This window comes from Dankookia rubra (assembly GCF_004355005.1).
Classification (GTDB): Bacteria; Pseudomonadota; Alphaproteobacteria; order Acetobacterales; family Acetobacteraceae; genus Paracraurococcus; species Paracraurococcus ruber_A.
The window spans coordinates 1-57,671 of record NZ_SMSJ01000031.1; the positions used below are offsets into that span (position 1 = coordinate 1).

The 57,671-nt window shown below is 66.3% G+C and carries 50 protein-coding genes and 1 tRNA gene; 25 read left to right on the forward strand and 26 right to left on the reverse strand.

Going from position 1 to position 57,671, the window contains the following annotated elements:
• Positions 1-174 precede the first annotated feature (174 nt).
• From E2C06_RS19940 to sppA, 5 genes are all read right to left on the reverse strand, one after another.
• Positions 175-813, reverse strand: a complete 639-nt coding sequence (locus E2C06_RS19940; RefSeq protein ID WP_133290375.1) for a phosphoribosylanthranilate isomerase — start codon at positions 811-813, stop codon at positions 175-177.
• Complete coding sequence (gene pyrF / locus E2C06_RS19945; protein WP_241671377.1) at positions 810-1,523, reverse strand: orotidine-5'-phosphate decarboxylase; 714 nt, start codon at positions 1,521-1,523, stop codon at positions 810-812. The genes E2C06_RS19940 and pyrF overlap by 4 nt, the downstream gene beginning before the upstream one ends.
• A 4-nt stretch (positions 1,524-1,527) precedes the next feature.
• Positions 1,528-1,869: a lipopolysaccharide assembly protein LapA domain-containing protein gene (locus E2C06_RS19950; RefSeq protein WP_133290376.1), complete on the reverse strand. Its 342-nt coding sequence runs from the start codon at positions 1,867-1,869 to the stop codon at positions 1,528-1,530.
• A gap of 103 nt (positions 1,870-1,972) precedes the next feature.
• The gene (gene ihfB, locus E2C06_RS19955; RefSeq protein ID WP_133290377.1) at positions 1,973-2,299 is read right to left on the reverse strand and encodes an integration host factor subunit beta; all 327 of its coding nucleotides are present in this window, start codon (positions 2,297-2,299) and stop codon (positions 1,973-1,975) included.
• Positions 2,300-2,345: 46 nt separating this feature from the next.
• Complete coding sequence (gene sppA / locus E2C06_RS19960) at positions 2,346-3,257, reverse strand: signal peptide peptidase SppA (protein ID WP_133290378.1); 912 nt, start codon at positions 3,255-3,257, stop codon at positions 2,346-2,348.
• 183 nt (positions 3,258-3,440) lie between these two features.
• Here sppA and E2C06_RS19965 point away from each other — a divergent pair, with 183 nt between their 5' ends.
• The gene (locus tag E2C06_RS19965) at positions 3,441-3,806 is read left to right on the forward strand and encodes a hypothetical protein (protein WP_133290379.1); all 366 of its coding nucleotides are present in this window, start codon (positions 3,441-3,443) and stop codon (positions 3,804-3,806) included.
• Positions 3,807-4,030: 224 nt separating this feature from the next.
• Positions 4,031-4,369 (forward strand): hypothetical protein, encoded by a 339-nt coding sequence (locus E2C06_RS19970; protein ID WP_133290380.1) that lies wholly within the window; start codon positions 4,031-4,033, stop codon positions 4,367-4,369.
• Between the two features lie 91 nt (positions 4,370-4,460).
• Here E2C06_RS19970 and rpsA read toward each other — a convergent pair whose 3' ends face one another.
• The 3 genes from rpsA to aroA all read right to left on the reverse strand — a co-directional run bounded on the left by rpsA (position 4,461) and on the right by aroA (position 8,504).
• Positions 4,461-6,179 (reverse strand): 30S ribosomal protein S1, encoded by a 1,719-nt coding sequence (rpsA, locus tag E2C06_RS19975; protein WP_133290381.1) that lies wholly within the window; start codon positions 6,177-6,179, stop codon positions 4,461-4,463.
• Between the two features lie 319 nt (positions 6,180-6,498).
• Entirely contained in the window at positions 6,499-7,158 is a 660-nt protein-coding gene (gene cmk / locus E2C06_RS19980) for a (d)CMP kinase (protein ID WP_133290382.1), read from the reverse strand.
• Positions 7,155-8,504 (reverse strand): 3-phosphoshikimate 1-carboxyvinyltransferase, encoded by a 1,350-nt coding sequence (gene aroA, locus E2C06_RS19985; protein WP_133290383.1) that lies wholly within the window; start codon positions 8,502-8,504, stop codon positions 7,155-7,157. The genes cmk and aroA overlap by 4 nt, the downstream gene beginning before the upstream one ends.
• A gap of 124 nt (positions 8,505-8,628) precedes the next feature.
• On the opposite strand from aroA, the gene E2C06_RS19990 reads away from it, so the two are divergent.
• From E2C06_RS19990 to E2C06_RS20020, 7 genes are all read left to right on the forward strand, one after another.
• Entirely contained in the window at positions 8,629-8,955 is a 327-nt protein-coding gene (locus tag E2C06_RS19990; protein WP_133290384.1) for a TIGR02300 family protein, read from the forward strand.
• A gap of 24 nt (positions 8,956-8,979) precedes the next feature.
• Positions 8,980-10,164, forward strand: a complete 1,185-nt coding sequence (recF, locus tag E2C06_RS19995) for a DNA replication/repair protein RecF (protein ID WP_133290385.1) — start codon at positions 8,980-8,982, stop codon at positions 10,162-10,164.
• Between the two features lie 56 nt (positions 10,165-10,220).
• On the forward strand, positions 10,221-12,668 hold the full coding sequence (gene gyrB / locus E2C06_RS20000; protein WP_133290386.1) for a DNA topoisomerase (ATP-hydrolyzing) subunit B: 2,448 nt from the start codon (positions 10,221-10,223) through the stop codon (positions 12,666-12,668).
• Between the two features lie 123 nt (positions 12,669-12,791).
• Positions 12,792-12,881 (forward strand) — tRNA-OTHER (locus tag E2C06_RS37730).
• Between the two features lie 644 nt (positions 12,882-13,525).
• Positions 13,526-14,860, forward strand: coding sequence for a hypothetical protein (locus E2C06_RS20005; protein ID WP_133290387.1), 1,335 nt, complete (start codon positions 13,526-13,528; stop codon positions 14,858-14,860).
• Positions 14,861-16,176: 1,316 nt separating this feature from the next.
• Positions 16,177-17,172: a DNA/RNA non-specific endonuclease gene (locus tag E2C06_RS20015; protein WP_165982510.1), complete on the forward strand. Its 996-nt coding sequence runs from the start codon at positions 16,177-16,179 to the stop codon at positions 17,170-17,172.
• A gap of 17 nt (positions 17,173-17,189) precedes the next feature.
• Positions 17,190-17,444 (forward strand): hypothetical protein, encoded by a 255-nt coding sequence (locus E2C06_RS20020; RefSeq protein WP_193560482.1) that lies wholly within the window; start codon positions 17,190-17,192, stop codon positions 17,442-17,444.
• 248 nt (positions 17,445-17,692) lie between these two features.
• Here the strand turns inward: E2C06_RS20020 and E2C06_RS20025 are convergent, their stop codons facing one another.
• Positions 17,693-18,547 carry a phytanoyl-CoA dioxygenase family protein gene (locus E2C06_RS20025; protein ID WP_133290390.1) on the reverse strand — a complete coding sequence of 285 codons (855 nt, stop codon included), beginning with the start codon at positions 18,545-18,547 and terminating at the stop codon, positions 17,693-17,695.
• A gap of 71 nt (positions 18,548-18,618) precedes the next feature.
• On the reverse strand, positions 18,619-18,939 hold the full coding sequence (locus tag E2C06_RS20030; RefSeq protein WP_133290391.1) for a hypothetical protein: 321 nt from the start codon (positions 18,937-18,939) through the stop codon (positions 18,619-18,621).
• A gap of 1,714 nt (positions 18,940-20,653) precedes the next feature.
• Between E2C06_RS20030 and E2C06_RS20040 the strand changes: the two genes are divergently transcribed.
• Positions 20,654-21,655: a hypothetical protein gene (locus tag E2C06_RS20040; RefSeq protein WP_133290392.1), complete on the forward strand. Its 1,002-nt coding sequence runs from the start codon at positions 20,654-20,656 to the stop codon at positions 21,653-21,655.
• Here the strand turns inward: E2C06_RS20040 and E2C06_RS20045 are convergent, their stop codons facing one another.
• From E2C06_RS20045 to E2C06_RS20060, 4 genes are all read right to left on the reverse strand, one after another.
• The gene (locus E2C06_RS20045; RefSeq protein WP_133290393.1) at positions 21,656-22,054 is read right to left on the reverse strand and encodes a hypothetical protein; all 399 of its coding nucleotides are present in this window, start codon (positions 22,052-22,054) and stop codon (positions 21,656-21,658) included.
• Positions 22,055-22,270: 216 nt separating this feature from the next.
• Positions 22,271-22,660: a hypothetical protein gene (locus E2C06_RS20050; protein WP_133290394.1), complete on the reverse strand. Its 390-nt coding sequence runs from the start codon at positions 22,658-22,660 to the stop codon at positions 22,271-22,273.
• A complete protein-coding gene (locus E2C06_RS20055; RefSeq protein ID WP_133290395.1) occupies positions 22,657-24,009 on the reverse strand; it encodes a recombinase family protein in 1,353 nt (450 codons plus the stop codon). The genes E2C06_RS20050 and E2C06_RS20055 overlap by 4 nt, the downstream gene beginning before the upstream one ends.
• Positions 24,006-24,509, reverse strand: coding sequence for a DUF2924 domain-containing protein (locus E2C06_RS20060; protein ID WP_133290396.1), 504 nt, complete (start codon positions 24,507-24,509; stop codon positions 24,006-24,008). Before E2C06_RS20060 ends, E2C06_RS20055 begins: the two co-directional genes overlap by 4 nt.
• A 337-nt stretch (positions 24,510-24,846) precedes the next feature.
• On the opposite strand from E2C06_RS20060, the gene E2C06_RS20065 reads away from it, so the two are divergent.
• From E2C06_RS20065 to E2C06_RS20100, 8 genes are all read left to right on the forward strand, one after another.
• A complete protein-coding gene (locus E2C06_RS20065) occupies positions 24,847-25,575 on the forward strand; it encodes a hypothetical protein (RefSeq protein ID WP_133290397.1) in 729 nt (242 codons plus the stop codon).
• A gap of 65 nt (positions 25,576-25,640) precedes the next feature.
• Complete coding sequence (locus tag E2C06_RS20070) at positions 25,641-28,379, forward strand: DNA primase family protein (protein ID WP_133290398.1); 2,739 nt, start codon at positions 25,641-25,643, stop codon at positions 28,377-28,379.
• 326 nt (positions 28,380-28,705) lie between these two features.
• Entirely contained in the window at positions 28,706-29,977 is a 1,272-nt protein-coding gene (locus E2C06_RS20075; RefSeq protein WP_193560483.1) for a site-specific DNA-methyltransferase, read from the forward strand.
• Between the two features lies 1 nt (position 29,978).
• Positions 29,979-30,377 carry a hypothetical protein gene (locus tag E2C06_RS20080; RefSeq protein ID WP_133290399.1) on the forward strand — a complete coding sequence of 133 codons (399 nt, stop codon included), beginning with the start codon at positions 29,979-29,981 and terminating at the stop codon, positions 30,375-30,377.
• 37 nt (positions 30,378-30,414) lie between these two features.
• Entirely contained in the window at positions 30,415-31,677 is a 1,263-nt protein-coding gene (locus E2C06_RS20085) for a hypothetical protein (RefSeq protein WP_133290400.1), read from the forward strand.
• 94 nt (positions 31,678-31,771) lie between these two features.
• Positions 31,772-32,530, forward strand: a complete 759-nt coding sequence (locus tag E2C06_RS20090) for a DUF2161 family putative PD-(D/E)XK-type phosphodiesterase (RefSeq protein ID WP_133290401.1) — start codon at positions 31,772-31,774, stop codon at positions 32,528-32,530.
• Complete coding sequence (recD2, locus tag E2C06_RS20095; protein WP_133290402.1) at positions 32,527-34,722, forward strand: SF1B family DNA helicase RecD2; 2,196 nt, start codon at positions 32,527-32,529, stop codon at positions 34,720-34,722. Before E2C06_RS20090 ends, recD2 begins: the two co-directional genes overlap by 4 nt.
• A gap of 110 nt (positions 34,723-34,832) precedes the next feature.
• Positions 34,833-35,243: a CsbD family protein gene (locus E2C06_RS20100; RefSeq protein ID WP_165982511.1), complete on the forward strand. Its 411-nt coding sequence runs from the start codon at positions 34,833-34,835 to the stop codon at positions 35,241-35,243.
• Between the two features lie 173 nt (positions 35,244-35,416).
• On the opposite strand, the gene E2C06_RS20105 is transcribed toward E2C06_RS20100, so the two are convergent.
• Entirely contained in the window at positions 35,417-36,199 is a 783-nt protein-coding gene (locus tag E2C06_RS20105) for an enoyl-CoA hydratase (RefSeq protein WP_133290404.1), read from the reverse strand.
• 118 nt (positions 36,200-36,317) lie between these two features.
• Here E2C06_RS20105 and E2C06_RS20110 point away from each other — a divergent pair, with 118 nt between their 5' ends.
• Both E2C06_RS20110 and E2C06_RS20115 read left to right on the forward strand, forming a co-directional pair.
• Positions 36,318-37,130 carry a hypothetical protein gene (locus E2C06_RS20110; protein WP_133290405.1) on the forward strand — a complete coding sequence of 271 codons (813 nt, stop codon included), beginning with the start codon at positions 36,318-36,320 and terminating at the stop codon, positions 37,128-37,130.
• A gap of 251 nt (positions 37,131-37,381) precedes the next feature.
• On the forward strand, positions 37,382-37,681 hold the full coding sequence (locus E2C06_RS20115; RefSeq protein ID WP_133290406.1) for an SWIB/MDM2 domain-containing protein: 300 nt from the start codon (positions 37,382-37,384) through the stop codon (positions 37,679-37,681).
• A 129-nt stretch (positions 37,682-37,810) separates the two neighbouring features.
• Here E2C06_RS20115 and E2C06_RS20120 read toward each other — a convergent pair whose 3' ends face one another.
• Together E2C06_RS20120 and E2C06_RS37735 are read right to left on the reverse strand one after the other, a co-directional pair.
• Positions 37,811-38,326 (reverse strand): c-type cytochrome, encoded by a 516-nt coding sequence (locus E2C06_RS20120; RefSeq protein WP_165982512.1) that lies wholly within the window; start codon positions 38,324-38,326, stop codon positions 37,811-37,813.
• 22 nt (positions 38,327-38,348) lie between these two features.
• Positions 38,349-39,482, reverse strand: a complete 1,134-nt coding sequence (locus E2C06_RS37735) for a hypothetical protein (protein ID WP_165982513.1) — start codon at positions 39,480-39,482, stop codon at positions 38,349-38,351.
• Between the two features lie 453 nt (positions 39,483-39,935).
• Between E2C06_RS37735 and E2C06_RS20125 the strand changes: the two genes are divergently transcribed.
• Entirely contained in the window at positions 39,936-41,828 is a 1,893-nt protein-coding gene (locus E2C06_RS20125) for a peroxidase family protein (protein WP_133290408.1), read from the forward strand.
• A 751-nt stretch (positions 41,829-42,579) separates the two neighbouring features.
• Here the strand turns inward: E2C06_RS20125 and E2C06_RS20130 are convergent.
• The 9 genes from E2C06_RS20130 to E2C06_RS20170 all read right to left on the reverse strand — a co-directional run bounded on the left by E2C06_RS20130 (position 42,580) and on the right by E2C06_RS20170 (position 54,448).
• The gene (locus E2C06_RS20130; protein ID WP_206664607.1) at positions 42,580-43,383 is read right to left on the reverse strand and encodes a DUF3489 domain-containing protein; all 804 of its coding nucleotides are present in this window, start codon (positions 43,381-43,383) and stop codon (positions 42,580-42,582) included.
• A gap of 351 nt (positions 43,384-43,734) precedes the next feature.
• Complete coding sequence (locus E2C06_RS20135) at positions 43,735-44,943, reverse strand: MFS transporter (protein WP_206664608.1); 1,209 nt, start codon at positions 44,941-44,943, stop codon at positions 43,735-43,737.
• Between the two features lie 44 nt (positions 44,944-44,987).
• Complete coding sequence (locus tag E2C06_RS20140; protein WP_133290410.1) at positions 44,988-45,362, reverse strand: hypothetical protein; 375 nt, start codon at positions 45,360-45,362, stop codon at positions 44,988-44,990.
• A 14-nt stretch (positions 45,363-45,376) separates the two neighbouring features.
• Entirely contained in the window at positions 45,377-47,635 is a 2,259-nt protein-coding gene (locus E2C06_RS20145; protein WP_133290411.1) for a TonB-dependent receptor, read from the reverse strand.
• Between the two features lie 98 nt (positions 47,636-47,733).
• Positions 47,734-48,531: a calcium-binding protein gene (locus tag E2C06_RS20150; RefSeq protein ID WP_133290412.1), complete on the reverse strand. Its 798-nt coding sequence runs from the start codon at positions 48,529-48,531 to the stop codon at positions 47,734-47,736.
• 73 nt (positions 48,532-48,604) lie between these two features.
• Entirely contained in the window at positions 48,605-49,897 is a 1,293-nt protein-coding gene (locus E2C06_RS20155; RefSeq protein WP_165982514.1) for a lysine N(6)-hydroxylase/L-ornithine N(5)-oxygenase family protein, read from the reverse strand.
• 5 nt (positions 49,898-49,902) lie between these two features.
• A complete protein-coding gene (locus E2C06_RS20160) occupies positions 49,903-51,684 on the reverse strand; it encodes an IucA/IucC family protein (protein WP_133290414.1) in 1,782 nt (593 codons plus the stop codon).
• A complete protein-coding gene (locus E2C06_RS20165; RefSeq protein WP_133290415.1) occupies positions 51,681-52,715 on the reverse strand; it encodes a GNAT family N-acetyltransferase in 1,035 nt (344 codons plus the stop codon). Before E2C06_RS20165 ends, E2C06_RS20160 begins: the two co-directional genes overlap by 4 nt.
• Entirely contained in the window at positions 52,712-54,448 is a 1,737-nt protein-coding gene (locus E2C06_RS20170; protein WP_165982515.1) for an IucA/IucC family protein, read from the reverse strand. The genes E2C06_RS20165 and E2C06_RS20170 overlap by 4 nt, the downstream gene beginning before the upstream one ends.
• Positions 54,449-54,557: 109 nt before the next feature.
• Between E2C06_RS20170 and E2C06_RS20175 the strand changes: the two genes are divergently transcribed.
• From E2C06_RS20175 to E2C06_RS20190, 4 genes are all read left to right on the forward strand, one after another.
• On the forward strand, positions 54,558-55,721 hold the full coding sequence (locus E2C06_RS20175; protein WP_165982516.1) for an MFS transporter: 1,164 nt from the start codon (positions 54,558-54,560) through the stop codon (positions 55,719-55,721).
• Positions 55,722-55,957: 236 nt separating this feature from the next.
• On the forward strand, positions 55,958-56,485 hold the full coding sequence (locus E2C06_RS20180; protein WP_133290418.1) for a hypothetical protein: 528 nt from the start codon (positions 55,958-55,960) through the stop codon (positions 56,483-56,485).
• 10 nt (positions 56,486-56,495) lie between these two features.
• The gene (locus tag E2C06_RS20185; protein ID WP_133290419.1) at positions 56,496-56,753 is read left to right on the forward strand and encodes a hypothetical protein; all 258 of its coding nucleotides are present in this window, start codon (positions 56,496-56,498) and stop codon (positions 56,751-56,753) included.
• A 16-nt stretch (positions 56,754-56,769) separates the two neighbouring features.
• Positions 56,770-57,264, forward strand: a complete 495-nt coding sequence (locus E2C06_RS20190) for a hypothetical protein (RefSeq protein WP_133290420.1) — start codon at positions 56,770-56,772, stop codon at positions 57,262-57,264.
• Positions 57,265-57,671: the final 407 nt, after the last annotated feature.

The window sequence follows — 57,671 nt, forward strand, 5'->3', positions numbered from 1 at the left end:
CCTCGAGGATCAACGGCATCAGCGTCTCGGCAACGAAGCGGCCGCCGAACTGGCCGAAACGGCCCCGGCCGTCAGGGCCCTGGCGAAAGGTGTTGGGCAGCGGCTTGTTCACTGGTCGTCCCCGTCCGAAGCGGAGGGTCATAGAGCAGGCGCGGCGGGGACGGAAGGCGGGGCCTAGCCCGCCCGGGCCACCGCGACGAAGGCGGCGATCCGCGCCGGGTCCTTCACCCCGCGCGCCCGCTCGACCCCCGAGGACACGTCCACCCCCGGGGCGCCCGATTGCCGCAGCGCCTCCGCCACATTGTCCGGCGTCAGCCCGCCGGCCAGCAGCCAGGGGCGCGGAACCGCGGCGCCCGCCACCAGCCGCCAGTCGAAGGCCGTGGCATTGCCGCCCGGCAGTGCCGCGCCCGGCATCGGCTTGGCGTCCAGCAGGAAGCGGTCGACCGCCGGGGCATAATCCGCCAGCCGCGCCAGGTCGGCGGACTCCGCCACGCCCAGCGCCTTCATCACCGGCAGGCCGAAGCGGGCGCGGATCGCCGCGGCGCGGGCCGGCGTCTCCTCCCCGTGCAGCTGGATGACGTCGAGCGGCAGCGCGGCCTGCACCGCCTCCAGCAGCGCGTCATCGGGGTCGACGAACAACCCGACGCGCTCCGGCCCCCCGGCGATGCGGGCCGACAGCGCGGCAGCCTGCTCCGGCGCCACCGCCCGCGGCGAGGCCGGGTAGAAGACGAAGCCGACCATGTCGGCCCCCGCCGCGACGGCGGCATCGAAGCCCGCCGCGTCGTTCACCCCGCAGATCTTCACCAGGGTCACGCCGGCAGGCTTTCCGCGATGGCGGCGGCGGCCGCGGCAGGGTCGGCGGCGCCGGTGATGGGACGGCCGACCACGATCCAGTCGGCGCCCGCCGCCACCGCCTCGGCCGGGGTCGCGGTGCGGGCCTGGTCGCCCAGGGCGCTGCCGGCCGGGCGAACGCCGGGGACCACCAGCAGCGGCGCCGCCCCGAAGGCGTCGCGGATGCGGGAGACCTCCTGCGGCGAGCAGACCAGCCCGTCCGCGCCCGCCCCCAGGGCGAGCCGCGCCAGCCGCAGCACCTGCTGCACCGGACCGCCGGAGACGCCGGTCTCGGCCAGGGTCGCGGCATCCATGCTGGTCAGCACCGTCACCGCCAGCAGGATCGGCCGCGCCGCGCCGGCGGCCTCCGCCGCCTCCCGCGCCGCGGCGATCATGGCCGGCCCGCCCAGGCCGTGCAGCGTCAGCATCGCCGGCCGCAGCGGCAGCAGCGAGCGCACCGCGCCGGCGACGGTGTTCGGGATGTCGTGCAGCTTGAGGTCGAGGAAGACCGGCGCCCGTTCCGTCATCGCCCGCATCGCCGCCGGACCCTCGGCGGCGAAGAGCTCGAGCCCCAGCTTCAGCGCACCGCAATGCGGCGCCAGCGCGCCGGCCAGGGCCGCGGCCCGCGCCGGGTCGGCGGTGTCGATCGCCGGGATCAGCCGGGCGGCGGCATGGATCGGCCGGGCCAGCACGCGATCAGGCCGCCGTGCGCCGCATCGGTACCAGGCTGGCCCCGGCCGGCGGCGGCACCGGGCCGACGCGGCGGGCGGCCGCGGCGCGGTGCTCGGACAGCTCGGCCTCCATCACCCGGGCCGCCTCCTCCATCCGCCGGGCGCGGCGGCGGTGCGGCAGGCTGGCCATCCAGGCGACCAGGGCGCCGAACAGGAAACACAGCGCGCCGACCGCCAGCACCGCGACCGAAAGCGGCACCACCCAGGCCAGGTCGAAGGGCCAGAGCTGCAGCGAGACCTCCTGCCAGTTCGACAGGCCGAACAGCACCAGCAGCACGAGCAGGGGCAGCAGCAGGATCCAGCGCATCGGGGGGCCTTCCGTCGGCGAGAAGCAGGGCGAAAGGACTACAACCGGGACGCCGCCAGGGGAATGCCCGGCGGCGGCGGCCGACGCAGAGTTGGTCGGGCGCTCAGGCCTCGACCCGGGCCCGCCTGGCGCGCGCCGGGGCCTGCGGCTCGCCGCCATTGACCCGCTCGCGCAGCTCCTTGCCCGGCTTGAAATAGGGCACCGCCTTGCCGGCAACCGGCACGGCCTCCCCGGTCCGCGGGTTGCGGCCGGTCCGGGCGTCGCGTCGCTTGGCGGAGAAGGCGCCGAAGCCGCGCAACTCCACCCGGTCGCCCCGCGCCAGGGCGGCGGTGATCTCGTCGAAGACGGTTGCCACGATCAGCTCGATATCGGGCTGCCGCAGATGCGGGTTCTCCGTCGCAAGATGCGCGATCAACTCGCTCTTGGTCATCGCCGCTGGTCCCGAAAGGTCGCCGCCCCCGACCCTTGGGCCGGTGTCAGCGCGAAGGCTGCCAGAGCAGGCGGATGCCGTCAACGCCAAGCCATTCTGAAACAAGGATTTTCATCGCACCGTTCCAGGTCGCGCCCAGCAGCTTCTCCGCCGTGCCGCGGGTTTCCAGGTCGCGCACCGGCAGGTTCTCCGGCACCTGCTTCTCGGCCGCCAGCCAGGCCCGCGCCTCGTGCTCCCCGCCGATCGCATCGACCAGCCCCTCGGCCAGCGCCTGCCGCCCGGTGAAGACCCGGCCATCCGCCAGGGCCCGCACCTTCGCTTCCGGCAGCCTGCGGCCGGCCACCACCATGCCGACGAACTGGTCGTACATGTCACCGATCACCCCCTGCAGCGCCGCCCGCCCCTCGGACGACAGTGGCTGGAAAGGGCTGGGCTGGGCCTTCAGCGGACCGGAGACGATGGCATCGGTGCGAAGGCCGAGCCGGCCGAGCAGCTCGGAGCCGTCGAAGGTCTGCAGCAGCACGCCGATCGACCCGGTCACGGTCGAATCGCGCGCCCAGATCCGCTCCGCCGCCACCGCCGTCATGTACCCGGCCGAGGCGGCGGTGCCGCGCATCACGGCAACCACCGGCTTGGTTTCCCGCAGCCGCAGCAGGGCGGCATGCAGCATCTCCCCGCCGCCGACGCTGCCGCCGGGGCTGTCGATCGAGACGATCAGCGCCTTGGCCGAATCGTCCTTGGCCAGATGGCCGATCGCCTCGGCCAGCTTGCGGTCGTCCGAGATGAAGCCATCGACCTCCAGCCGCATGACATGGCCGCGGCCGAAGGGCGCATCGAGCCGCTGCAGGCCCACCGCCAGCACCCCGGCCAGCAGCAGCAGCACGGCGGCGCCGCGCCAGAGGGCGAGCCGCCGCTTCAGGCGACGGCGGTCGATGAGGAGATCGGTCTCGAGGGCCATGCTGCACTCCGGTCGCCCGGCATGTTGGGTTCGAGAGGCGCATGGACCAGAGCTTGGCATTCGCGCAACAGTGGCAGAATAGACACGGTCAGCCGGGCTATCTCGGTTGCGTACGCAATGGCCTTTCGCTAGCGTGCCGGTACGGGCAGTGGAAACAGCGCTCTAGCGGAAAAGGTGAGAGAGATGTCGTCCAAGCGTACCCTCGGGGCCCTGGCCCTCGTGACCCTCCTGATCGCCGGCTGCGAGACGACGCCGAAGTCGGGCCCGCTCGCCACCATGCCGACCGGGACCAACGAGTCGCTGCTGCGCCAGCAGCAGCTGCAGAACGTCCAGTCCGACCCGAGCCGCGCGATGCAGAACCCGGGCGTGACCACCGTGAACCCCGGCGCGGGCGGGATCGAGCGTTCGGCCACCGGCGGCACCGGGTCCATGGGCGGCCAGGTCGGCGGCATGCGAAGCGACGGCACCGTCGTGCGTCCGGGCGGCGCGCCGTCCACCCAGGGCACGGTGCCCAACAACCCGCGCCGGCCGCAGCCGACCACGAACTGAACCCGTCCCGGAGTCGGGACACCCTTCTCCAGGGGCTGCGGCCACGCGGCCCGGCGGCGGGCAAGCCGGCTTCCTCCAAGGTCGCGCATGAAGAAGCCCAGGATTTTCCTGGGCTTTTTTGTTGCCCGGGCACCGCCCCGGAGGCCTGGCACGAAGCTCCTCCTGTGGCATTCCGCTGATGCCCGGGGAGTCGATCCCGGCGCAGGGCAGGAAAGGCCAGGGACATGCCGAAGACAGGCGCCGTCGGGCGCACCAGCGGGGGCCTCGCCCTTGCCATCCTCCTCCTCGGGGGCTGCGAGCCCGCGCCGAAGCCCGCCACCCCGATCAGCCTGAGCCCAGGCACGGTCGAGTACCAGCTGCGCCAGCAGCAGCTGCAGAATGCCCGCTCCGGGGTGAACCCGGGCATCCAGAACCCCGCCGTGACCAATGTCAGCCCGGGCGCCGCCGGAATCGAGCGCGCGACCGCGGGCGGCATCGGCAGCACGGCGGCCGGCGCCCCGACCGCGGTCAACCCCGGCACCACCGGCATCAGCCGGCAGGGTGTCGGCGCCCCGACCCGCTGAACCGCCGGGCATGAAAAAGGGGGCGAGCCTCGCGGCCCGCCCCCCGTTTCCTCGGCCGGGCCCCGTGGGGCCCGGCCTCAGCCGGGAAGGATCACTCCTCGCCGGCCATCTCGCGGCGGCGGCGGATCGCCGCGCCCAGGATGTCGCCCAGCGAGGCGCCAGAGTCGGTCGAGCCGAACTCCTTCATCGCTTCGCGCTCCTCGTCGACTTCCTTGCCCTTGATGGTCAGGGAGAGACGGCGGGCGGCACGGTCCACGGCGACGACCTTGGCATCGACCTTCTCGCCCACGGCGAACTTGTCGGGGCGCTGGTCGCCACGGTCACGGGCGAGCTCGGCGCGGCGGATGAAGCCGGTCAGCACGTCCTCGACCTTCACCTCGATGCCGTTGGCCTGAACCTGGGTGACGATCGTGGTGATGATGTCGCCCTTGCGGACGCGGTCCAGCACCTCGGCGGCCGGGTCGGCCTGGAGCTGCTTGATGCCGAGCGAGATGCGCTCCTTCTCGACATCGACGTCGAGGACCTTCGCCTTGACGGTCTGGCCCTTCTCGTACTTGGTCATCGCCGCTTCGCCCGGCTCGTCCCAGGAGATGTCGGACATGTGGACCATGCCGTCGATGTCCGGGCCGATGCCGATGAACAGGCCGAACTCCGTGATGTTGCGGATCTCGCCCTCGACCTCGGTGCCAGGCGGATGCGCCTCGAGGAAGACCTCCCAGGGATTGCCCTGGGCCTGCTTCAGGCCGAGCGAGATGCGGCGCTTCGGCTCGTCCACGTCGAGGATCATCACGTCCACTTCCTGGGAGGTGGCGACGATCTTGCCCGGATGGACGTTCTTCTTGGTCCAGCTCATCTCGCTGACATGCACGAGACCCTCGACCCCCGGCTCCAGCTCCACGAAGGCGCCGTAGTCGGTGATGTTGGTGACGCGGCCGGAGAACTTGGCGTTGACCGGGTACTTGATCGCCACGCCGTCCCACGGATCCGACATCAGCTGCTTCATGCCGAGGCTGATGCGCTGGGTCTCCGAGTTGAAGCGGATGACCTGCACCTTGACCGGCTGGCCGATGGTCAGGGCCTCGCTCGGGTGGTTGATCCGGCGCCAGGCGATGTCCGTCACGTGCAGCAGGCCGTCGACGCCGCCGAGGTCCACGAAGGCGCCGTAGTCGGTGATGTTCTTCACCACGCCGTCGAGGATCATGCCCTCCTTCAGGCCCTGGATCAGCTCCGAGCGCTGCTCCGCACGGGTCTCCTCGAGCACCGCGCGGCGCGACACCACGATGTTGCCGCGGGCGCGGTCCATCTTGAGGATCTGGAAGGGCTGCGGGCTGCCCATCAGCGGCCCGACATCGCGCACTGGGCGGATGTCGACCTGGGAGCCGGGCAGGAAGGCCACGGCGCCGCCGAGGTCGACGGTGAAGCCGCCCTTGACCCGGCCGAAGATCACGCCGTTGACGCGCTGCTGCGCCTGGTAGGCCTTCTCGAGGTTGGTCCAGGCCTCCTCGCGCCGCGCCTTCTCGCGCGACAGGACGATGGCGCCGTCGCGGTCCTCGTAGCGCTCGACGAAGAGCTCCACGACGTCGCCGACCTGCACCTCGGGCTTGGCGCCCTGGGGTGCGAATTCCTTGAGGGGCACCCGCCCCTCGCTCTTCAGCCCGACATCGACGACGGCGTAGTCGTCATCGATCCGCAGCACGCGGCCGGACACGACCGAGCCGGCGAAGCCGGTATCGGGGCCCAGCGTGGCGTCGAGCAGTGCGGCGAAATCCTCGGTCCCCGCATCGAATGCGGGGCTGGTGGCGGTTGCCATATAGCGATGTATTCCCGGGAAGCCTGCGGATGCAGGCAAGTGCCCTGCGCCCCCGCCGCGGTCCCGGAGCTATGCCGGGACTGAACGGACACGTCCTGGTCCGGCGCCGGCCCTTCCAGCGGAAGGGGCGAAGGCGTCTGGCGACCCTTGTGCAGGAGCGGCGTATCGGCCCGCCCGTTACCGGCCCGCCACGGGGTGGCCCCGGCATGCCGGGCCCCGAAATACGGACGCCGCGGCCCCCCTTAGGCGCGCGGATAAGCGTCGCTAAGACCTTGACGAAACGGCGTCAAGCGGATTCGAACGCAGTCGCCCGAATGGGTTAGCCAGGCGGGACGACTTCGCCCATTCGTTGCCGGACCACCGCCATGGCGGTTGCGAAGGCAGCCTCGGGGTCGAGCTCGGTGGTGTCGAGCACCATCGCATCGGCGGCCGGCACCAGCGGGGCGACGGCGCGGCGGCTGTCCTGTTCGTCGCGCGCCCGCAACTCGGCCGCAACCTGTGCCGGGTCGGCCGCGGTGCCGCGGGCCTGGAGTTCGAGGAAGCGGCGGCGGGCGCGCTCCGCAGGGCTGGCGGTGACGAAGAGCTTCACCGTCGCGTCCGGGAAGACCACCGTGCCGATGTCGCGGCCGTCCAGCACCGCGCCGCGCCGTCGGCCGAAATCGCGCTGCCAGTCGAGTAAAGCGGCGCGGACCGCGGGGATGGCGGCGACGGCGCTGGCGGCAAGGTCCGCCTCGGGGCCGCGCAGGTCGCCGCGGGCCAGGTCGGCGGGCGTCAGGCCGCGGGCGGCGAGCTCGGCCGCGGCGGGGTCGCGCGGGTCGGCCGCGGCATCCAGCACGCGGCGGCCAGTGGCGCGATAGAGCAGGCCGGTATCCAGGTAGGCGAGGCCGAGTGCCGCGGCGAGGCGGCGAGCCAGCGTGCCCTTGCCGGCCGCGGCCGGGCCGTCGACGGCGATGACGAGGCCAGGGGCGGGACCGGTCACGCCGGCCCGATCACCGGCCCGCCGGCCGCCAGGTTCACCAGCGCGGCGAAGCCCGGGAAGCTGGTTTCGATAAAGGCGGCATCGTCCACCGCGACGGGGGCACGGGCCACCAGGCCCATGACCAGCGCGCTCATCGCGAGACGGTGGTCCATATGGGTGGCGACGAGTCCGCCACCGGGGACGGCCCCCGACCTACCCTGGACCAGCAGGTCGTCGCCCTCGATCCGCGCCGAAATCCCGTTGGCCGCCAGCAGGGCGGCGGTGGCGGCCAGCCGGTCGCTCTCCTTCACCCGCAACTCGGACAGGCCACGCATCCGGGTCTCGCCCTCGGCCGCGGCGGCGGCGACGGCCAGCACCGGGTATTCGTCGATCATGGAGGGGGCGCGGCCCGGCGGGACCTCCACGGCGCGGAGCGGGCCGTATTCGGCGGTGACGTCGCCGACCGGCTCGCCGCCAGCCACCCTGGCATTTTCCACGGTCAGCCGGGCGCCCATCTCGCGCAGGGTGGTGAAGAGCCCGGTCCGCAGCGGGTTGAGGCCGACATTCTCGACCGTCACCCGCGACCTCGGCACCAGCAGCGCCGCGACCAGCAGGAAGGCGGCGGAGGACGGGTCGCCGGGGACCAGGATCGGCGCCGCGACCAGTTCCGGCTGGCCCTCCAGCTCGACCAGCCGGCCAGGGGCCAGGTCTTCCACGCGGACGGTGGCGCCGAAGTGGCGCAGCATGTTCTCGGTATGGTCGCGGGTCCGCTCCGGCTCGATGATCCGGGTCGTCCCCCGTGCGCAGAGCCCGGCCAGCAGGCAGGCCGACTTCACCTGCGCCGAGGCGACCGGCAGGGTGTAATCGAGCGGCAGGGCCTCCGCCGCGCCGCGCACCGCCAGCGGCAGGCGGCCGCCCTCGCGCGTCCAGAAGCTGGCGCCGGTGGCCGAGAGGGGCTCGGTCACCCGCCTCATCGGCCGCTTCCGCAGCGAGGCATCGCCGGTCATCACCGCGAAGATCGGATGGCCGGCCAGCAGGCCGCAGAGCAGCCGGGCGGCGGTGCCGCTATTGCCCATGTCCAGCACGTCGGAAGGCTCGACGAGCCCGCCGACGCCCCGGCCGGCGACCCGCCAGGCGCCGGGGCCGGTCTGCTCGACCTCCGCCCCCAAGGCGCGCATGGCGGCGGCGGTGCGGAGCACGTCCTCGCCTTCCAGCAGGCCGCTGATCTCGGTGGTGCCGACGGCGAGCGCGCCGAACATCAGGGCGCGGTGGCTGATCGACTTGTCGCCGGGCACGGTGTGGCGGCCGGCCAGGCCGCGGGACGGCGCCGCAGCGCGCAAGGGGTGCGGGGCGTCGGGATGGGCCATGCCGGCGCGTTTGACATGTGCCACCCCGCATGGCAATGCGCCGCGCTCGATTTTTGGCACCCGCCCGCGGCGGCATCCTTGCCCTTGCGCGCGGTTCGCCCCTTCCAGAGATGAGGCTTCACCGATGGCCAAGCCCGAACTGGGCCTCAAGCGCGTATGCGTCGCCTGCGCCACGAAGTTCTACGACCTGACCCGCGCGCCGGCGATCTGCCCGAAATGCGGCACCGAACAGCCGGCGGAGCAGCCGCGCCTGCGCCGCAGCGCCGGCTCCCTCCCGCCGGAGGAGAAGGTCAAGAAGCGCGTCCCCGTCGCGGAGGCCGAATCCGACGAGGTGGAGCTGGAGGATGTGGAGGGCGACGAGGCGGTCGAGGACGCCGAGGAGCTCGAGGACGATGCGGAGACGATCGGCGACGAGCTCGAGGTCGAGGCCGACCGCGACGAAGAGAGCTGACGCGCGGCGGGCCGGCGCCTGACCATGGCGCCGGCCCCCGCCCTCTCGCTCATCCGGCTCATGCTGCGGGATTTCCGCAGCTGGGCGGCGCTGACCGTGACGTTCCAGTCTCGAATCGTCGTGATCTCGGGCCCGAACGGCGCCGGCAAGACCAACCTGCTGGAAGCGATCAGCCTGCTCGGCCCCGGCCGCGGGCTGCGTGGGGCCAGGACGGCCGAGCTCGGCCGGCAATCCGACGACGCCCCCCTGCCCTGGGCGGCCGCCGGCCGGTTCCGCGACTCGCTGGGCCAGGAATTCGACATTGGTACCGGCACCCCGGATGGCGGCCCGCCGGAACGCCGCGTCTTCCGCCTGGATGGCGCCCCGGTGCGGAGCCAGGCGGAGCTGGCCGAACGGCTGGCCGCGGTCTGGCTGACCCCGCAGATGGACCGGCTGTTCCAGGACGGCGCCGGCGACCGCCGCCGCTTCCTCGACCGCTTGGTCTGGGCGCTGGAGCCGCACCACGCGCGGGAGGTCGCCGCCTATGACAACGCGATGGTCCAGCGCAACCGGCTGCTCTCGCAGGAGCGGCGGGAGGGGCTGCGGGTCGATCCGGCCTGGTTGGCGGGGCTCGAGGACGCCATGGCCCGGCACGGCGTCGCCGCCGCGGCTGCCCGCCGCGGGCTGGTGGCGCGGCTGAACGCCCGCCTGGCGGATGGCGTCACTGGCGCCTTCCCGGCGGCGCGGCTGGACCTGCTCTGCCCGGTTTCGGCGGCGCTGGCCGCGGCGCCGGCGCTGGCGGTGGAAGACGGGCTCCGGGCCGATTGGGCCGCCAGCCGCGGCCGCGACGCGGCGGCGGGGGCGACCCTGACCGGGCCGCACCGAGCCGACCTGCTCTTCACCCATGCGCCGAAGGGCATCCCGGCGGCGCTCTGCTCGACCGGGGAGCAGAAGGCCCTGCTGGTCGCCGTGGTGCTGGCGCATGCCGCGCTGATCGCCGCGGCGCGCGGCTTCGCCCCGCTGCTGCTGCTGGACGAGGTGGCCGCCCACCTGGACGAGTCGCGGCGGGAGGCGCTGTTCGCGGCACTCGCGGCCCTGCCGGCCCAGGCCTTCCTGACCGGGACGGATGCCGCCGTCTTCGCCCCGCTGCGGAGCACGGCGGAGGGATTCCGGGCCGTTCCGGACGCACTCGTTCCGGATGGAGATTTTCCCGTGCCTGGGGCCGCCTGAATCCCTATATTGCTTCCAGTTTCCCGACGCGATGACCCGAGGAGTTTGCCGCCGGCATGAGTGACCCCGCCGAGCGCGCCGAGCCGTCCCTGCCTGACCAGAGCGGGGGCGATTACAACAGCGCATCAATCACCGTCCTCCGTGGCCTCGAAGCCGTGCGGAAGCGGCCCGGCATGTATATCGGCGACACCGATGACGGCTCGGGCCTGCACCACATGGCCTTCGAGATCATCGACAACGCCGTCGACGAGGCCCAGGCCGGCTTTGCCAGCAAGGTCGAGGTCACGCTGAACGGCGACGGCTCCGTCACCGTGCGCGACGACGGGCGGGGCATCCCCGTCGACATGCATGAGGAGGAGGGCGTCTCCGCCGCCGAGGTGGTGCTCACGCGCCTGCATGCCGGCGGCAAGTTCAACCAGAACAGCTACAAGGTCTCCGGCGGCCTGCACGGCGTCGGCGCTGCGGTGGTCAATGCCCTGTCCGAATGGATGGAGGTGAAGATCTGGCGCAATGGCCAGGAGCACTTCATCCGCTTCGAACATGGCGAGACGGTCAAGCCGCTGACCATCACTGGCGCCAGCACCGAGCACAACGGCACCGAGGTGACCTTCAAGCCCTCCGCCGGCACCTTCACCAAGGTCGAGTACGACTTCGCCATCCTCGAGCGCCGCCTGCGCGAGCTGGCCTTCCTGAATTCCGGCCTCGCGATCGCCCTGAAGGACGACCGCCACGTCCCGGCGCAAGAGATCTTCTTCCAATTCCGCGGCGGGCTGACCGCCTTCGTCGAGTGGCTGGACCAGGGCAAGGAGCCGCTGTTCAAGCCGCCGATCGCGGTGCAGTCGAAGGAGATCGAGGGCATCAAGGTCGAGATCGCGATGTGGTGGAACACCACCCCGCGCGAGATGACCCTGTGCTTCACCAACAACATCCCGCAGCGCGACGGCGGCACCCACCAGGCCGGCTTCCGCCAGGCGCTGACCCGCGTTGTGATGAAGTACGCCGAGGACCTGGCGAAGAAGGAGAAGGTCGAACTCTCCGGCGAGGACATGCGCGAGGGCCTGACCTGCGTGCTGTCGGTCAAGGTGCCGGACCCGAAATTCTCCTCCCAGACCAAGGAGAAGCTGGTCAGCTCCGAGGTCCAGCCGGTGGTGCAGATGGCCGTCGCCGACGCCGTCTCCCATTGGTTCGAGACGCATCCGAAGGAAGCCAAGCTCGTCATCGAGCAGGTCGTCCTGGCCGGCGCCGCCCGCAAGGCGGCGCAGATGGCGCGGGAGAAGGTCGGCCGCAAGAACGCGCTCGAATTCTCGACGCTGCCGGGCAAGCTGGCCGATTGCCAGGAGAAGGACCCGTCGAAATGCGAGCTCTTCCTGGTCGAGGGTGACAGCGCCGGCGGATCCGCCAAGCAGGGCCGCAACCGCGCCTTCCAGGCAATCCTGCCGCTCAAGGGCAAGATCCTGAACGTCGAGCGCGCGCGGCTGGACAAGATGCTGTCGAGCGCCGAAATCGGCACGCTGATCACCGCGCTCGGCACCGGCATAGGCAGCGGCGAGCCGGCCAAGGGCGGCTTCGACCCCAACAAGCTGCGCTACCACCGCATCGTCATCATGACGGACGCCGATGTGGACGGCAGCCATATCCGCACCCTGCTGCTGACATTTTTCTTCCGCCAGATGCCGGAGCTGATCGAGCGTGGGCACCTCTATATCGCCCAGCCGCCGCTCTATCGGGCGAAGCGCGGCAACGACGAACGCTACCTGAAGGACGACCGGGCGCTCGAGGACTTCCTGCTGGAGAAGGCGCTGTCCGGTGCCAGCCTGACGCTCGGCGGCACCCGCACGGTCGCGGGTGCCGAGCTGAAGGCGGAAGTCGAGCAGCTGCGCCAGATCGCGTCGCGCATCCGCCGCCTCGGCGCGACGGTGCCGGCCGATATCGTCGAGCAGGCGGCGGTCGCCGGCGCGCTGACCCTGGACCTGGACCGGGCGACCGCGGCGGCGGCGGCGCTGGTCGGCCGGCTGAACGCGCTGGCGCTGCCGGCCGAGCGAAGCTGGAAGGTGGTGGCCGACGCTGACGGGCTGATCATGTCCCGCACGGTGCGCGGCGTGACCGAACGCCATGCGCTGACTCCGGCGGCGCTGCGCAGCGCCGAGGCGCGCTGGTTGGACGAGCGGCACGAGGCGCTGTCGCGCGACTTTGCCGAAGGCGCCCGGCTGACGCTCGACGGCACCGAGGCCGCGACACAGGGTCCGGCCATGGCGCTGGACCGGATCCTCGGCCAGGGCCGCAAGGGCCTGACCATCCAGCGCTTCAAGGGTCTTGGCGAGATGAACCCCGAGCAGCTCTGGAAGACCACGCTTGATCCCGCGGTGCGGACCCAGTTGCGGGTGCGGGTCGAGGACGTGGAGGATGCGGAAACTGTCTTCTCCACCCTGATGGGCGACGTGGTCGAGCCGCGGCGCGACTTCATCGTGACCAACGCGCTGAAGGTGGCGAACCTCGACGTGTAGGTTTCTGTCAAATGACGATTGACTCAAACATGCCCTCACCACGACCCAATGTCGGGGGGCATTTGACTCAGAGTCTTCGGTTTAAGACGAATTTTGGTGTAGTGGGTCTGTTTTCCTAATATTGGGGAGCTAAGAATCGGGTGCGCCATTCCGGTCTCGAAAATCGAAGTAGGTGCAGGCCTACCGTGGGTTCGAATCCCACCCTCTCCGCCAGTTACTGACAAATTTGCTCGCTTTTTGATGCCCGGTGCGCACCGGTCCCCTTGTCCGTCCCCTAGTCCGATTCCCGATCGAGGGCGCATACCGACGAACATGCCGGCGATCCACTGGCCCGGGTCGCGGCTTGGAAGTGACTTCCGATTTGATTGATCACCTCTGCGTCCGAGCCGCGTGAGTTCGGAATCTATGGCTTGGGGCTGACCTTTCGAATCCCTTTGCCCGCTCCAGTCGGTCTCCTCACAACCTGTCTCTCCCGACTAAGGCGCCGCGCTGAGGCGCAGGTTTCCCGCGGATTTCAGCCGCAACCTTGATGCTGCAAGGTCGGAACGAGGGCGGGTTTTCTTTCCGAAATGCCGGAGAGTCTCCGGACCTTGAGGGTAGCCCGATTTAACCCTCAAGCTTTAGCGCATTGAAAAACCAAGATCTTTGGACCGAGCGCCGGCGCCTTATTCAGCGTTTCGACCGCCCACCAGTCGACGCGGCGGACGAGATCAGCTTTCTCCCCCAAGCCCTTGCCTCTCGCGGAACTCCGATAGACCATCCCGATCCATTCCTGATCGGAGGCAGCCGCCCTGCCTACACCGCATGACATTTCCGGACTGATCGCCTGGGCCAAGCGGGAGGAATGGCGCGGCGCCGTGGCTGAGTTCCTCGGCCGCCACACCGCCAAGGCCTGCACAGCTGTAGGTATCGAGATGCAGGAGATCGCGGATGTTCTCGGCAACGATGCCGCCATGGTCGTTTGGGGCGCGGCCTTTGAGGATCTGGTCGCCACCGATCTACCTGACGGGCGCAATCTCGCAGACGACTATCTCCGCCGGCGCGGCTGGAAAGAGGGCGCGTCCACACGCGAGTACATTGCGGGCCTGCGCCGGTCGACGATCAGCCTCTATGAGGTGAGCGGGCTCGTGCCGGGCGAATCGATGCAATTGCGCGACCTGGTCCGCGGCGGCGAGCCAGTGCGCGTGTCGGAGAAGCTGGGCTCCCAAGGGCTACGACAGTGGGATCGCGTTGCCACGCGGGTGATTCCCTTGCGCGCGAGTGCGGTGATCAGCGGCACGCTGATGCCCTTCGACCAGGACACCAGCGAGGCGCTGCTTGCCTCGCTCCGGAAGGCCGGGACGAAGGCCCCCCGCGAAGTTGCCAAGGTCGCGCAGGAGTTCGGTATCGAGACGGACGCGAAGGCTCTGGCCGGCATGATGACCCCGGACCTGCTGCTCGCCGGTGCCGCCTTCATGGTCACGAATTTCTGGCTCGATGCGGCGCTCAAGGCGGCACAGGGTGGGAATCGGCCCGATCTGGTCAACAGCGAGGGTGATCCGCTCGAGTTCACCACACTGCACTTCCCCTTGCTGGCGGGCATCAAGCCCGAGCAGATCCGCGCGGCGCTGGCCACCGTCCCAGCACTCCGGCAGGAAGATCCGGACTTCTGGAACTGGTTGGACGCGCCCGGAGCGGCGCCGCAGACCGCGCCGCGTCGGGGAAAAGCCCAGACCTTCTTCAGCAAGATGGAGGACGGGTCCTTGGTGCTCGGCACGCTGGCACTGAAGGGGCGTCGCCTGTCACTGGAGGTGAACTCCACCGTGCGGGCGGAGCGCGGCCAAGGGCTGCTTGGGCCCGTGCTGGCCGGCTTGGTTGGTCCGCCCCTCATCGAACGGACCGACCTTGAGCAGATGCTGGCAGCCGAGCGGCCGCCCCCGGAGCCGAGCGGCCTGTCGCCAGAAGATGAGCGCGCGCTGATCCGCCAGACACTGGAGGACCACTACCGGCACATCCTCGACCAGCCGATCCCCTCTCTCGGCGGCAAGTCGCCCCGCGCGGCGGCAAAGTCACCGAAGGGGCGTGAGAAGGTCGTGGCTTGGCTCAAGATGCTGGAGAACCACTCGGCCAAACGCCCAGCTGGGGACCCGATCGGCGAGTACGACTTCGGCTGGATGTGGCAGGAGCTTGGAGTTCAAGCTTTGCGGGGGTGACCCTTCTCCAGTCGGATCCCCTCAAGCCGTTCTCTGCAGTGGTGACCAGCGCCGTGCAGCGCCAGTTCGGCCCCGGTACGCACGTGGAGTTTGATACTACGCCCGAACAGGCTGCAGGGCTCCTTCTACGAACGGTGACCCCTCGCCAAAGCTTGCACCATTAGCCGCTTGCGGCTCCAAGGCCGGATCCCTGGAATGCAGGCGCATTCCCGCCGGTGCCTACGTTGCGAGTTGGTGTTTCCATCTCTTGGTTATTCGATCATCAGAAAAAAAGCGCCCGTCTCTCCTTACCGTCCTCGAAGAGGTGTGCTGTGCGATGTTGGCTTCAGAGTTTACTAGTGTTCATTTTGGCTGGCTGCACAGGCCCTCTCAATACAACAGATTACACGACAGCTGACATCGAGACCCTAAGACGCGCGGTTGTGTCAGTTGGCTCAGGTTCCTTTCACAGCGCCATCGCCGGCTTTTGGGACGACACCTTTCGTCCGGCCGGTGTTCAGCGGCGCCCTTTTGCCGTTGCTTACACAAGCAGCCAGCCCTCTCGGCGCGATGCGGAGAACGCCGCCACTCAGCAATGTGCTAAGCTGAGCGGCGCAACATGCAGGCTAGTGTTCGTAAATGGAGAGCCCGTCGGATGGGCCACAAGCTTGCGGTACTTGTTTGGGAAGGTCAGTGACCCACAAGCTCAGCTAACTATAGCGGAGATAGACGACCGAGGTTACGAGCAAAGGTCGGCCTTTGCCGAATGGGAAGCTCGGGTCCAACATGCCAGAGCAGAACAAGAAGCTGAACAAGCTCGGGCCCGCGCCGCTGACGAAGCCGAGATGGCGGCGCGACGTGCCGACGACGACACCTACAATCAAGTGCAGCAGCAACGTGAAAACAGAGCTGCCGCTCGTCAAACAGCGCCTCAGCCGGTGCCGCCGCAGCGGACCGCTGGCGGCGGGCATGTTCCAAACACCTTTCGAGACGCCCCTCCAAGCAGCTCACCGGGACAGTCACCATCCGACGCCCGGGTGCGCGAAACCATCGTGCGCGAGAGTGTCAGCGCCTACCTCGCTACCGGCCGGCCCTGTGCCTGCCCCTATAACACGACGCGGAACGGCGCGTCCTGCGGCGGGCGGAGCGCATACAGCCGGCCCGGAGGTGCCGCACCGCTCTGCTACCCGTACGACGTGAGTGACGCGGAGGTAGCTGCTTTTCGGCAGAGCCGCCATTGACGTGTCGGATCATACACGAGGCGCTTCCCTCCGACCTGGCATAAGTCGATGAAAGTTTCACGGTGCTGGCGTTGTGTTCCAGAGAGGGAAGCCGGCATGGCTCTACGGACGCGTCGAATGAGGCCCTTAACTCTAACCTTTCTCGCTCTGATCTGCGGCCTGCCTGGCGCGGCCGCTGCAGCGCCGTCGGCCTGCCCTCAACACCATCCGGGCGGGGCGGCGCCCGACATTGTCCGCCCCCAGCTCGCAGCCGAGACCCGGGAGCTATGCTTCCGCGAATATGCTGTCGTCCACAGCGGTGTCTCGCGCACTCCGCTCGCCGCTGCCGAGCACCTGACCCGCGAGCGGGTGCAGGCTGCGCGGGAACTACGCCGGGAGAACGCCTTCCACGAGGAGGAGCGGCTCCCGCCCGAGCAGCGCGCCCGCTTGGCCGATTATGCCCGCTCCGGCTTCGATCGCGGCCACATGGCGCCCTCCGGCAACATGAGCACGCCCGAGGCGCAGGCCGAGAGCTTCAGCCTCGCCAATATGGTGCCCCAGGATCCCGGCTCGAACCGGTGCCTATGGGAGGGTATCGAGAGCGCTGTGCGCGACCTCGCCGTGCGCGAAGGCGAGGTCTGGGTACTGACCGGGCCGTTGTTTCAGGGCGAGACGCTACGTCGGCTGAACGGGCGGGTGCTGGTGCCGACGGGCCTCTACAAGGCCGTCTACCTTCCGTCCCGCCGCGAAGCCGCCGCCTATGTAGCGCCGAACGCGCCAGGGATGGAGTGGCGAGCCGTGCCCGTGGCCGAACTGCGCGAGCTGGCCGGAATCGACGCTTTCCCAGCGGCGCCAGCTGAGGCACGCACTCGTACCCTGCGGCTGCCGGAACCGAAACCGCACAACGTGGGCGGCGCGTGCGAGCGGGGCGAAAAGGTGGCGGCGAACCAGCCGCCACCGCCGCCGGGTGGTCAGATGCAGCCCGGCCCGGCCGCTCCGTCGGCCGCGCCTAGCAGCGGCTTTGGTGCGGGCGGCTACACGCTTGTGGCTGTTGCGGCGCTCGTCGCCGTGGTGGCCGGCGTCCTACTCTACCGCGTGCTCGGCCGGCGCTGACCAGGGGAGGATTAGTTATGGCCATGGAACCCTTTGCCGACGAGGCCTCAGCACTTCAGGTTGGCGGTCTGAAAATAGAGAACCGGCTCGACCGCGTGTCGCTGTACGGCAGCCTTGATCTGACCAGAGATAAGGCGGGCCTGCGGCTTGCGCGCGAACTGCACACCATCCTCGAAGCCGTGGTGGCCGCCTTGCAGCGTGAAGACACCGCGTTGCCGGAGACAGTGCAGACCGCCCAAGGAGAGGACACGGTCAAGAACCCCTTCGGGTAACCAGCACGTCGGTGATGGCAGCTGGCAAAACCCGTCTTCCCGCCCGGGGACTGGTGACCCTCCGAATATCCACTTTTGGAAGAGAAGTTGCCGTCTCCAAGTCGACATAGACCGACCGTTATCTGCTCCATGCGTTTAGTCGAGACCGCAAGCAGCCGAGGCTGAGCCAGGCTCGACCGTCTTGCGCTGCGTGTCGGAACCATCGCGCGACCTTGGGGCGCTTCGCCGCGCCAACGCCGTGTGGGACGTCACTCAACGCCCATCACCAGGCCCTCGATGTCGTGCTTCTGGACGACCGGGACGAGCTCGTCGGCGACCCGGCAAACGAGGTGGTCGCGTACGGACCGCGGCAGGGCATCGTGGTAGTCCGGCGTTACCATCATGTCGTGCAGGGCGGCATGGCCGGCGCCGGGGGCGTCGACGCCGAGTACCAGCACCGGGCGGGCGATCGGCGAAGGATGCGCCGTGCCGCGGTGGATCGTCACCGCCGAGCGGCAGGAGATGTCGCCCATCCGCGGGTACTTGCGCACGCCCCTGTCGGCGAATCGCGGCCAGATCTCCGCGGGCGGGAACATTTCGTGCTTCCACCCGCGCCCGTCCAGCCACTGCGTGCCGGGGGCAATCTCGAAGGGACCCATGTCCGGGGTCACATCTACGCCGGTGAGGTTGAAGGCAAGCGACGTGAGGCGGCGCTGCTCGCCCCAGGTCTCGGGCGGCGAGGGAAAGTCGCGATGCCAGGGCTGGTTGCGGGCGCCCTGGACGGGGACGTCGAAGCCGACCTCGACGATCTCGTACTTCGGGCCGAGCACCGCCTCGCACATGCCAACGACCCATGGGTGCGTCACGAGGTCTACGAAGCCGTGCAGATCCTGCGGGTGGATCTCGACATACCAGCGCCGGGGGCCGCGCCCGACGGCGCCGCCGGGGCGTTGGATCGCCGCCCAGAACGCGGTCATCATGTCCTCGCGCATCCGCTCGGCCCAGTCGCGGGGGAAGGCGCCCTGCAGGCCGGTGATGCCGTCCCTGTAAAGGGTATCGACGTGGCCGGCGATGTCGTGGGTCCGGAGGCTCTCGTCTGCGGTCGGTCGCGACTGGATCGTCATGGCAAGCTCCTGCGGCGGCGCTGCGCTGATTTCTTGATGGACCGGATCTACCGGTTGGCACTCCGCCCCGCTCAGGCGACGAGGGCCGGCTGCCCGGCGGGGGCCGCCTCCGCGGACCACCGTGCGACGAAGGCGAGGGCGTCCCGGACCTGGGCAAAGTAGAGCTCGGCGTGGTCCTCGTCGCGCAGCATCACGCTCCAGCGGGTGCCGCCAGAGCCGAGGTGGTCGAAGCACCAGCAGAAGCAGGCGGGCAGGCGGCACGGGCGCTCGTGGCGGCCGACGCCAAGGCCGGCGAAGGCAGTCTCAGGGATGACGACCCGGGCCGCGAAGACCTCCGAGAGAGAACTATCGGGCAGCAGCTCGCCGCCGAACACGCCGGTCTCTACTAACATTCAGCCGCCCTCGCGTTTCCGTGAGGTTCGTATGCCGCCCCCGGCCACCGCTTGAGAAGTCGCGAACTTTCGCGCCGGAAATCCACTCATGGTTGCGGTTCCGGCCGTCGGTGTTCGGCCGCGGCGAGGCGGCACATCGACACCCTGGGGCGTGCGCCGCCCCACCTGGGCCGCGCCGTCGGGGGGGATGTGCGGCGCGGATCAAAGGGCAAAGCGGGCAAGGGCGGTCCCGTCGAGGTCGACGTGGAGATCGTGTTCAGCGCAGGCGGAAGGGACCGCTCGAACACTCGCCCGCCGCTCCGAAGGACAAGTCGCACCATCATAGGCGGTCCTCGGCGGTGCACCGCGATGCTGTTGCCGCCTTGTCGGATCGCCCATGCGGCCCCCCCCGTGGCACGAGGGCTTACCAGGTTGGGCTGCGGTGAGGCCCCGACCAACTTGCTCCGGATCGGCCGGCGCCGCCTCAAGCGCCGTCCGTACAGCGACTGCTTGCCTCCCGGAGCTCGGGAGCAGCGCGGACGCGCTCAGCCGGAGCCTCGTCGCCCGCGGCCCGAGCGGGACCCACTCCCTACGCAGCGCAGGACTGCCCCGAGAGCGTCTTGCTGCTTCACCCAGCCTGCCGGGAGCGGCTCCAATAGCCGCGGCAGGCCCAGCTCCGGCGGCTGCCGCCCGTCAAGGAGCGCCTCCACGTTATCGGGCGCCAGCAGCGTCAGCCGCAGCAAACTGCCGAGGTATCCCCGCTCGATCTTCTCAGCCGTTGCCATCTCGCTGATCGAAGCATACCGCCCCTCGTCCAGCAGTCGCTGGTAACGGAACGCCCGCGCCAGCGCCTTCACGAGCGCTGGGTCACGCGGGTGGGCATCTGGATCTCGCCAGCCGACCGTACTGGCGTCACCACTGTCTTTCGCCCCGGCCGCTGCCGGATGGCCAGTGGCACCCGGACCGTGATGTGGGTCGCCATGCTCATGCGGCGGCCACTAGCGCGTCGGGCGCGACTGCGGTGAGGTCTCGCACCAAGCCGGCTAGGCCCTCTACCCGCAGCCGGATTTCGCCTCCGGTGGACCCGCCCACCACCCGCTCCGCCAATGCCCGCACAATCCGCCTACTTCATGGGGAAGAACTCGCCTCAAAGGAGATCGAGCCGGCCTAGCGCCGCTACCCTTCGACCGATGTCTCGGACAACCTGCCGGGCGGGACAGCGATAGGAGAGTGTTGCGCCGGATCTTTTCCGACCACGTCAACGGAAGTGGTTCCGTCGAAGTGGAAAGACTGACGCCGTCTGGCACACCTACTGGCGCTTCCTGCGATCGGGCGCTACGCCCTACTTCCGGTCTGGAGGCGCTTGGGTGATTATCCTGGCGCATCAACACCGGTCTCACTAAATCGCTGCCATCAGCCGAGATACTGCAGTATGACAACGAGTCGGTTCAGCCTTGACTCCCGCTACTTTCCCAACATTTCACCCCGCGCATTCTACTCGCCGCACGATCTGGCTGTTCACATGAGGGCCGATGCTATTGATCTCATGCGCCTCGGGGATCAAAACTATCGGTTGCGATGGCTGGAGGATAGGCTACCTATATTAGTACACGAATACCAGCACTCAGTTGATCATCTTGGTACCGTTGCTGGCCGTAAGTTGCTTGACAGCCTCCTGTCCGCTTTGTTCGGGCTTTCGCAGAAGCTGCGAGGCGGCCCCCGTGAACTCCCTCGCATGATTGCCTACCACGATCTTCAGCGGCGGTTTTACCGAAAGGCCTATTTTACCGAGTTTAGACCAGACTACAGGTCGGCTGGGCCCGGACGACCACGCTGGCGCTGGAGTACAAGCATCGGAACCGGATTCGATAGCGAAGGGCGACTAAACGAGAACGACCCAATCTTATTTGTTCGATTCACGGATGAAGACCAGAAGGTGCTAGTTTCGAGGCAACCTCTCACCGCTGCGGCCCTGTTTGAGACCCGCGCAGTGTATGCTGAAATCGACCATGATGCCCGAACGGTCGCCGGAAAGGGCGAGGGCAGCCCCGAGTGGAAAAAATTCAACTTGCGTCAGCAGGAGATGTTCTACGACCAAAGTCTGACGCTCTACTCCGCTCCGGCACACATTGTCGCATCCCAGGCGGGCATTACCGACCCAATCGACGCCTACAGGTTAGCAGCTAAGGCCGCCGGCATTGTCCTAAACCTAACCCCTGAGCTCGAACTCGATTGCGAATTGCCAAAGCGATTCGCAGGGGAAGCCTTGGGGCGGGCACGTCGGCTCCAAGAGATTCTCGACCTTGGCTACATCTTCGCTGCGCTTGCAGTGTCGGCGCCGAAATACGAAGGAGACGACGACGCCTGGTTGAACGGGGCGCTGGCGAAGGTAGGACTACCCAGCAGCGAGTATATACTGGACGCTGCCTGTAAATATCTCTCTTTGCCCACGTCGAATGAACCTGGCGATCTGATGCAGATCTATCTGAATGCTGTATCTGCTGGCATTGGAAACTTCCAGCGGCTGCGCGGCAGCTACGGTCTCCTCGATTTCGAACACATGACGAAGTGCGGAACGAATTACGGGCCGATGGCGCTCCCCCACGTGGTGCTAGCGAATGACGCGTTGGCAGCTTCGTTGATGCCCGTGATCAGCCTAGTGGACCAGCGTACGATGTCGAATGCATCGCGCCTTCTGCACGATCATCTCGATGAGTTCCTTGATGCTTGCCGTTGATCATGTGCCATCAGCGCAAATCCAATCCAATCCCTTGCGGGCGATCAGCATTGAGATAGTCGTAACAGGGAATACTAAGTGGATAGCAAGAATGGCGTCGGCGACAGCGCGTGCGACTTCAACGTAAGCACCTGGGTCAGAGGAAACGATCGTGCGTAGATGCTCGTTGCCGCATACAGCAGCTTGCAGAGCTTTCCGGTGCCGTGCAAGCCATGTCTCGCCAGCTATTCTGGCACGTTCACCCCTGGTTTGGCGTGCGGCGAGCCCATCAACAAGACTTATATAGGACGCTCCATCTGGGCCATCGAGCGCGGCCTCTCCAATCAGCTCCCATAAGCGGTCTTCGCTTACGTTCGTTAAAAACTCTACGTTTTCATTTGTTGACATATTGGATCCCATGGGCTCCCCTGCCGCTAAGCTGTCAATAACAACCCGAGCGTGATCGCGCTAGCGGATCGGCGTGCCTGCAACGTGCGCGCTTCTATGCCGTGACATGCGAACCCATGTGACCTGCTTCTTTGTCCGCTCGTTGGTGCCGAGCAGGTTCTCACGCTGGATGCCTTTTGAAGCCGCATTTCGCCTCTGGCGGGCAGTCCGGGCCGTTAGGGCGCAGGCTTAACCAAGCCCCGCCACTTCTTGCTGCGCGGCCCATGTTACCGGGAACGGAGCCAATAGCCGTGTCGGATCCATACCATCGGGCTGCCGCCCGTCCAGGATCGCCTCAACGATGTCTGGCGCCAAGAGCGTCAGCCGCAGCAGCGTCCCCAGGTACCCCCGCTCTATTCGCTCTGCCGCGGCCATCTCGCTGATCGACGAATAGCGCCCCTCGTCCAGGAGACGCTGGTACCGGAACGCCCGCGCCAGCGCCTTCACCAGAGCCGGGTCGGCGCGGGTGGGCACCTGGGTCTCGCCGCCCGACCGCACTGGCGTCACCACCGTCTTCCGCCCCGGCCGGTGCCGAATCGCCAGCGGCACACGGACCGTAATGCTGGCTGCCGCGCTCATGCTGCCACCCGCTCTGCGCCGGACGCACCCGCGCCGAGGTCACGGACCAAGCCAGCCAGTCCCTCCACGCGCAGCCGGATGTCGGCTCCGGCCGGCCCGACTACCACCCGCTCGACCAGCGCCCGGACGATCCGCGCCTGCTCCGCAGGGAAGAGCTCGCCCCAAAGCGGCTCGAGCCGCTCCAGCGCGTCCCGAACCTCCATTTCGGTTAGGTCCGGTGCTTCGACCCTCGCCGCCAGCCAAGTGCCGACTACGATCTCCGGCTGCCGCAGCAGCGCCCGCACCTGGTCCACAACCGCCGCTTCGATCTCCGCCGCTGACACCCGCCGCACGATGCTGGCGTCCCCTGCAGCGTCGCCCTTCAGCACCCGCTGCGCCACGTAGTAGCGGTAGAGCCGGCCATTTTTCACGGAGTGTGTCGGCGACAGCGCCCTGCCATCCACCCCAAAGATCAGCCCCTTCAGCAGTGCCGGCGCATGCGCCCGGTTCTGGTTGGCCCGGACTCGCGGGCTGATCTGCAGGATGGCATGCACCCGCTCCCATAGCTCGCGCGGCACGATTGCCTGGTGCTCGCCGGCATAGACCTGCTCCTTGTGCACCACCTCGCCGACGTAGGTGCGCAGGTTCAGGATCTTGTAGACGTCACCCTTGTCGAGCGGCCGGCCCGATTTGCTGGTCATGCCCTCCGCCTGGAGCCGCTTGGCGGTCTCCGTGCCGGAGCCCGTCTCAGCGAACAGCTCGAACACCCGCCGGATCCGCGCCGCCTCGGCCGCGTTCGGCACCAGCTTCCGGTCGCGCACGTCGTAACCGAGCGGGACCTTCCCGCCCATCCACATGCCTCGGGCGCGAGAGGCGGCGAATTTGTCGCGGATGCGCTCTCCGATTACCTCCCGCTCGAACTGGGCAAAGCTCAGCAGGATGTTTAGCGTCAGCCGTCCCATGCTGGTCGTCGTATTGAAGCTCTGCGTGACCGAGACGAAGGTCACCCCGTGCGCCTCCATGGTCTCGACCAGCTTGGCGAAGTCCATCAGTGATCGGGACAGCCGGTCGATCTTGTAGACGACAATGACGTCGATCCGGCCCAGTTCGATGTCGGCCAGCAGGCGCCGGAGCGCCGGCCGCTCCAGCGTGCCACCGGAGAACCCGCCATCGTCATAGTGGTCGCGCACCAGCACCCAGCCCTCGGCGCGCTGGCTGGCCACGTAGGCCTCGCAGGCGTCTCGCTGGGCGTCCAGGGTGTTGAACTCCTTCTCCAGCCCCTCGTCAGTGCTCTTGCGCGTGTAGACCGCGCAACGGAGCTTCTTGACCGTGGCGGGCATCGCCGGCTCAGGCAGTTTCCTGCGGCTCATGCTCCGGGCCTCCCCTTCAGCCCAAAGAAGGTCCAGCCGTTCCAGCGCGTGCCGGTGATGTGCCGGGTGATGGCCGACAGGGAGCGGTAGGGCCGGCCCTCGAACTCGAAGTCGTCGGCGCGCACGGTGACCACGTGTTGGACGCCGTCATACTCGCGGAGCAGTCGCGTGCCGGGCAGCGGGCGGCTGTCGGCGCGGATGCGGCGGAGGACGATGTTGCCGCCGTCCAGCTGCTCGCCAAGCGCCTCCAACCTGGCCCGCGTCTCGGGCCTCAGGCCTCCATAGGCCAGCTCCTGGATGCGGTAGGCCAGGCGGCTCTGGATGTATGCCTTGTTGAACGGCGGCGGCTCCTTGCCGAACAGCTCGCGCCACTGCTGCTTCAGGTCAGCGATCGAGGTGGTCTGGAGCGCCGCAAGGCGCGGCAGCACCTGTGCGGGCGGGATGGTGTGGATGACCGGCGTGGTCGGCACGGGCTCGGTCACAGGTCTGCGTCGGGTCATGCGGAATCCCTCTCTATGAGGTCCGCATGCACGCTCTGGCGGGCGGTGAAGTGTAGCGAACTCTCTCCGTGAGCGCCGGCCTGGGCGGCGTCGTGGGCTAAGTCTTCGGCAGTGCGGCAACGAAGCCGCACCAGGCCGGCCGCCAGGATGGTGCAGACCTCGCGGAGGTGGGGTGGTAGGACGAGAAGAGCCGGCGCTTGGCTCGGCCCGATTTCCGTCTTCGTTCCGGCCGAGCACGACCGGTTGCCGGCTCGCCGCCTGCTTGTGTGAACTGCTTCGCATGAGCGATCCACGGACATCATCACAACGACCACCCGCAACGGCCGAGGAACTTCCCATGTGGAAAGCGGCGCTCGCTTGGTGTGATGGAGCTCTGGTCCAGAATCTTGTGTGCTGCCACGAGGCATACCGAGATGCTTCGAGAGGCGGGGGATCCGAAAACCCTTTTCCTACGGCTGCGGATGGCCGGCGCGTCCGCTTTATCGCCCTCGGGGAGGGTGGAATTGAGGTAGAAGCCTCGCGAAAGCGCCAAGCGGCGGTTGAAAACATAGAAGCCGATTTCCGGGAGCGCATCGGAAGCCGAAAAATATTTCTGTCTGGCCTTCGATCCGCGCCTATTCCTGAGAACGCACGTACCGCCATCCCGGTGGATTGGGCTTCTTTCTTGATTTTTGATTGGGAACACAGTGCCGTAACGGCATTCAAGGTAACTTTCGTTGGGGTGACTGGGCGTGCTGTGGGCGTTCAACCTCGTCAGCCCATAAAGAGTGTCCCAGACGAGCAGCTCGAGTGTACCGACCGGCAATCGCGTAAACCACCCGGCAGAGCGTCTTACTTGCCGATGATCAGTGAAGCGCTCAAAGCCTTTGCACAGGAAAAAGGTAAAATGCCTGCCGAAATACTGGCTGCGGCCGATAACAGTTCGGGTTTGGCGAGGAGCTTGGAAACCAAGCTGCGAAAAATGCACCCGACGGTCGATCAGAGCAGACTGCCAAGCGTGGAGACGATAAGAAAGCATGTCCGCGAACTTGCCGCACCGCAGATGGTCGAAAAAGGTGGGCGATAGGGTATCCACCAACAAAGTATCGCCCACCGCTGTTTCGACCAGCGGACACGTCGTAGCTGTCCGGTATGGACGGCGCAAACCTTACTCATCCTGATCGGAGCGAAGCACCGCGCTCTGCGACTTCGGACAGCGCCACCCCTGGTGTAGCGCTGGGCACCACCAAACCCATCTCTTCGTCACTCGACGAGGCCATCCAATATTCCTTCACCTTGGGCCACGACACACAGTCGGTCTGGACCGATGTCCGCTGCCTCAGATGGTCAGACCTGGCGGTTTTACTCACCACCCATCATGTCGGGCCGAAGAAGGGCTCGTGCATTGTCCCTGCCACTTTTTCCGGCCAGAGGCGGCATAAGAGCGATGCTCAGCGCATTGATGTCGTGTTCCTAGACAGCGATGCCGGAGCGAGCATGGACGAGATCAGCTCCGCGGTCGCAAAACACGGCTGGGCCGCCGTTATCAGCTCCACGCACAGTCACCTGAGTTCGAGGACCCGCGTCAAGCGGAGCAACTGGGACAAATTCCAGACGACTGCCGCCGACAAGGCCGCCGCGCCAGCAGCCTTTCTTCAGAAAGAAAAGGGCTTCCTGCCGCACATTGCCGCCGGCGCAAGTGTGGCTGGCGAAGATGTCGATCACGTCACTTTTGAGCATCAGCCCTGCCCAAAGTTCCGCATTGCAATCCCATTGCTGCATCCCTGGCTGGCGGCCGACTACGAAAACCAGGGCCAGGCAAACGCCGCATGGAAGGAGCGCATCGAGGCGCTGGCTTCGGCGCTCAGCCTGGATCACGACCAGTCCTGCACGGATACGTCGCGGTTGTTCTACCTGCCGCGCCGCCCGACGGACGGGCCGCTGCCCGAGACGAGAGTGCTCCAAGGTCAGCCGTGTGATCTCTTTTCCCTTCCGAGCGCCCCTACTCCGGTGGCTGCCATGGCAGCCCTGGGCGCTTCAGGTCAGGCTCAAGCGTCGGTAAAAGAAGACACCACCGCGAAGATCGTTTTCGAGGATCCAGATACGAAGGAACACCTCGATCTACGTGCTTGGGCGCGCACTCACGCCAGCCGGTTTGAGATGGTAAAAGCGCTGCATACTCGCCGCCCCAGCATATTCGTAGGTAAGGTCGCCGGCGGTACCAAACATCATATTCGTTGCGTAAATGAAGATCAGCATACCAATGTTGGGTCTGATTTTGCCACCATAGTTATTAATGCGGGCGAGAGCAGCAGTAAGGGTTTTGTCTACCATTGCCGGCATGCCCATTGCGATGGCGTTGATCGGCTGCTCTTCCTGCGGCAAATGCTGGAACAAGGCTGGCTGCGCATTGGCGATTTGACTGCGTCCGAGTTTTTATCTGACCGAAAATCATTGAATCATGTTGTGCCTGGAATCGCTGGCGGCTGTGAAAAGAAGTGGCTTGAAATCGGGTCCGACGCGGAAATTGGCTTTCGTGTTAGAGAAGAACTGGTGCAGCGCTTTAATCACGTCGTTTTTGATGATGGCGAGTTCTGGTATTATAACCAGCTCCATTGGGAGACAATCTCGACCGAAAGCCTTTGGTGCGCAGTCTTCGCCTACGATGGGGCGCGTTTCTACACGCCCACAGGTGAGCCGTCGAACGTCAAGCTAAGCAAGGGTCGGGTCGAGAGCATCCTGGCCTGCATGAAACCACTGCTATGGCGTCGCAGGTTTTTCGCGGAAGCGGCCGCGGGCATTAACTGCTCTTCTGGTTTCATTAGCTTTGCCGCCGATGGCACCCCGTCTCTGGTCGCCCATAGCCCAGACCACCGGCACCGGCACGTCATCGCCGGACATTGGCCCTGCAATGTCAGCACCGACGTGAAGGCAACGTCGCTCCTGCACCGCCTGCTCCACGGATGTTTTCAGAACGATCACGACAGCGACGCCAAGATGGATTTGCTAGCGGAAGTGGCCGGAATCGCTGCCCTTGGCCAGGCCACTCGTATCGTGCAGCCCAAAGCCCTCATCTGTGTCGGCAAGCAGGCAGAGAACGGCAAATCCCAGATGCTGGCCATGCTCCGTTCCTTACTTCCCAAGTCGGCCGTCAGCGTGATCTCTCCGGCCCGCTTCGCCGACCGTACCTTTGCGTGTCATCTCGTCGGCAAGCTGCTCAATGCCCCCGATGAGTTGGCGGGCACCGATGCCATTGCATCGGACATGTTCAAGCAAATAATCACCGGTGACCCGATTTCCGTGCGGGATGTCTATCGCAGTGCCTTTGAGTTTGAACCCTGTGCACAGCACGTCTACGCCACAAACACGCTGCCGGTTTTCAAGGACGGCATGGACCGAGGCGTTCGACGGCGGCTGCTCGTTCTCACCTTTAATCGCGTCATTCCCAAAGAGGAGCGGCTGGAGCGCATTGGGCAGCGGGTCGGCGAAGAGGAGGCCGACCTATTACTGGACTGGGCAGTGCGCGGCGCGGCGCGACTGATTGCAACCCAAGCCTTCACCACACCGGCGTCCTCGACGGAGGCACTGCGGGACTGGATGTATTCGTCCGATCCCGTTCTCGCCTGGCTCGAGAGCGGCGAGGTCGAGTTTGGCCAGAGCAGCCATGTGCCGGAAACCCGGGTCAGTGTGGCGCACGACAAGTTCCACCGTTGGGCCAGTGAGGAGGGGTTCTGTCGAGATCGGCTGCCGGCGGTGAACAGCTTCAGCCAGCGCGTCGAAGCGGCCGGCAAGGGCGTCACAAAGAAGCGGACAAGTGAGGGTGCGCGCTTCGTCGGTCTCGGTTGCACAGGGGCGGGAACGGACGGTGGTTCGGGACTGTGGAGGCGGTGACGCATGGATGACGCTGGAATGACGATGAACACCTCGCAAGTCACTGAAAGTGTTGAGATGACGCACTTTGGCCCAGAAGGTTTCCTTATAGGGGGAGCCTATCTAGATGTTCTAGATTCGCATCTATCCCCCTGCGCACGCGTATGGAGACCTTTGAGTCCAAACTGCGCCATCTCAACACTTTCAATGGCTTGTGGGCTGATAACCGTCATCGGTGCAGCACTTTTGCACCATTTTGAAATGATCTTTTGAAAGAGTTCGTCGGGCGTGCCGCCGAAGCGGCAGGGTCAGTGCTCGGCACAATACCGATTTTGCGAGGAATGATCATGACCGACGCCACGACTAAACCGACAGCCGCGTCGGTACCTTTCCCGCCTTACAAAATGGCGCGGTTGGACGAGCTGATCCCCTATGCCCGGAATGCGCGCACCCACTCCGACGCGCAGGTGGCGCAAATCGCCGCGTCAATCCGCGAGTTCGGCTTCACCAACCCGATCCTGGTTGACGGCGAACGTGGCGTCATTGCCGGCCATGGCCGGCTGCTCGCCGGCCGCAAGCTCGGCATGATTGAGGTACCAACGATCGAGCTTGGCCACCTCACCCCGGCTCAGCGGCAGGCCTATGTGTTGGCCGACAACAAGCTGGCGCTAAATGCCGGCTGGGACGACGACCTGCTGCGCATCGAACTTGGCGAGCTGCGCGACGATGGCTTCGACCTCGGCCTGATCGGCTTTGATGCCGACGAAATTGGGCGACTGCTGATCGACAATACCGACGGCCTGACCGACCCCGACTTGGTGCCCGAGCCGCCGGCCAAGCCGGTCAGCCGGCCCGGCGATGTTTGGATCATGGGTAAGCATCGGCTGGTCTGCGGCGACAGCACGGACCCGGCCGTGGTCGAGCAGGTGCTGGCGGGAGTGCGACCTCATCTCATGGTCACCGATCCGCCCTATGGGGTGGAGTATGACCCGGCATGGCGCAACCGGGCGGGCCTCAGCACGACACGTCGGACCGGCGCCGTCGAGAATGACCACCGGGCCGACTGGCGCGAGGCCTGGGCGCTGTTCCCCGGCGACGTCGCCTATGTCTGGCACGGTGCCCTGCAGGCCACGACGGTGGCCGAGAGCCTGACGGCCTGTGGCTTCGACATCCGTGCCCAGATCGTCTGGGCCAAAGACCGGCTGGTACTGGGCCGTGGGCACTACCACTGGCAGCACGAACCCTGCTGGTATGCGGTCCGCGGCACTGGCCATTGGACCGGCGACCGCAAGCAGACCACGCTCTGGCAAATTGCCAGCACCGGCCAGGACGCCGAGACGGTGCACGGCACGCAGAAGCCGGTCGAGTGCATGCGCCGGCCGATCGAGAACAACTCGAACCCGGGCCAGGCGGTCTATGAGCCCTTCAGCGGCTCGGGCACCACGATCATCGCCGCCGAGATGTCCGGCCGGGCCTGTCATGCAGTCGAGCTGTTGCCGGCTTATGTCGATGTAGCAGTTTTGCGTTGGCAGGCTTTCACGGGCAAGGACGCGATCCAGGAGGACTGCGGGACGTCGTTTGCGAACACCACCACCGCCAGATTTCAGGAGGCTGTTTAAGATGATCCAGGGTATTATGTTCGAGGCCACCGAGGTGCAGCGCCGGCAAGTCCGAAGTATGGCAGCTGTTGGCCTCCCGCAGGATGATATTGCCACACTGCTTGAGATCGACGCTAAGACGCTTCGCAAATACTTTCGTCGAGAGCTCGACTCTGGTTCGATTGAAGCTACCGCCAAGGTCGCCCAATCCCTGTTCCAAATGGCAACGCAGGGCAAGAATGTCGCTGCGGCGATTTTCTGGATGAAGGCGCGTGCGGGCTGGCGCGAGAAACACGAGGTGGCAGTGACCTCGCCCTCCCTTTCTCATATTTCCGACGCCGATTTAAACAGCCTTATCGTAGAGGAACTTATCAAAGTGGTACCAAATCTCGTTGAGCGAAAGCCAGAGACGGCCAGCTGACGAGCCATTCAAAGCGCCACATTTAGGAGTTTATACAATGACCGCTCAGTTTGCCATTCTGAATCGCGAGGCAATTGTCCTTGCGGCGGACCGCGATCCATCCGCGAATGGAAAAGAGGCGGGAACGAATTCGCGCAGCATGTTTTCACTCGGCCCAAGGAATCAAATGGCAATCATGGTTTGGGGCAAGGACAATTTTGCCGGCGTTCCTTGGACGATGCTGGTAGATACATTCAAAGCCGAAGCCGGACGCAAAAGTTTCAAGACGGTCGCAGACTGCGGCACGGCGTTCATGCAATTGCTGAAGGACAAACGCTTTCGCTCGGACGGAGCGGCGACCACCACTGATCCTAAGCTCATTTTGCACAATCTCGAGAAACTCTGTTCCGAGCTTCCGGAAGGAGTTGCAACATCCGACGCTGAGCAAATACGTAGGCTCGCTTGCGCGGACTTTATCGCTGACCTTCGCAATCACGAACAGATTCCAGGCGCTCCGTCGCCCGCTCAGTTTCTTTCGAAGATCAATAGGGGACTTCTAAGAAACCTCGCGAAAGCAATGCTCGGGGCCAAAATTACTCCAACTCTGTTAAAGCAGATAGAGTGGATTAGCTTTGAAGCGGCGACGAGGAAGATTGCTTCGGGAAGTGAATCGGGGATCATAATTGCTGGATACGGACACACAGAGCATTTCCCCAGCGTGCAAGAATACATTATCGATGGACAGTGCGGCAATTTTACCCGGAGCTGGTTGCGGGATAGGCATAGCATAGATGGTGCATCAGCAAGGTCGCAAATTTTAGATTTCAGTGCGAGTGGCGGTCTACAAACAATTATAAGCGGCATCGCTCCTGCGTACGTCAGCTTCATAGGCGAAGCATATTTTGAACTGATAGACAAAACGTCAAACTATGCTCTTGGTGCGAATGGCTCGTTAGCTGGTGGCGCTGTCTCTGGGCAAAAATCGGAATGCCAGACAAAATCGGAGCTACTGCAGGAAACCCTTGATGATCTAATAAGGCTCCGCAACAAAATGTTTACTATCAAGCTTTTGGACCACATCGGCAATTTATCGAAGGTTGACTTAGTCGACCTCGCATTGACACTTGTTGAAAGCGCCTCTCTCATGACAAGGATTTTCTTTTCGACCGAATGGAATGGCAACCTGGTTGATTTAGCCGTAATTTCCAAGGAAGATGGATTTGTTTGGGCTGGCCAGCCAATTGCACACAAATCCCTAGAATGCGCGTTTGCTTCGGAGTCCAGCCGAGCCTCTACGGTCGCGCCGAACTCGGCCGCTTAGGCCGATGAGAGATGCCAAAGCGTCCTTGTCAGGCTCCCCTAGCCGAGAGCGGATTGCCGCGCTGTGCTGCCGGGCCTCTGATCAGGAATCCGGAATGCCGAACACCAAGCCTGGACGGACACCCGAGACGTCGCTCTACGCCGCGGTCAAGGCGCACCTAGAGCGGTTGAGCTACGAAGCCAAGGGCGAGGTCTGCGGCTGCGACATCGTCGCCGTGCGGCCCGGTGAGGCGCCCTTCCTGGTCATCACCGAGCTCAAGCTCGGACTGACGCTGGAGCTGATCCTGCAAGGGGTCGACCGCCTTGCTGCAGCGGACGAAGTCTGGCTCGCGGTGCGGGCCACTCGCCGTGGACGTGATCGCGACGGCCGTGCCCACAAGCTGTGCCGCCTGCTCGGCTTCGGCCTCCTCGCAGTCGACCCGGGGCGGCGCTCGGTCGAGGTCCTAGCCGAGCCGGGACCCTACCGGCCACGGACCAACGCGAAGCGCCGATCTCTCCTGCTCAACGAGCACCAGCGCAGGCGCGGGGACCCAACAGTGGGCGGCGCATCCCGGCAGCCCGTCATGACGGCCTACCGCCAGCGCGCCCTGGCTTGCGCCGAGCTGATGCGCGAACGGCCGCGGCGCCCGCGCGACTTGCTGGAGGTTGCCCCGGACGCGGCCGGCATCCTGCTCAGGAACGTCTATGGCTGGTTCGAGCGAGAAAGCCGGGGCATCTACCGACTATCCCGAGCGGGTGAAGCAGGCCTGCTGCACTGGACCGAGGTGGACGGCGCGTCTGTGCCCGATGCCGCGCCCCCGCCGGCCGCAACTGCGGATACTGAGATGGCGTTTACAAAGGGCGTGAGCGGCTGACGCCCGCTCCGACCACCTCATCCGATGCCGGACGCGGACCGCCGACCGAGGCCCTGGCCGGTCTGGTCGAGCGGGTCACCTTCCACAATGCCGAGACCGGCTTCTGCGTGCTGCGGGTCAAGGTGCGGGGCCAGCGCGACCCTGTCACCGTGGTCGGCCACGCGGCGCTGATCTCGGCCGGCGAGTTCGTCAGCGGCTCGGGCACCTGGGTCAATGACCGCACCCACGGCCTGCAGTTCAAGGCGACCTTCCTCAAGGCGACCGCTCCGACCACCCTGGAGGGCATCGAGAAGTACCTCGGCTCCGGCATGATCCGCGGCATCGGCCCGGTCAATGCCAGGAAGCTGGTCGCCGCCTTCGGCGAAGCCGTGTTCGACCTGATCGAGCAGCAGCCGGACCGCCTGCGCGAGGTCACCGGCATCGGCCCGAAGCGTGCCGCCCGCATCGTCGCCGGCTGGGCCGAGCAGAAGGTGATCCGCGAGATCATGCTGTTCCTCCACTCGAACGGGGTCGGCACCTCCCGGGCGGTGCGGATCTACAAAACCTATGGCGCCGAGGCCGTGCGCCTGGTCAGCGAGAACCCCTACCGCCTTGCCCGCGACATCCGTGGCATCGGCTTCCGCACCGCCGACCAGATCGCGGCCAGGCTCGGCATCGAGCGCACGGCCATGATCCGCGTGCGGGCCGGCATCTCCTTCGCCCTGGCCGAGGCCATGGAGGGGGGCCACTGCGGCCTGCCCGAGGCGGAGCTGGTGGACCTCGCCCAGACCCTGCTGGAGATCACAGGTGAGCTGGTCCGAACCGCCCTCGGCCTGGAGCTCGAGGCCGGCGAGGTGGTCGCCGACACCCTGGAGGAGCAACGCTGCATCTTCCTGGCCGGCCTGTACCGGGCCGAGCGGGAGATCGCCGAGCGGCTGCGGCAGCTTGCCGTCGGCGCGCCGCCCTGGCCGGCAATCGATGCCGACAAGGCCATTTTCTGGGTAGAGGGCAAGACCGGCCTGACCCTGGCCGAGAGCCAGCGGGCGGCGGTGCGCGTGGCGCTCGCCGCCAAGGTGCTAGTCATCACCGGCGGCCCGGGCGTGGGCAAGACCACCCTGGTCAACTCCATCCTGAAGATCGTGGCGGCCAAGGGTCCCGAGATCGCCCTTTGTGCCCCGACCGGCCGTGCTGCCAAGCGCTTGGCCGAGAGCACCGGGCGCGAGGCGACGACCATCCACCGCCTGCTCGAGGCCGACCCGAAGGAGGGCGGCTTCAAGCGCAGCGACCTGCAGCCGCTGGCGTGCGACCTGCTGGTCGTGGACGAGTCCAGCATGGTGGACGTACCGCTCATGCGGGCGCTGCTGAAGGCGCTGCCCAAAGGCGCCGCCCTGCTGCTGGTCGGTGACGTGGACCAGTTGCCCTCGGTCGGGCCGGGCCAAGTGCTGGCCGACATCATCGCCTCCGGCGCGGTGCCGGTGGTGCGCCTGACCGAGGTGTTCCGCCAGGCGGCCGGCAGCCAGATCGTCACCAACGCCCACCTGATCAACCGCGGCAAGATGCCGGACCTCACGCCGCAGGAGGGCTCGGACTTCTTCTTCGTCGAGGCGGCCGACCCGGAGACCGGGCTGGAGAAGCTCCTGGCCATGGTCCGTGACCGCATCCCCCACCGCTTTGGCCTCGACCCGGTCCGCGACGTCCAGGTGCTCTGCCCGATGAACCGCGGCGGGCTCGGGGCGCGGTCGCTCAACATCGCGCTGCAGAAGGCGCTGAACCCGCCGGGCGAAGTGCGGGTCGAGCGCTTCGGCTGGACCTTCTGTCCCGGCGACAAGGTCATGCAGGTGGCCAACGACCACCCGCGCGAGGTCTACAACGGGGACCTCGGCATTGTCCGCAGGATCGACCTGGAGGAGGGCGAGCTGGTGGTCGACTACGAGGGCCGGGAGATCGCCTACGGCTTCGGTGAGCTGGACGAGCTCGTGCTGGCCTACGCCACCACCGTCCACAAGAGCCAGGGATCGGAGTACCCGGCGGTGGTCATCCCGGTCACCACGCAGCACTACCCCATGCTCCAGCGCAACCTGATCTACACGGCGGTGACCCGGGGCAAGCGGCTGGTGGTGCTGGTGGGCCAGCGGAAGGCGCTGTCCATCGCCGTCCGCGGGCAGCAGACCCGACGCCGCTGGTCGAAGCTGAAGGAGTGGCTTGCCGCGTAGTCCGAATGGTCACCAGTGACCCAGAAGAACCAAGCCAAGTCTGTCACGTTAGCGGCTCGAAATCGTCCGGCGTATTCGCAGGACATGCCGCAATCGGAGGAGGCATCATCGTGGATTCAGATCGCATCGCCGGCGCCGCCCAGCAGGCGAAGGGCAAGGTCGAGGCAGCCACGGGCCGGCTCACCGGAGACACAAAGCTTCAAGTGGAGGGGGGCTACGACCAGGCGGTCGGCAGCGTTCGGAATGCAGCCGGCAGGGCTGAGGATGCGGCTGAAGCGGCCAAAACTGAGCCACAGTCTGAGGTGGAACACCTCCGCGCGGAGGTGGAGCGGCTCTCTGCCGAGCCTGCCACACCGCGATTGGATGCAGCTGCCAGGACGGCCGACCGCTACGGCCAGGAGCTCGATCGATACCTGGATGTCGTTCGGGAGCGTCCCTTGACCGCGATCGGCATAGCGGCCTGCGCTGGTTTCCTGCTCGGACGGCTAATCAGCGGCAACAGGTACGTGTATCGGATCTGACGCTCAGGAAGGCAGCGTCTACCCGACGAAGCAGTGGCCGGAGCAGAAGATCGACGCCGAGGTCGCGCCAATGATGACGGTCGGCCGCGCGACGGCGTCCGACGATGTGCAGGTGGATACCATGGAGTTCCTGCGCAATCCGGCCTTTGGCTGACGAATAGCGCGGAGCGGGATCAGCTATCCGACTGCGCCTTCCCCCGCGCCAAAACGCCACTGAGGCGCTGAGCAACTGCAGCCCCTGTTACCTGCGCCCGATGCGACAGGCTGCGCTCCCTCTCCAGCGCCATTGCCTCGCCGAAGGACAGAGCATAGCCATCATCGATCAACCGCTTCATCGAGGGCAGCATGTCCGGCAGTGCGGAAAGCATGTCGCGGGCCATCGCGCGCGCCGTCGGGAGCAGCTCGCTTATTGGCAAAACGCGGTTCACCAGACCCCATGCTTCGGCCTGCCGAGCACCGACGAAGTTGCCGGTCAGCGACATTTCTTTGGCGCGGCCCGGTCCAATGAGCCGTGGCAGCCGCTGCGATAGTCCCCAGCCAGGTAGCACCCCGACCCGGGCATGGGTGTCGGCAAAGCGCGCCTCGTCCGAAGCCAGGATGATATCGCACGCCAGCGCCAGTTCGAAGCCACCGGTAATCGCCACGCCGTTGACCGCGGCGATGACGGGGCCGGTAAAGCCTGCCAAGGCCGCCACCGGATCGGCACCTTTGCTCCCGAGCGCTGGCGCTTCACCGGCCGAACCAAGCTCCTTTAGGTCCAGCCCGGCACAGAATGCTCGGCCGCTGCCGGTAACGATTAAGACTCGGCAGGATGGCTCTGCTGAGAGCTGGGTGACTGCGTCCGCAAGCGCCTGACGCAGCGCGGCCGACAGTGCATTCATCGCTGTCGGGCGGTTCAGGGTGAGAACGGCGTAACCCTCCGGCGCCTGCTCTAACAGCACAAACTCATCGCCCATATGCGCTTTTCCTTTCCGGCGTTCGGTATGCTGTTGCGACTTTATCTCCTGCTGCCACCCCGAAAAGGGCCCGACGGCTGAGGCGAGCTGGTGCTTCGCGGTACGCAATGACATTTCAATGTTGCGGGAGTACCTCGAATCCAGCCATGCGGTGCCCCAAGTCGCCGATATCACCCGCCGCCGCGACGCGAGCGGCGATCGGCAGCAGCTAGGGGAGCATCCCATGGAGCTCGATCTCAGACTGCAGCGGGCCCTCGATCGGGTCGAACTCGTTAGCGGCACGATTGGCAACCCAGGCGACGGCAAGATGTGCCTGATGTCGCTCGTGGCATTCCTGGCGGGAGAGGAGCACTCCGACTCGCCGGGATGCGCTTCGCCGCTGATCCAGGCCTTCGCTGTCCGTATCAACGACAACATGCCCCACAAAGCTCGGCAGCGCCTCAAGGCGTTTGCGCCGCGTATCATCGGTACCAACGATGGACATGACGGTCTGCGTGCGCAGGTCCTGCGTCGATTTCTGACCAACGGAACCCTGGCTAGAACATTAGATTGCGGTTTGACCGAGCCCACGCTGTCTGCATCGACCTCGGGTTTCGCGCTTCGGCGGCTCTGGCGTTGGCTCCGCAAAGACCACGATCAGCGTCTGCTCGAGTGTTCTCTGTCGGTCGATGATGGTGTCAACTTGGCGGGTTATGCTGCGCGCCTGGTCACCCGATTGGCGCGTAGCGCTCCAGATGCTCGGGTGCAGGACGAGTACTGGAATGCAGCGATCGGGCTCGTCGACGCGTTGTGCGATGTGGGTGCGACGAACCGGCCTGAGCAAGGCATACCAGCCGCTCGCTTGGTGCAGCTGGAGAGCACACATCGTGGGCACGAGGAAGCGACGTGGCCGAGGGAATCCTTTTTACCTCCTTACCTGCTGCATTGGTAACATATGTTCGAGTGCTGAGGCTTTGCCAGAGCGAGCGACGACTAAGCACTCTTCACCCCTGATGCAGCAGCGGGTGCAGTAAATTGCCGCTGCGATGGTGCTCATGATGGCGGTTGGCCGAACGATGACGGGCAGGCCGATGTTCCGGAGCTTCTGCGCAATCGCATTCTCAGCTGATTGGGCTGCCGCCGGCGCACGGCCCTGTGCGAGAATGCCGACGCGAATCGGCCGCAACGAGACCCGGAGGCCACATGGCGACCAAGACAGCGGAAAAGCCAAAGAAGCCCGCAGCGAAATCTGACGGCGGCAAGCCGAATGCACTGCAGAAACCCCTGAAACCGTCGGAGGAACTGAGTGCAGTCGTCGGCACAGGCCCCCTCCCGCGTGGCGAGGTGGTGAGCAAGGTATGGGAATACATCAAGGCCAACAACCTGCAGAACCCGGAGAACCGCCGCGAGATCCTGGCGGACGACAAACTTCGGAAGGTGTTCGGCAAGGACAAGGTGACGATGTTCGAGATGAACAAGTACCTCGCTCAGCACTTGAAGTGACGCTGCGGGAGGGCGGCTGGCAGGATCCTCAGTGTTCCGACCGCGACGGACTGTTGCCTACAAAACGGCAGTACCCTTTGCTTATGCAGCAATCCTCCGGGAACTACTTTTTTTGCCCAGAACACTCGCTTAGCGGGTCAACGCGACTGCGGGCAGGCAGTCGCTCGGCAGGGTCCAGTCGGGATTGCGCAGCAAGGCGACCAGCGCGCGGTCCTCGCCGCGATTCAGCGCCGCTTGGCGCTCCCTGAACCGCGCCGGCCAGTGGCTCTTCACATAGGTCAGGACCGCCTCCACCTCCGCCGGCGCGAGGCGGCCGTCGAAGGCCGGCATGGCGGACCCCGCTCCCGGGTTGCTGCCTCGGACGACCAGCCGCAAGAGCTCGGCGTCAGCGTGCTGCCAGGCATGGCCGGTGGCGTCGAGTGGCGGGATCCGCTGGCCGGGCGGGCCAGCAACCCGGCCCTGCAGGCTCGCCCCGTGGCAGTCGGCGCATTCCTCGGCGTAGATGCGGGCGCCGCGGGACAACTCCGGGCCGCCCAAACTTGGGGTCAGGGCCAGGGCGGCGCCGACCGCGCTGACACCCGCGATTAGGACTGATGCCGCCAAGCAGCCGGCGAAGACCGGGCTCTGCATCGGGATGATCGGCATGGTTCGCTCTCCCCCGCCGTGCTCACCGAGCCGTGGGCGACGGCAGGGTGGCGAGCTGCTGCACGGCGTGCTGCCCGCCGTATTCGGCGTGCTGCATCCCATAGTAGGCGAAGAAGAAAATTCCGATGGCGGCGGCGAAGCACCCGCCAGCACGACCCATTTCGCCGAACGGCCCACGGCGTCCGGCATGCACCGCGTGGTGCAGCGCGGTCGGGCCGTGCAGGAACATCGCCGCCAGCGCCACGATGGTCGGTAGGTGGCCAATGGCGTCCATTCGTCCGAAATCGACGATGGCCGCGGTGAAGATCAGGCCCAGCCCGAGGATGCCGAGCCGCAGCATGCCATATCCGGTCAGGATGTAGAACGCGAAGGCGAATTCGACGAAGCCCGCCAGGACCAGGAAGGCATCCGCCGGGATGCCGAGCGTCAGGTAGGGACGCGCCGCGAGCAGCGGGAAGGTCCATTGCGGATAGGCCCACTTCTCGGTCGCGCCCCACATCAGGGTGACACAGATGGTCGCGTAGAGGATCGGCATCCGCAGCGCCCGCGCCCGCTCCGACGTGCAGGAGGTCAGCACCATGTAGACGGCGATGCCGAGGAACATCGGGTAGTCGGCGAGGTGGAATGCGCCGTATTGCGCCACGCCGTAGCCGTAGAGCACCAGGATGCCGATGCCGCCGAGGGCACAGCTGCGGGCCGAGAGCATGCTGATGGCGATCCCGAACTGCAGCCAGGCCAGCCACTCCGCGGCGGTCCGCAGTTCCGGCGTGAGGATGACCCCGCCGTTGGTGAAGAGCGCCACGAAATAGGCGCCCGTCCCGGCGCGCAGCAGTGTTTCCGCGGCGTCCGGATCGCCGGGCCGTCCGAACTGGGGCCATGCTCTGGCCACCAGCCGGTCGAGCAGGAAGCTTCCGGCCACCAGCAGCGCGAAGCCGCCGAAGGCCAGCAGGAACTGTAGCGTCAGCACGTCGGCGAGCGGCTGCGGTGTCTGCGTGACGTCATAGGACGCGAACCATTTGATGTGTGCTTTGGCTGAACCCGGCAGCAGGGAGAGCACCGCCGCCATCGCCAATGCAGCTTGCCGCAGGAAGGCGTTGGTGCGCGGCGTGCGGGAACGTCGCGGCAGCGACGACGATGTCAGTGCGAACGGCTTCATCGTGACTTCCTCGACGTGACGCAGAGGCCTTGTGCCTCCAACATCGAGTGTCGGCAGAACCGATTGGTGTTGCTGTGCCCATCGGCACATGCCTGGGCATCATTCGTTTTTTATTGCTTTTTGCCGTCAGAGATTGGTCAATACTTCCTCGAAGGGGTAATTGGCCTTTAGTTTTCGCGGCTCCAATTCAACTACACGTCTTGCATTGCACGTTCCGATTGTGCGCGGCGGCACATCATCTATTACCCCTTGGGCCGCATCTTCGGGGGGGCACGCGGAATGCGCGCCACGCGACCTTGAGCACAATGGACCCGGTTCGACGCGACGCAGCGTCGGGCCATACGAGGGTGGCGTACCATTCTGGCTGGCCGGTGCTCGTGCAGCATCCCGGCAAGATACCGCGTCGCCCTCGTGTGGACGGATGGAAGCCTTGCCTTCAACGAGGAGAGTCCGATGTTCTTACAGTTCAAGCATGGCGGGCATGTTCTTTCGAAAGCCGGTGCCGAAGCGCACAGTCGCTTCGGCGTGCGGACGACCGAGCTCGCACCGGCCGCTACCGGCGAGGATTTCGACGAAGACAACCTGACGCCGTTTCGGTACCTGGTCGGGGTCGCCGGTCCGGAAGACTTGCTGCAAGTCGGCGAGGAGACGGTTAAGGCACTCGACGCGCTCGGCGTCGCCATGGTCGATCAGCCCGCCGACGCGAACAATCCCGATTCAGGCTTTCCCCCTATCTTCACCTACTGGAGCCAGTTCATTGACCACGAGCTGACCGCCCGGACCGACCGCACGACCGAGACCTCCGATATTACGGTGGACACGCCCGCGCTGAAGCCCGCCGACCGAAAAACAGTGGAGCGCGACCTGCTTAATCGGCGCACCCCAGCGCTCGAACTCGACTGCCTCTATGGTGACGGACCTCCCGGCCGCTACGGAGAGAAGTCACGCCGGGCAGCGGGCCGGAACCTGCGCTTAGCTCGGCGGCTGCGCGACGGAGCCAAGATGCGGATCGGCACCGCCGAGGTGGTACCTCCGGATGCGAATTCAGCCGGCCCGGTCCCGCCGCCATCCGACGACCTGCACCGCGACCTGCCGCGGATCGGCACGTTGCTCGAACTTGGCGTGGTCAGGGAGGACGACTTCCCGCAGGAACTAAGGGACAGCCCGACCTTTCGCCAGCGAGCCTTCATCGGCGACCCGCGCAACGACGAGAACCTGGTTGTCGCTCAGTTCCATACCGCACTGCTCCGCTTTCACAACGCGGTCGTCGATTGGCTTCGCTTCAAGGATCCTCGGCACGAAGTTCGCAGCCAGGATGAGTTGTTCGAGGACAGCCGCCGGATCGTCCGCTGGACCTTTCAGTGGCTTACCGTAAACGAGTTCCTGAAAACTCTGCTGCGGCCTGACGTGGTCGATAAGGTCTTACAGGAGCGCGCGCCGCTGTACCGCAAATGCTTCGGTTCGGTGCGCGAGCCATTTATGCCGGTTGAGTTCTCGGTGGCCTGCTATCGCTTTGGCCATTCGATGATCCGCGATAGCTACGACTATAATCGGAACTTTGGTCGCAAGCCAGATGACAGCCCTGGATTCATCATCCCCAGCGCGTCCCTCAGCTTGTTGTTCCTGTTTACCGGCAAATCGGCGACGCCGTTCGACCCCGCTCGGCAAGCGCCGCAGAAGACACTGCCGCACAATTGGATCATCGAGTGGGACCGGTTCGACGGCAGCAACCCGCACGACCAGTCGAACGTCGTGATCCCCGGCCAGAACGGCCAGCCAGACCGTAACGTCACCATCCCCGGGCGCTTCGCACGGAAGATCGATACCCACTTGGCGCCGACGCTTGGTGTGCTGCCGAACGAAGCCGCCGAGCCGGCGGAGGGGGCAAGCAATGAGGAAAAGAGGCTTGCCGAGCTTCTCAGGCACCTGGCACGGCGCAACCTGCGGCGCGGCTACCAGCTTGCCTTGCCGACCGGCCAAGCGATGGCGAAGGCGGTAGGTGTGACACCGCTGAGCGGCGAGGAACTAGGCAAGGATGCCAGCCCGGCGATGCTGCAGGCTATGCAGCAGGGTGGCTTCTTCGAACGCACGCCGCTCTGGTTCTACGTGCTCAAGGAGGCCGAGGTACGCGAAGGCGGGCAGCGCCTCGGCGAGGTCGGCAGCCGTATCGTTGCAGAAACAATACTCGGCGTGCTGCTGGCAGATCCAGAATCCTATCTCGGCGGCAACCGTGACTGGGACCCGTCCAAGTCAACGCCGGGTGCCGGCGGGCCGCTGAAGTTGCCCGATGGGCGGACGATCAAGACGATCCACGACCTACTCCAGTTCGCGGGAGTGGCAGTCTGAAGGTCATAGCCTGATGCAGCGGCCCTGGTGCCCAGACGCATCGGGGCCGCTCGGATGGCGGGCGGCCTTGGGCCACAGCTGCGGGTGACTCGGTCTCCAAGGCGGTGTGCCGCGGCAGCTTGGGACGCCGCCCTCTCCTGTGCGAGGACCACGCTTGGCTCGGGCACACAGCGGAGCGCGGAGCGTGCGCCGTGTTTGACCTTCCGCACAGCGTTGCCTATGCGGATGGCCTAGAACAGCGGCGGGCGACCCGTGGAGCGCCCGATCGCCTTGCCGTTGTCACCAGAGCGTGAAGCGGCGGTATTCCTCGGCAGCGCGTCCGACCGGGTTCCGAAGCGGCGGGAACCGTATTCGGCCATCCAGGCCCCCGCCTCAATCGTCAATCGGGCGCCAGCAGCCCGGCCAGTCCGCAATTGCGGTGCCTGGCGGTGGCTGTGATGGGATGGGAGGCGGAGGCGGTGCGGCACCTGTCAGACGAGGCCCGCCCGTAAAGCCATGCCAATAAAGGTCTTTGAGGTCCGAGTGCGGATCGGCGGTCATTGCTGCTTCCAACGGACGGTATAACTTAAGGGTTGCATTAACACCGAAGATTTATTGGCGAAAAGAGAAAAGTCAACGCGGCCGTGTCCCCATGGTTTTTTAATCGTTGCCGTCAGGCTGATTGATAATCGGCAACGCTAACTTTCGGCTTTCGTCGTAGTCGGCCGATGCCGCAGGACAGGCCGGAAGAAGGCTCGGCAGGCACATGGCCTCAGAGCGCCTCTGCGACGTGGTAAAAGGTATAGCTGCCTTTCGCGCCCTGCTTGCCGGGGCCGACTTGGCGGACCCGCTCGGCGGCCTCGACCGCAATGCCTTGGCGCTTTTTCAGACTGGCGAAGAAGCCTCGGACCGTGTGGGTCTGCCAGCCGGTGGCGTCGGCGATCTGCGCCACCGTGGCGCCCTCCGGCCGGCGCAGCATAGCGAGCACTTGCTGCTGCTTGGTGCCCTCGCGCGGCTTGCGGAGGCCGGCAGGGCGGGGTGCCGGGTCGGGTTTCATCAGGAAGGCGCGGAGGGCGGCGATGGCGTCCGGCAGGGCCCCGCGCTCGCCGGCCTCGTCGTCCCAGGCAGCGAGGACGCGGTGGGAGGCGTCGCGCAGACTTGGGCGGGTGGAAGGCGCCTGGACGACCTCAGTGCTGGTGGGCGGCACCGGAGCCTCCGGAGCAGCAGCAGGCGCCAGCGGCGCGCTACCGGGCGCCTGGGCCGCATCGGTGGGTTCGCCGTTGGCCGCCGCGCTCTCGGTGTCGGGCAGCGTCGCGGTATCCTCCGGCGCGGCGCCTATGGCCGCCATGCCCGCCTCGGTGATGCGCACCGTCGGCCGAGTGCCATCCTGCTGATGCCACCGCAAGCCAGCAAACTCTTCAGGCGCTTCGAACTCCTCGACGTAGCCCTGCTTGAGAAGGTTGTTCAGCACCGCGCGGCCGGCGGCGGTAGGCAGCTTGTCGGGCGGGGCGGCCAGCCGCAGCGGGTGCTGGGCGGCCTCGGCGAGGATGGGGCGGGCGGTGTCGGAAAGGGCCATGTTGGGGCTCCGGGGTGCGGCACCCGACCAACCAGGTGCTACTGCCCAGAGCCCCGCCGGATAGCCGATCGGAGCTGCGCGTCGGTGTCTACGGTGGCGCGTGACCCACGTTCGCTCTGCTTTGGTCACAAGCCAAGCGGACAGTCGGATCAACTTCTTGCCTTCAGTAAGGAAAGCCCGGCGACAGTGGGAAGAACATGCAGGCACAAAGCTCAAGAATATCGGGAACAGCAGCCCTCGTCCGCGATCCGCGGCCGCGTGGTCCGGCAGCCGCGCAGTCCGGACGGACACTGGCACAATTGTACGAAGCGTTGTAGCGATTTGCCAGCTGGCCGGCCCTAGGTCCGACCCTTACCCTTGCCCCGGTGTCTCCGGTCGCATGCCGGCCCGGTGAGGCGACAAAAGGCCGGCATCGACGCGCCTAAGCAGGGCAAGCGTCGCCAGAACCGCCCCGCCGGACAGGGCCGCGGCAATGCCGAACAGAGTCGAATATCCCAGCGCGTCGGCGATGCGGCCCGACACCAGCGAGCCGACGAGATAGACGATGAGCTGCGCGCAGGCGAGCGTGGTGAAGTCGGTCCCCGGCTGGTCCGACGAGGTCACCGACATGAAGAGACTGTAGAGAGCGACAATTTCCATGTAGCGGATCAGCGTCTGGAAGGCGGCCGCACCGTACAACGGCCAGTATCCGAACAGGATGCCGGCGGCATGCAGGGTGAACAGCAGGAAACAAAGGGTCCGCAGGCCGCCGAGCAGGCCGAGCGTGGATGACAGTCCGGCACGCCGGACCAGCCACGCGGCCAGCGCCGAGCCTGCAACGCCCGCCGTCGCGGCCGAGGCGCCGGAGATGAAGCCGATCATGTCGAGCGGAACGCCCGCATCCACTAGGTAAGGTCCCTCCATCGCCTTCACCAAGCCTTCGCTGGCACGGTAGGTGAGCGCCACCCACAGGATCCCACGCGCCTCCGGCCGGCGCAGGAAGGTTCGCAAGGAGGGGCGAGTGGCTGCGACCACGGACGGCCCTTCGCGCATTCCAAACGCCGCCATCAAAGGCAGGAGGGAGATGGCGGCGATGGTCAGCAGCATGGTCTGCCAGCCGAAGCGGTGGTATAATACCAGGCCTAGCGTTCCACCGACGAGGACGCCGAAAGCGATCGATCCTCCCTGGATCGCATTGCCCAAGGCACGGTCCTCCGGCGCCAGGTACTTCGCGGCATAGCCGTCGGTGGCGATATCTTGGGTGGAAACGAAAAGTGCCGCGGTGAAGCCGATCCCCAGCACGGCGGTCACCTCGCTTGGCGATACGGCCGTCAGGGCGAGGATACATCCGACCACGCCAAGCTGTGTCAGCACCACCCAGCCGGCGCGGTGCGCGCGGGCAAATGGTCTGACGCGGTCCACCCAGGGTGCCCAAAGGAACTTCAACACCAGCGGCAGGAACAGGATGCTGAAATACCCGATGGCGGAGCGGGAGACGCCCGCCTCCCGCATGATTGGTGGAACGGCGGCGGCCAGCAGGTAGCTCGGGATCGCCTGCGCGACATAGAGGCCGGCGAGCACGGCGAAGAGCCGAAGGCGCGGGCGCTTCGCCTCGTTGGCGGCGCTCATGGACGTACCGGCAGATGGCCGGCAAGAAAGCTCCGCCCGTCCGCCTCGGTCTCCTGAACGGCAACGGGGAAGGCCCAAAGCCTGCTGAACACCGCCGCCGACCCGCCGGGATCGCCAGGCCGCACGATGGCGAGGGCTCGGCAGCGCTGCTCCAGCTGGCGGCGCGTCGCCTTGAACCACAAGGCCTGGGCGCGTTCCCCAGCCGGCGAGAGCCGGCCGCGGCCACCGAAAATGGCGAGCAGGACGAAGGGCTGTTCGCGCACGCCGATTGCCTTGAGCGCCGCAAGGTATGCGGGTTCGTCATCCTCCGCATAAGGCGGTCCGAAGCGAAGGGTCAGGATGCCGGCAGGTTCGGCTTCCAGGTGCACCATCGAGGCCTCCGCGCTCAAAACGTCTTTCGGTATCCGAAGGTCATGGTGCGGCCGAAGGCCTCGACCGGCAGGTTGCGGACCGAGGTGGCGGTCGGATTCTGATATCCGGTGTCAAAGAGGTTCTCGACCGAGGCATAGGCTTGGCCGCCCAGCACCGGCGTGCTGACCGCCAAATTCATCGTCCCGCCATCCTCGATCTTGTAGCGCGTACCGCTGCGGTCGATGCGCTGGTTGCGGCCGGTGAATCCCACCAGTTCGGCCCGCAGCATGGTTCCTTCCTCGAACTGCCAAATGCCGGAAAGGACCGCGCGGAACGGCGTGGCGATCCGGTTATTCGGTAGGAAGCTGTCGAGGTGCCCGTCGCCGTTCGTGTCGTAGCGGCCCTCGCGGTAAGCGAGCAGTCCGGCCAGAGTGAAGCGTTGGCTGAGCTTGACGTCGCCATTCACCTCCGCGCCCCAGATCATCTCCTTCTGCTGGCTGATCCGGTTGGTCAGCGGGTCGAAGGTGACGCCCTGGTCCGAGGTGCTGATGAAGCCGACCAGACCGGCATTGACGTCCTCGCCGCGGCGTCGCACGCCGAGCTCGTAGCTGTTCACCACTTGTGCTTCCGGGCCGATGTTGGTGTAGCCGACGCTGGCACCGGCTGGCAGGCAGTTGGGCCGCGCCACCGGGCAGGCGAAGGCGGTGGAAAGCCCGGCCCGGCGGGTAAAGGAGCCGACATCCGGCAAGGCGAAACCTTGGGAGAAGCCGCCGTAAAGCTCCGCCCGATCCGTCAGGCGGAAGGTAGCACCGGCATTCCCGGTGATAGCGTCATAGCTGAAGTTCCCGCCACTGACGCGAAGCGGCGGCAGAACGAACGGGTTGAAGCCGGCGGCATTGCGCGCCGCAACCCCGGTATAGGCCGCGGGCCGGACGAAGTCGTCGACCGAAAGCGCGAAGTGCTCGTAGCGCAACCCGCCACGCAGGGTCAGCCGGGGTCCGACCGGCACCTGCAGGAGACCAAATCCGGCGAGCGTCGTTTGCTCGAGCGGTGTGAAGACATTCTCGCCCGAGAGCAGCTCCTGCCGCGTCCTCTCGTGGATCACGTCGCCACCCCAGGTGAGGCGTGCCCCGCCGAGCAGGCGGTCGAGCGACGTGTCGACGGTGAGGTTGACGCCGTAGCGGGTGGAATAGAGCGTCGTCTGGTTCGCCGCGCTTGTCGGCGCCGCGGGGTTGCCAGAGTAGTAGACCACGCTGTTGTAGGGATAGGAGAACTGGGTGAAGTTGAAGCGCTTCTCGATATCGTTGTAGTAGGCAACGACGGACAGGTTGCCGAGCGCGAAGTCCGTGTCGGTGTAGCGGGCCGAGAAGGACTGCGAGGATTCGCGGACGCTGCGGCCCGGATAGGGCGTGTTGAAGTCAGGCCTTGCCCGGGGCGGCGAGTAGAGGGTCAGGAAGTCCGGGTCCTGCGACAGCCTGATCACCGTGGCGGAGACCTCGAAGCGGCGGGCGGCATCGATATCGTAGCCGAACTTCGCCAGCAGATTGCCGCTGTCCGTGCGGTCTGCCCCACCCTGCCCGAGGAGGGCGTCGGAAGGGAGCTCGCGACCGCGACCGTCATAGGTCCGGCCGGTATGGCGCAGGCTGCCATTCAGCACATAGTCCAGGCCGCCCTGCGTGCGCCCGGTCACGCCCAGCGACAGCTCCGGCGCCAGCGAGCGTCCCGGATTGGTGGTGAAGGCGCGGAGCGCTGTGTTCAAGGTGACCTGCGGCGGCCCCTCGGTCGGACGTCGGGTGATTATGTTGATGGTGCCACCCGTAGCGCCCGCACCGTAAAGACTCGAAGCTCCGGCCACGGTCTCGATTCGCTCGACCGCGTTGAGGTCCAGCAGGGCCAAGATGCGCGAGACGTCGCGCAGCGGCGTGTTGAGCGGCACGCCGTCGAGCAGCACCAGCGCATCGCGGCCGCGGAAATTCTCCGAGGCACCAGAGATGGTCTGGTTGCTGGGCGAGTACCCTGGCACCAAACGCGCGACGGCGTCCGACGGGCTGGGGCTGAGGATCAACTGGCGTTCGATCTCGTCACGGTCGATGACCTGCACCGTTTGCGGCACGTCCTCGATCGGCCGAGGAGCACGGGTGCCGGTGACGGTCATCTCCGGCAAGGTAAGCGTGGTGCCCTCGGCCGGCGCTACATTGCCGCCCTGCGCCAAGGCGCGAGGTGGCGCGGTCAGCGTGGCGGCAAGGGCGAAGCCAATGAGGGGCAGGCGCGCGCGCCAGCTAGGTCTCAGCATGGTCTGGGTCACTCGTCGGCAAGCGGTATTACCGCGACTGCACAGGGCGCGCGGCGAGGCAGCGCCGCGACCTTCGTCGCGGCGCGCTTGGCGGAAGGTCAGACGATGTCGAAAATGCTCGCCCCGGAGCCAGTCAGGGCAGCGAGCGTGAGCCCGCTGAACAGCACGGCATTGCCAGCCCCGAGGTCGAGGACCACGCCTGCCGTCGTATCCGAGAGACGCGCCAGCACGTCATCGGCGCTGTCGATGTCCGTGCCATTGATGCCTGTAGCAATCTGCAGCACGTCCTCCCCGGGGGTGAAGCCGGAGATGGCATCCTGACCGTCGCCACCGGTGAACACGAAGCGATCGAGCCCGGCGCCGCCGCTGAGGATGTCGTTGCCGGTGCCGCCGATCAGCACGTCATTGCCATTGCTACCGAACAGCTGGTCGTCGCCGCCCTGAGTGACGATGAGATCGTTGCCGTCGCCGCCGAACACCACCTCGATGCCGTCACCGCCGAGGATGGCGTCGTTACCTTCGCCACCATAGAGGCCGTTATTGCCTTCGGTGTCGAAGATCATGTCGTTGCCAGCGCCGCCGAACAGGTTGTCGTTTCCCGTCCCGCCATACACCAGGTCGTTGCCGTCGCCGGCTTCGACCCAATCTTCGCCGGCACCCGCGGCGATCAGGTCGTTGCCGGCGCCAGCAGCGATCAAGTCCGGGCCGCCTTCGGTAAAGATCTGGTCGTCGCCGTCGCCGCCGAACACGATGTCGGCTCCGCCGCCACCGCGCAGCACGTCATCGCCGGCACCGCCATAGGCGATGCCGGGCGAGACGATCTGGAAGACGTCGTCGCCGTCGCTGCCCGTCAGGGCGGACCCGCGCTCCAGCACAGGAAAGCTGAAATCAGGCACTCGAGATTCCTCCTTGCAAGCTCACCGCAGCGCGGGCGGACCTTCGCTCGACCGCGTCATATGCAATTGCGACTCATTCGCAAATGGAGCAAGCTTCATTATGTTCACTGTGACGTGACCACTCGATGAGGGAGGCTTCGGTCCCTAACGGGAAGACTTCGCGCCCCAGCGCGTCGTTAAGAATGGTCGCGCTTCGCCAAGCCAGCAGCGCAAGTTGCGGGTCAGCGACACCATGTGACACGCGGCCGGCGTTCTGCAGGTATATGCGGTTCGCTGCCGGGCCGTCCCAGCTGATCGCATAGCATCGCCCAAGCATTGGTGTTCCTGTCACTGCATCCCAAGCAATTCCGAGCGCCTCGAGGCAGGGCGGCAGGGCAACTCGGTAGCCGGTGGCAGCAATCACCAGATCGGCGACGATGCGCTGTCCGGCGCCAGTATCAGCCGAGCGAAGTTCGATGCCGAGCGCGCCCCGCCATGACGTACAGCCGACGACGCTGTGCCCCGGCAGCAGTCTTGGCACAGGCGGCACCTTTTCGAGGAAGCGCAGCCGGTACACCTCGGCATAAAGCTCGCGCAAGGTCGACGGTGAGATGCCGTCGCTCATCATGCGCTGCTCTTGCAGAAGCGTGACGCGCCGGTCGGCCGGCAACTCAAAAAAATGCTTCACGTAAGCCGGGGTGAAATGCTCGTTCGAGAAATGCGTCTCGTCGAGTGGCAGGAAGTTGGAGCGACGGCTTACCCAGGCGATGCTGGCTGGCGGCTTGGCCGACCGCAGCAGATGAAGCACGATCTCAGCACCTGACTGACCACCTCCAATGACGACGACATGTCGCCCGACGATTGCCGGCATGCGCTCGAGGAATTCGGCGGCGTGCAGGCAGCCCTGGCCAAGATGCGGCTCCAGGCAGGCCGGAAAGGCCGGTTCGTGACCAAGGCCGAGCACGAGGTGTTGCGTGCGGACGCGTTCGCACCCGACCTGCGCGGTGAAGGCGCCGGCCTCGAAGGCGAGGTCCCTCAGCGGGCTGTCCCAGTGCAGCGTAGGAAGTTGCCCCGCAACCCAACCCAGATAATCGGCGAACTCCGTGCGGGACACGGTCTCGAACCCCGCATTGACGAAGGCGAACAGCCGCTGGCGCGCGGCAAGGTAGGAGAGAAAGCCGAAACGCGACGTAGGTGCGACCGGCGTGACCAGGTCTTTGATCCAGGAGCATTGAAGTCGCGCGCCGGGCAGCATCATGCCGCGGTGCCAAGAGAAGCCCGCCTTGCGATCGAAAAAGCGCGTGCGCTCGGCCTTCCCCGCCTCCTCGCAGAGTGCGGCAAGGCTGAGGTTGGCGGGGCCGATGCCGATGCCGGCAAGCTCAAGCACGCCCGTCACCGCGGGGCGCCGGTCTCGGCGAGGTGCAACGGATTCAGTAATGGCGTGCCCAGCGCAGGCAATGGCCGAGATGCAGTATCGCCATATCCGACAGCCAGCCGGACCTTGTTAATGCAGACCTTCGGTAGCGCCGGCGCGAAAAGCTCATAGCGTGCATAGTCGGCCGGCGGCAGGCCGGCTTCGCGCTGGTAGGCGCGCAGCACCCGCGCCAGGATCCGATAAAACTGCATCTCCGGCAGGGTGCCCGCTGCCGCCAGCCCATCCGACAGGAACCGGAGCGTGGTCACGAAATGAGCTGTCTGGATGTTGTGGACCACGACCTCGGCGCGCTTGCGCGGCAGCAGCGCGGCGACGGCTCCGGGCAGGCCGGCGGCCTCGGCCTGACCGGTATCGGCGAGATCGAAGTCGCCTTGAAAGTCCTTCAGTGCCATGGCGACCGGCAGCCCGTGCCGCAGCAGCAGCACGATGTTCTGGCCGTGCGCGATCGGGCAGCAGCCATAGCGGCAGAGCAGGTGGTGCAACGGCACGACGGTCAGGTCGAACAGCCGCTCCAGCCAGGCCTCGATGCCGAGCCCGGCCTGTTTCGCCATGGTGAGGGCCAGCGGCCGCCCCGTTGCGTCGCGTTCGTGCAACGTGGCGTAAAGCGCCGGCGTCTCGCCGCTCGCCGCATGCGCCTCGGCGCTCTCGCGCAACACGGCGCCGAGGTGTTCGCAGAAGTGGTAGGGCGCCTCGGGCAGTGCCGCATAGGCGGGATGCGCATAGTGCGCCCCGGCCAACTCCCGCAAGACCGTGACGCGCCGGCGGCGCAACACCGGATCAGCCGCGATGACTCCCGCCAGCCACCCCGACAGCACCTGCCCAGCAGCGATGGTCGCGCCACCAAGGCCGCGATAGGCCGAGGTGTTGAGGATCGAAAGCGCCAACTTCACGTCTGCCCGGCCGCGCCGCGACACATTCGTCAACGTTCGGATTGACTGCTGCGGCCGATAGAGGTCCCCGAAGCTGTCGATCGGCACAATACGACCGGCGGCGATCTCGCCGGAGAATTCGGGCAGCACGACATTGTCCCATTGCCAGGGATGCACCGGCACGTGCAGCGCGTGCTCTGGCGCAATGCCGCTACGGGCGACTGCCGCGTCGAAGGCGCCACGCTCCCCGGGAGGGATGCATTCGCTCGGGAAGTCGGCGTTATCGACGGCGGCCCAGGTCGCGTGCCGCGCGTCGAGCACCACCCAGACTAGCTGGAACGGCTCGGCCCGTTCCGGTGCGAAGGCCGCGAGCGCCGCATCGCCCCAGCCGAGTCGCCCCTTGTTGGCGACCGCCTTGGGATGGCCCGAGAGCAGGCCCTGCGCTCGATCCGGTGGCAGCGCAACCCAATCGGCGGCGTCGAGGCCGCTGCAGCGAGCAAGGCGCAGGGCTTCGGCATGTTGGGTGCGGCCAAGCTCGCGCAGGAAGCCGGCAGTCGCCACTGCATCGCCGCCAAGCTCGGCGCGCGCATCAAGCACCCACTGCTGCGGGTCGGTCGCCTCCGTTTCCAGCGCACCGTCCATCCGCCGCAGGCTGTTGGGGTCGATGGCGAGGTTGCCCCAAATCCGCCGTGTCCCGGCAAAACGATAGCGCACGCCCGAGGCGAGCCGCAGGCATGCAGTGAAGCTTCCGTCAGGTTTCAACTGCACCTCTGGCAGCACTGCCTCCTCGTAGGCAAACTCGGAGATGGCTTTGGCCAGTAGGGCGCGACCTGCCTGCCGCCACGTTGCGGCATCGGGGATGCCGCTCATCGCATCACCCGGTCGAAGAACGGGTCGCGCCAGCAATGCATCAGCGCCGAGCGCTTGTGGGGGAAATCGAACTCCTTGACCTTGTCGTAGGCGAGCGCGTCGGCGTAGCGAAGCAGCTTGGCATTATCGACGCGCGGCTCGCCTACCACCTTCTCGGTGCGCGGGTCCTCAAGGAACAGGAAGTGGGTGAGGCCACGCAACCAGGCCGCGGTCTTGGCCAGGCCGAGGTGCTGCCGTGCCCCGATGAGCCCATGCCAGCCACGGTCGTAGTTGTGGGCGTCGTAATACGGGCCGAGACGGTCCTCCTTTGCCCAGTAGATCTCGAAGTAGCCCGCCGGTTCGCCGTCGAAGCAGCCGATCAGCGGCCAGGCGTGCGGGTCCGCCTCCAGCCGTCGGAGATAGGCATGCAGCGATGCCTCGTCTTGCGCAAGCTCCCAGAAGTAAGCCACGCGCAACTCATTCATCCAGGCATGAAACAATGGTAGGTCTTTGTCTGCCGTGACCCGCCGAAAGGACATTCGCATGCCGAGCAGCGGATCGAAGCGGTCGTAGACCACACCCTGCGCGAGTGGCGGCCGCTCCGGATGGATCCGTCCGTCCGGCAGGTGGCGGGGCAGCCATGGATGCGGCACAGGGCGCGGATCCTGATGCCATAGCAACGGCACCTGGAGCAGCTGCCGGCGCCGGATCATTGGTGCCTGCGTTTCGGCGACCAGCCCATGCGCAAGGGCCGTCTCAAGGATCTCCGGCGACGTTCCGGGCCCGAGCGAGACTTCGGCACGCTCGAGATCCGCATCGAACAATGCGGCAGCCGCAGCGGCGAGGGCCTGGGCGAGCGGTCGCCCGCGACGGCCACCCATCGCCTGTACCTCGAGGCCTGCTGCGCCGAGTTCACCGTGCAAGATCTGATGCTCGCCCTGCCGGACAGCCAGGGTCACATCGGCAACCTTGACTTCAAGCGCCGGGTCCCTGCCCAGCATGTAGCGATGGCACGGCATCTCGGTGTCGGTGGCCCGCCTGGCGGCGATCATGTGGACACCGGCGCGCAAAGGGGATTTGGCAGGTCGTGGTAGATCGCGCGCTGCTCGCGCGAGCCACGGTTCTCTATGACGTCGTCGAGGAAGGTCATGAAATTGCCTTTCGCCGCCAGTGCCGGGCTGTCCAGGATGTAGTCGAGGAAGGACGGGTCAGGTGGGCGATCGGCGCGCGCATGCTCGAACTTCGCCCGGAGCAGGCGGAACATCGCCGCTTCGTCCGCCAGGCCGTCGCGCGAGAGAGCGGCGACTAGGCCAAATAAGCCGTTGACTACGACGTAATAGCCGAGCAGCCGGTCGCCTACCGCATCCGGTACGACAGACTCCGACTGCTCCCCGATGCCTGGCACCGCGGCGACGAGCCGCGCGTGCGCGCTCTCAACATGGCCGGACCCTTGGCAATCGCGGATATAGGCCTGTACGGGCCAATTTTGGTGCAGCCGCAGGACCGCGTTCTGGCCATGTGCGCCGAACAGGAGTCCATGGTGGCAACGGAGCCGCGCCAGCGCCAGGGGCAGCAGCTCGGCAAATCGCTTGAGCCAGTCGAGGCCTGCCTCTCTCAGCGAAAGGCCGGCCGAGGCGGCCGCGGCGGCGATGATGCCGCTAAGCGGTGTTTGGCCGATTTTCGGATCGGTCTGGCAAAGCGTCGCCAGCATCGCCGCATCACGGGCAGCAGCGCCGCGAAAGGGGTTGTCCCGCAAGATGACCAGGCTATCGGGTAGCAATACCCCGTCATGCTGCAGACCGAGATGCGCTGGTTCTTCCAGGAAAGTCAGCCGCGGCGCGATGGCCGCAATCGATGGACCAATCACGCTTCGCAGCAGCCGACTGACATCCTTTCCGCGTTGCAGTTCCGCCGGGAACAGCGTGCGAACGGAGTTGGTGATCCGCGCACCGAGCGAGGTCTTCAGCATCCACGGTGCCTCGGCGCTGTAAAGGCTGCGAACCGAGGCGGTGGGGTGCCAAAGCGGGCCCGCTTCCGGCTCAGCCTGGAAACGCAGCATGCCGGCGCGTCGCAGCGCCTCGACCTCTGGCAGCGTGGCGAGGTGCCTTGCCTGCCAGGGATGCATGGGCAGCGCGAGCCAACCTGGCTCGAACGGGGCGCCGATATCTTGCAGCAGTGCCGCAGCAGGGCGACCTTCGACATCCTCCTGGACAAAGGCGCGCGGCCGTACCTGCGCCCAGTGTAGCCGGAAGCCGGGCGACAGGCCGGGCAGGAAGCGCTCGCGCTCGGGCCGCAACTCAGCGGCGGAACGCGGCGCGGGGTGGAGGAAGTGGCCGAGCAGTAGTGCTTGCTCCGCGCGGAGGAAATCAGCCGCCGCGGCCTCCGGCCCCCGATTGCCGGGAAGCGCCGCCTCGATCGTATCGGTACTCTCGAGCACGCGGTCGACGAAGCGGCGCACCGTAGGCGCCGGTAAGCGGCGCTCAATGCCCAGGGTCTCGGCCAGCACGGACACCGCAGTGGGCCAGCTGATAGGCCGCTCGACCCCGTCATCCCCGCAGAAGCGAACCGGCAACCGCAGCCCGTGGCGCCCAGCGCCTGAACGGTGCGTGACCGCGATACGCAGCACGCCGGAGAGTGACGTGACCGCAAATTCCAGGTCCCAGCCATCCCCAGCCGGCTGCAGCCGGCATCCCGACCATTCCCGCGCAAGGCTGTTGAGGAAGGCCTCGGCAGCGCCTTGCTCCGCAGGGGTATCGTCGGAAAGCGCAGTTGCGTCGCAGTTCATGGAATGCTTGTAATCGATCAGATGCGAATGAGAATGAGAATTATTCGCGATTACCCAGGCGTACGGAATGGCAGGACGAGCATTGCGGATGCCGAAAGCGGGATTGATCGTGGCGCTCGGGCTGGTGGCGGCCGCGCAAACAGCGCCGCTCGCCGCCCTGCCGCTGCTGCTGGAGGCACTTGACCTCGGCGCAAACGAGCTCGGTCTCGCCATAGGTACGGGACTGCTGACGACGATCGGACTGGCACCCCTGGCAGGCAGGCTAGCTGATGGCGCAGGGCATGCCCTGGCGGCGCGATGCGGGCTTGCCATTATCTGCGTCGCCTCCGGGCTGTTCTGCGGCTACACGGCTTTGGTGGCCGCCGGCGCCATGACGACGGAGCATGCCTTCGCCGTCACGTTGGCGATACGGATTGTGAACGGCGCCGGAGTTGCCGCCTTGCACCCGGCCGCCCAGGCCTGGCTTTGGGCGGGCGAGGCGCCCGCGGCGGGAACCCGCCTGCAGGGCAAGGCGAGTGCGGCCCAGAACGCGGGGCGGCTCTTCGGACCGCTGGCCGTGGCCCTGATCAGCGGCATGGGTGCGGTTGGGATTTTGGCGGTGCTGGTTGCGACCACCTGCCTCGCCCTGCTCTTCCTGGTCGTCCTGCGGGGCCCAGCGGCGGCAAGCACCGCAACCCCCTCGCCGCCGTTCGAAGCCGCATACGCCACGCCGCCAGGTGGCCCGGCCTGGCCGCTGCTTTTGGCCCTGCTGGCGTTGCACCTGCTCGGGGGCGGCGCGCAATACATCCTGGGGCCGTTGCTGCTGGCGAAGCTCGGCCTGGAGGTGGTCCAAGCCACGCGTTGGACCGGAGGGCTCATGACCATGGCGGCCACGGCAGCCATCGCCGGCAACCTGTCATCCCACCGTTTTGCCGAGCAATGGCGCCCCGCTGCCGGAGCGGGGCTGGCGATGATCGGCACGCTCATTCTTGCGCCTTTCGCAAATCTTTTCGTCGTCGCGGCCGGCATTTCGATGCTGGCAGCCGGGATCGGCATCGCCGTCCCATCCGCGATGGCTGCGTTGATGCAGGGGGCGCCAGCATCCTCGCGCGGACGGATTGCGAGCCGCACCGCGGCAATTCAGGCGACCGCCTATGCGGCCGCGGCACCGATGTGTGGAATCCTGGTCGCGGGCGCCCCGTCCCTCGCAGCCGCGTCACTCATATTGCCCGCGGTAGCGGCGCTGCTGCTGCTCATTGCCGCCCGGCGGCGGGAAGCCGGCCAGGGACCATAGCCTGCCAAGAGCCAACGCGACTGCTTCCACCTGGGCTTTCTGCCAGTCGCTATGGCATCCAATGACTCTTGCGTTACCTACCTGACCGGCAGACTCGGCCATGTTGTGGGACAGAGCAGCGAAGTGTCTGCGCGCACCGGAGAGGCATCGGCGGTAGAGCGATTCCGCAAATCTGCGATTGCGATGCATTCTCAATACGGCCTAGTTTGCTTAGGCGAAGAGACTAGGAGCACCCCATGGGCCGCGCCGCGCGCATCGCCCCGCGAAACCTGTACGGCTACCCAGACATGGTGGAAAAGCTGGAGTGGGCGGAAGCCGTGCTGCTCTGCGGCCTGCGCGAATGGGTCGGTGACCTGAGGCGGAACGCGGATCCGATGCCGCGGCTCCACGTGCGGATGACGCATGCCGGCGTCCCGCTGGCTGCGGCATCGCTCGACATGTTCCTGCGCATTGTTGCCCGCACTGCGGACCGACCACTGGGCATCGGCTGCCCACATTGCCCGTGGCTCGCCACAGATGAGCAGCAGCTGCTGCATATTGCATGGCTGGTCCAGGATCACCAAACCCGACTGGCGGGGGGGGTACTTCGCTCCGGCCTGTTATCCGAAATCGGCGCCGAGTTCGCCCTTGGGCCGTTGCGCGGCATGGGTGAATTGTTCCTCGCGGCTGGCCTCGCGTTCACCCCACGTCGGTTGGTTGGCCCTTCCAATGTCGTGGGCGCCGGCAGCATGTCCTGGCCGCCGACCTTGACCACCCGGCACTGAGGAGATGCCTATGATTCGACATCGCTCAATCGGTGTCGTCATCCTGACTGCGCTGATGGCGCGGGATCGGATGATGTGCGAGGACGCGAGCGTGCAGCAGGTGGATCGCTCCGGCGCAAATAACACCACGCCGCCATGGATCAATCAGCGCCCCAGCATTCGCCGATCGCAGGTCGGCCATCCGTTACCCGCCGGACCGCAACGTCAGGCCCTCGCTCACGGGCCCTCGGTGACGTGCGACGAGGTGCAGTCCGGCCATTGGGAGTAGTCGGATGGCGAGGTGCATGCATCGAGAGGATGTGGACCAAAGCCGAGGGGTAAATGAGCTTGAGCCAGAGGCGCTCTTCTGCATTGCGGTCCTCCGAACCTGGGTAGCGGAACGCCGCCCTGCTGGCGCGGCCTCGCTTGACTGGCGTGAAGTCTGCAGACAGGGGGAGTTGCCAGAGAACGCGGTGCAGGCATTTGACGCATTCTTTTCCGCCGTCCATCACGCGATGCAACGCCCGCTGGACATTCGATGTTGCCAGTGCCCGCAGCTTGGCGTTGACGAAGACGACCTACTTGTCTTGCTTCACGCTTTACAGCAAGGCGATGTCCTGAGTGCATTGGTCGTGCTGACGGATTGGCTCGTTAAGCCTGCCGTCATGCCGACCCTGCAGTTGGCCACCGGCTTGGCGGCGGCGGCACGCAGCTGCGGACTGTGCTTTCACTCGCACGCCGTGACGCGGGCGCATTCCGACACGAGAAGCAGTCGGGTCGAACGTGCGACACTCCATTGACCAGGCTGCGCTCTGCCCGATTTGATGCGGGCAGAGGCCATTGTCCAAGTGATGCGCTCACTTGCAGCCGGGCCGCCGCTTACGATCACGACCTGAACAGGTTGCTTGGCCGCCGCAAATGTAGCGCAACAGATCTACTGGCCCATATTGAAAGTGCAGGGTAGCTTGCACGACACCATGGCGAGGTGAGCGGTCTGGGTGCTTGGACTGGAGAGTACATTGGGGCCTGCCAATCAACCGATATTTGATGGTGGGTGGCTCTGGATGCTGTTGAAAAGCACGGGTCTTCCAACCCTTCCGGTGCTCGACGTGGCGTGGCTCTACGGCCAGACCTTCAGACTATTCTTTGACCGCCTCGCGGATCAGGAGGAGGCGAATGCAGTGGCGCGGCAGCTCGCCAGTGCGGC

Bases quoted from the DNA above. Each gene is read 5' to 3' on its own strand.
- E2C06_RS19950 (WP_133290376.1), bottom strand. From the start codon at position 1,869: ATGCGCTGGATCCTGCTGCTGCCCCTGCTCGTGCTGCTGGTGCTGTTC.
- ihfB (WP_133290377.1), bottom strand. From the start codon at position 2,299: ATGACCAAGAGCGAGTTGATCGCGCATCTTGCGACGGAGAACCCGCAT.
- sppA (WP_133290378.1), bottom strand. From the start codon at position 3,257: ATGGCCCTCGAGACCGATCTCCTCATCGACCGCCGTCGCCTGAAGCGG.
- E2C06_RS19965 (WP_133290379.1), top strand. From the start codon at position 3,441: ATGTCGTCCAAGCGTACCCTCGGGGCCCTGGCCCTCGTGACCCTCCTG.
- E2C06_RS19970 (WP_133290380.1), top strand. From the start codon at position 4,031: ATGCCGAAGACAGGCGCCGTCGGGCGCACCAGCGGGGGCCTCGCCCTT.
- rpsA (WP_133290381.1), bottom strand. From the start codon at position 6,179: ATGGCAACCGCCACCAGCCCCGCATTCGATGCGGGGACCGAGGATTTC.
- aroA (WP_133290383.1), bottom strand. From the start codon at position 8,504: ATGGCCCATCCCGACGCCCCGCACCCCTTGCGCGCTGCGGCGCCGTCC.
- E2C06_RS19990 (WP_133290384.1), top strand. From the start codon at position 8,629: ATGGCCAAGCCCGAACTGGGCCTCAAGCGCGTATGCGTCGCCTGCGCC.
- recF (WP_133290385.1), top strand. From the start codon at position 8,980: ATGGCGCCGGCCCCCGCCCTCTCGCTCATCCGGCTCATGCTGCGGGAT.
- gyrB (WP_133290386.1), top strand. From the start codon at position 10,221: ATGAGTGACCCCGCCGAGCGCGCCGAGCCGTCCCTGCCTGACCAGAGC.
- E2C06_RS20015 (WP_165982510.1), top strand. From the start codon at position 16,177: ATGGCTCTACGGACGCGTCGAATGAGGCCCTTAACTCTAACCTTTCTC.
- E2C06_RS20020 (WP_193560482.1), top strand. From the start codon at position 17,190: ATGGCCATGGAACCCTTTGCCGACGAGGCCTCAGCACTTCAGGTTGGC.
- E2C06_RS20025 (WP_133290390.1), bottom strand. From the start codon at position 18,547: ATGACGATCCAGTCGCGACCGACCGCAGACGAGAGCCTCCGGACCCAC.
- E2C06_RS20030 (WP_133290391.1), bottom strand. From the start codon at position 18,939: ATGTTAGTAGAGACCGGCGTGTTCGGCGGCGAGCTGCTGCCCGATAGT.
- E2C06_RS20040 (WP_133290392.1), top strand. From the start codon at position 20,654: ATGATTGCCTACCACGATCTTCAGCGGCGGTTTTACCGAAAGGCCTAT.
- E2C06_RS20045 (WP_133290393.1), bottom strand. From the start codon at position 22,054: ATGGGATCCAATATGTCAACAAATGAAAACGTAGAGTTTTTAACGAAC.
- E2C06_RS20050 (WP_133290394.1), bottom strand. From the start codon at position 22,660: ATGAGCGCGGCAGCCAGCATTACGGTCCGTGTGCCGCTGGCGATTCGG.
- E2C06_RS20055 (WP_133290395.1), bottom strand. From the start codon at position 24,009: ATGAGCCGCAGGAAACTGCCTGAGCCGGCGATGCCCGCCACGGTCAAG.
- E2C06_RS20060 (WP_133290396.1), bottom strand. From the start codon at position 24,509: ATGACCCGACGCAGACCTGTGACCGAGCCCGTGCCGACCACGCCGGTC.
- E2C06_RS20065 (WP_133290397.1), top strand. From the start codon at position 24,847: ATGTGGAAAGCGGCGCTCGCTTGGTGTGATGGAGCTCTGGTCCAGAAT.
- E2C06_RS20070 (WP_133290398.1), top strand. From the start codon at position 25,641: ATGGACGGCGCAAACCTTACTCATCCTGATCGGAGCGAAGCACCGCGC.
- E2C06_RS20075 (WP_193560483.1), top strand. From the start codon at position 28,706: ATGACCGACGCCACGACTAAACCGACAGCCGCGTCGGTACCTTTCCCG.
- E2C06_RS20080 (WP_133290399.1), top strand. From the start codon at position 29,979: ATGATCCAGGGTATTATGTTCGAGGCCACCGAGGTGCAGCGCCGGCAA.
- E2C06_RS20085 (WP_133290400.1), top strand. From the start codon at position 30,415: ATGACCGCTCAGTTTGCCATTCTGAATCGCGAGGCAATTGTCCTTGCG.
- E2C06_RS20090 (WP_133290401.1), top strand. From the start codon at position 31,772: ATGCCGAACACCAAGCCTGGACGGACACCCGAGACGTCGCTCTACGCC.
- E2C06_RS20105 (WP_133290404.1), bottom strand. From the start codon at position 36,199: ATGGGCGATGAGTTTGTGCTGTTAGAGCAGGCGCCGGAGGGTTACGCC.
- E2C06_RS20110 (WP_133290405.1), top strand. From the start codon at position 36,318: ATGTTGCGGGAGTACCTCGAATCCAGCCATGCGGTGCCCCAAGTCGCC.
- E2C06_RS20115 (WP_133290406.1), top strand. From the start codon at position 37,382: ATGGCGACCAAGACAGCGGAAAAGCCAAAGAAGCCCGCAGCGAAATCT.
- E2C06_RS20120 (WP_165982512.1), bottom strand. From the start codon at position 38,326: ATGCCGATCATCCCGATGCAGAGCCCGGTCTTCGCCGGCTGCTTGGCG.
- E2C06_RS37735 (WP_165982513.1), bottom strand. From the start codon at position 39,482: ATGAAGCCGTTCGCACTGACATCGTCGTCGCTGCCGCGACGTTCCCGC.
- E2C06_RS20125 (WP_133290408.1), top strand. From the start codon at position 39,936: ATGTTCTTACAGTTCAAGCATGGCGGGCATGTTCTTTCGAAAGCCGGT.
- E2C06_RS20130 (WP_206664607.1), bottom strand. From the start codon at position 43,383: ATGGCCCTTTCCGACACCGCCCGCCCCATCCTCGCCGAGGCCGCCCAG.
- E2C06_RS20140 (WP_133290410.1), bottom strand. From the start codon at position 45,362: ATGGTGCACCTGGAAGCCGAACCTGCCGGCATCCTGACCCTTCGCTTC.
- E2C06_RS20145 (WP_133290411.1), bottom strand. From the start codon at position 47,635: ATGCTGAGACCTAGCTGGCGCGCGCGCCTGCCCCTCATTGGCTTCGCC.
- E2C06_RS20160 (WP_133290414.1), bottom strand. From the start codon at position 51,684: ATGAGCGGCATCCCCGATGCCGCAACGTGGCGGCAGGCAGGTCGCGCC.
- E2C06_RS20165 (WP_133290415.1), bottom strand. From the start codon at position 52,715: ATGATCGCCGCCAGGCGGGCCACCGACACCGAGATGCCGTGCCATCGC.
- E2C06_RS20170 (WP_165982515.1), bottom strand. From the start codon at position 54,448: ATGAACTGCGACGCAACTGCGCTTTCCGACGATACCCCTGCGGAGCAA.
- E2C06_RS20180 (WP_133290418.1), top strand. From the start codon at position 55,958: ATGGGCCGCGCCGCGCGCATCGCCCCGCGAAACCTGTACGGCTACCCA.
- E2C06_RS20185 (WP_133290419.1), top strand. From the start codon at position 56,496: ATGATTCGACATCGCTCAATCGGTGTCGTCATCCTGACTGCGCTGATG.
- E2C06_RS20190 (WP_133290420.1), top strand. From the start codon at position 56,770: ATGCATCGAGAGGATGTGGACCAAAGCCGAGGGGTAAATGAGCTTGAG.